We start from the raw sequence: 41,297 nt of genomic DNA on the forward strand, positions 1-41,297 counted from the left end.
TCATTAAATATTGGGATATTATTATGATAAAAGCATTGCCAAAAACTATGGAGGTGCATTAAATCCCCTTGTTTCCATGCTTGACTCAAGATCACAAAAAACTAGCCTTATCGATCTAATGTTTATACGGCCGATTTTAATGTGATCCTGCGTCAAGCGCAAGATATGGAATATTAATTTGTAGCTTCCTCAATCGAGAATTGAGAAATTTTAGAATACCCCCAAGTCGCTATCTTTGTCGAATCTGCGTTGAATGTCAAAGGATACTTCACACGATAACTTACAATCTTCTTTCCTGCTGCTGATTCTTTTCCTTTCAATATAGAATATAATGTACCTCCTTCAACAGCGATCGGGTCCATAGCATTGCTAATGGTTGGTGCTTTCCCTTCTTCCCGCTTTTGAGCACGTAAGCACAACGTATAAACACGGTCCGTTCCATCAACAGTTTCAGGTTCTTGATTAGAATCCATCGACATTATATATGTGTTCTTCTGATCCGTCAACACAGATGTAAAAGTAGGAATAACAACGATTCTCTTATAATTATTAGAAAATAACAATGCACTTTCGGAACCAGACAAAAGCAATTCATTATCTAATGCCATTGAGTCCAATGGAGAATAACTCAAATCATATTTTGCTAATGGAGAAGAAGCAGCTCCTGTCGCCACATAAAAACCATTTGTACTGGCATTCGCATTATCCGCCGAATCAAAATCGACCGTAAAATTAGCCAACACACAATCTCCAGCCCTATAAGTCGGATCATTTGCAATTGTAGCGACATACAACGGATAATAGCCCAATGGATAAATCAGAGTTCTCATCGTAGAAGAATAATCGACTATAGCATAACTTGAAAGCTGCTGTGTATTACCGCCGCCGTCCAAACAAGAGGTTAACGAAAACATACCCGCAGCGATTGCTGCTAACCCTAAAACTTTAAGTTTCTTCATTTTTACTGTTCTTTAATTTTATATTGTTTATTATTTATTAGTTCTTACTCAAAAACCGAAACGGAAACCCGCCTGCAAATTCACATTAAACGGTTTCTCGGAACGGATCGTCTCAATATCGCTTCCGTTATCGAAATAATAACCGGCTCCCACCTCCGCATAAACACTTAAGAAACGGAGCAACGGATAGCTGGCACCGGCCCGGGCATTCACAGACCACATCCATTCTTTCATACGGATATGCTTCTTCTCGTGACGGATTTCATTGTTTTCCACAAATATTTTGGCATTCAACTTACCAGCAACATTAATCTCGGTCATGGCCCCCGCCGCTGCATAAAATTGAATACACTTCCATTCTGCTATTTTATAGGACAAAGAAAGAGGAATTCCAATAAAATGTAACTTCTGTTTCGTCTCACCATGATATATAGCTCCGGTCTCCCATTCGGAAGAAAGGAATGTATAATTTAAACCAGACTGGAGGGAAAAGCGGTCATTTAGAGAATAACTGACACCTAATCCGATCGAAACTGGTGTCTTATGGCGAATATTTGTTTTCGGAGATTGACTATTGAAATACGGGGAATTCAATTGCAACAGTTCCTGATCCGTCATCAACGTATTCTTCAAAGCATAGGCATTTAATGAATTAGATGTTCCAGCACTCACGCTACCACCTCCCATTCCGAAACTCCATCTTTTCGCCCGTACTTTCTTTTCTTCTGTTTTCACAGGCGCTGCATCCGCAAATAAAAAGTGTGTTCCGGTCAGCGTTGCCGTCTCGGTCACCGCTATCGCTTCGGACGCTTCGGATATTTTAGAAGAAATCACTACAACAGTATCACAATCTTCTTCTGGCGAAAGGACAACTTCGTCTACAGTTATATCCGACCGGGACGTAGTTACGGCCGTAACTTGCGCAACAGCACGTTTTGCTATCCGGTCAACCGGCTTGGAAGCGACGACTGCTGGTGTCACCGATTCGGATCGTTCAGTCAGCCTGTTTTCAACAGCCTCGGTTTCTTTCTGTATCGTTTCGGCTACAGGCAGATGTTCCCGGTCGCGGTTAAAAACATAGACTCCTCCTGTTACAACCAATAAAGAAATAACAGCAGCAGCCCCCCAATAGCGTAAAGTCCGCCGGAAAGGGACAGTTTTTTTAACCGGCAAACGGTCAGCTATTGCCTCCCAATCACCCGGCATCGTATCCGCTTCAAAGTCTTGTAACTTCGAACGGAACAAATCGTCAAATATATCTCTTTCCTTATCCTTCATTTCTTTATTACTCAATACAATTCATGAATCCTGCGTTGCAATAATTGTTTGGCACGCGTGAACTGCGACCGGGATGTACTCTCCGTTATATTCATCATCTCGCTAATTTCCTTATGTGAATAACCTTCTATTGCAAACAGATTAAACACTGTACGAAAACCAGCAGGAAGCTCCTGCACAAGTTTCATCAACTCGACTGCCGACATATCGGATATAGCAGAACTATCTGGATGAACCAACTCCACCGTATTATCCAGATCGACTGCTTCACGCAAAACATCCGATTTGCGCAAATACTCCAACGCACAATTGACAAAGATCTTTCGAATCCACCCCTCAAACGACCCAAGTCCCGAATAAAAATCCATACTGGTGAAGACTTTCACAAAACCATCCTGTAGCAAATCACGGGCAGTTTCCCTGTCGCTAACATAACGCAGACAAACTCCCATCATTTTACGGGAATACGTTTCGTATAGCTCCTTCTGAGCCAGCCTTTCCCCATTCCTACAACCCTCTATCAGTTGTTTCTCCGTCATTTAGTGTGTGCCTTCATGCCCTTTCCAGGACCATACATTTATTATGATGTTCAAATTATCCGAAACGCTGCATTCCGGATAAATTATTTTTCTTGAAAACGCACAAAGATACTGTATTCTGGCAAATAATCGGAATCGGTATCAATTTTTAGACACAGATTTCACAAATTATGTAACCCATACCTAAATATGCTATAAAGCGATATGTCAAAATATACTTGCCCCTTACTTTTTTAGCAAGGGCAACCAGCTCCATTGTCCACCGGAGTATTCCAGGGTTTCCTTCCAAACCGTTAATATTATTTAGGATATTTAGAAAGATAATAATAGGTTTCTTTCGATAGCACGTTTTCTATATGATAGCGAGTGGAAGATGAAACGGAAAATATATATCCCCGCTCCGAAGTCGTATCGACAGGCAGATAGATGGAGGTATCCCGGATTCCTGTCATCAAGATATTTCGGGCGGATGTCGGATTGATCGAATCCGTCAGCGAATAATAGACGGTATAAGTCAACACGTCCTTTTCCGAATCCGGCTTCTGCCAGGAGAGCTTCAACTCATCCCCTTCCTTTTTCACCCGTATTTCTTCCGGGGCTGCAGGAACCGTATCGTCCAACCAGGACAAAGGAGGAAGTTGTGCCGGATATTTATAATATTTATCCTTCAACTCATCGTATATCCCTTTCGTATTGTCAAGGATATTCGCACAACGGAAGAATGTACAGCCGGCCCCTCCGTAATAACGGCTGTAGTCGATCTGATCCGTTATATCGTTGACGGTCCAGTCTGCCTCTTCTTTCAACATCCGGTACGCGCCCAATCCGGGAACTACAAGGCGTCCGTTGCAGTTATCTACCCAATTGTCAACAAACGGGAAAAAGTTATCATGCAGGTAATACATCATCGGGACGATCATATCCTGCTTCCCGTTCTGCATCCACATTTTCGGATCCTGGAAGACACTTTCATAAGCCGTCCATCCGGCGTTCGGAACACGTTCGATGCGGTTATACTTGCCGAGCGGCGAACTGCTGACCTGTATCCAAGGCTTTACCGATTTCACCCAGTCATAAATGCGGTAAACCATCTTATTGATATTCTCCCGGCGCCATTCTGCCAGCGGGCGTTTCTTACCATATTTATTATACAAGTTTTTATCCGGGAAAGATTTTGCCTGTTCCGGATAGCGGATATAATCGAAATGGATGCCGTCGATATCGTATCCGTTCACCAACTCCTTTACTAAAGACAACACATAGTCGGAAGTTCCAGGAACGCCGGGGTCTAAATACCATTCGCCGTTATGACGCTTGCAGAGTTTCGGCTGGCGCCTGACAACCGAGAGCTTTCCCTGTTCTTTCACACTCTTGTCCGTGCCTAGCGGGAAAGTTACAAACCAAGCATGGCATTCCATCCCCCGTTTGTGGCATTCGTCGACCACGAAAGCCAGCGGATCATATCCCGGCATCATTCCATATTTTCCAGAGAAAATTTTGCTTGCCGGTTCAATAGCCGAACGCCAGATGACATCGCCACGCATACGGACCTGCAAAAAAACAGTATTGAAATTCGCATCCTGCAAACGATCCAGAATGTCACAGACATCGCGTTGTTGCGCCTTTCGCCCCGTCTCCGTCGTTGCCGGATTATGTGGCCAGTCCAGACCATAGACAGTTGTCAGCCACACTCCCCGAATCTCACGCTTGGGAGGTTCGACTGCATTCGAAACCAATGTCAGTAACAAGAGCAATAACGACAGGCAATACTTTCTCATTTCACACATTTACTCAGCGGTACAAATGTACTGCTTTTTGCGCTTCTTCGGGATAGTCGGTAGTCAGAAAGTCCACACGCTTCTCGATCATCTCTTCCATCACCTGAGGATCATTGACCGTCCAGACATTGATTTTCAGTTTCAGATCTTTTGCTTCAACAAACCATTCCGGATGTTTCTGCATCACCTTATAATTATAGTCGAGACCGGCAAAACCGAGTTCTTTCAACTGTTTCGGAGACAAGTCGCCGTTCAGGTAGTAGACTGGAGTCTTCGGGGACAGACGGTGAAGCTCCTTTGCGGCTTCCAAACTGAAAGCGATATATTCGGTGCGTTTCGTCAATTTCTTACCATTCACCATGTCGACTACAATCTTTGCCGCTTCCCGATCCCGCAGGGGAGTCGCATGGGATTTCAATTCGAAAATCAGCTTGGTCTTTTTCAGCTTCTTCGCCCTGTCCAAATACTGTTCCAACGTCGGAAGCGTTTCGCCGTTCGAAAGTTTCAGGTCTTTCAGCTCCGCATAGGAGGCCGTCTGGATATCCTTTCCTTCTATTTTACGGTCATGGTACACAACCGGGACATTATCAGCTGTCAGGTGTACGTCAAACTCGGAACCGTATACTTTGATCTCATTCGCCCGCTCCAACGAACGAATAGAGTTTTGGGCGGCCCCTTCCGTTTTCCAATAACCGCGATGAGCGATCACCTTTGTCTTTCTTTTAGCCGACACGGGAACCGCCATCAGTACACACAAAAGAAAAAGAAGAGAGAGTTTCAAGTGTTTCATAACGAGAGAATAAGTTCAATGAAATTATTTTCCAATCTCCGACAAATAGCGTTCCGCCTCGATTGCAGCCGCACAACCGCTACCTGCAGCCGTAATGGCTTGGCGATAATGTGGATCAGCCACGTCTCCGGCAGCAAATACCCCCGGCACTCTTGTCTTCGGCGTACCCGGAACCGTCTTAATATAGCCAACCTCGTCTGTTTCGACCCAGGGTTTGAATATCTTGGAATTCGGAGTATGACCGATAGCCAAGAAGAAACCGTCAATTGCTATATCCACCTTTTCTTCGTCCGGTTCACCCATCCGTTTTACCAGATGTGCACCTTCGACACCGTCTTCACCGAAAAGACCGATCGTGTTATGCTCGAACAAGACCGTGATATTCGGAGTGTTCAGGACACGTTCTTGCATGACTTTGGATGCACGCAAATACGGTTTGCGGACAATCAGATACACTTGTTTTGCCAAGCTGGACAGATAAAGTGCTTCTTCACAAGCCGTATCACCACCACCTACAACAGCCACCACTTTCTTACGATAGAAAAAACCGTCGCAAGTCGCACAAGCCGAAACACCCATTCCGGCATATTTCTGCTCATCCGGCAATCCTAAATATTTGGCAGTCGCACCGGTCGAGATGATCAGCGTTTCCGTCTCAATCACTTTCTCACCGTCAATCGTCACTTTATAGGGAGCAGCAGACAAATCTGTCTCAGTCGCAATGCCAACGCGGATATCAGCACCGAAACGGGCAGCCTGCTTCCGCAAGTCTTCCATCAGTTCCGTACCGGTAACGCCTTCGGGATAACCGGGAAAATTCTCTACTTCGGTAGTAGTCGTAAGCTGTCCGCCCGGCTGAATGCCTTCGTAGAGGACAGGGGACAGATTTGCACGTGAAGCATAGATAGCCGCAGTATAACCGGCAGGGCCTGAACCGATAATCAGGCAACGAACTTTTTCATTCTGAGTTGTATTCATCGTTTTATGATTTATGAGTTATGATTGATAATTTATGGATTATGATTTATGCGTCGATAATAAAATCATAATTCATAAATCACCTCAAATCTATTATTTCAGCATCAGGATAGTCTTTTTCGTTAAAAACAAAATAGCTATCCGGTTGGTTTACTCCCGTTTTCATTTTGCTGATACGGATCGTACTGCTGATCCCATTCTTTGAAAAAACGGCGATCGAAGCAGGAAGACCGGAAAACTTCTCTATCTGGAGCTCCACCCGTACGATATCGCTTTTCTTTTTAGGAACCAGCTCGATATCATGAGCAGCTTTGCCGCTCGGAGCCGTGCTCTCGCCCTTATATTTAGCGGTAAATCCTTTTTCATAGGAACGGAGCAACAGGGCCGGATTCGTAGCCTGCAACTCCTCGCCGGTCGGGGTGGAAACATTGACTTCCTCATTACGCTCAACAAACGACCATTGTGTCGTTCCATCAAACCAAGTGATCATATCAGGAGTCTTCAGTACGAATTTATCACCTTTAATATCGATCGTACCATCAAAGCTTTCCGACACTTTCTGCACATCCGAACGTGTCTGCATCGTAAAGTAAGCAGTCAAGCCGTTAGAATCTTCATAAGCAGAAGCAGCCTTATCCAAAATGGACGTAGCGTTCTGTGCCAATACCCTCACACCGGATATAGTCCAAAAACACAGGAAAACAACAGCCAAAATGCGGCAAACTTTTATTTTATTATCTCTTTTCATGTCGTTTTTTATTTATGATTTAAACTCCCAATCATTAGCAGATCTCAAAAAGGGCTTATAGCACTCAAAACATGTCAATATAGATAAACCAACAGCCCATCCCCATAACTCATAAATCATTTCAACGAATTCAACAACTGCTCCAGGCTGTATTCGTCCTGAATCAAGACCTGACGGGCTTTACTACCCTCGAAAGGACCGACAATACCCGCCGCCTCCAATTGATCCATCAAGCGACCTGCACGGTTGTAACCGATTGCAAACTTTCGCTGGATAAGCGAAGTCGAACCCTGCTGCTGGATCACAATCAGACGGGCTGCTTCATCGAACAACGGGTCCCGATCCGACAGATCCACCGTCCCGGCCGAAGAAGATTCACCGCCTTCACCTATATATTCAGGCAACAAATAAGCAGTCGGATAAGCCACCTGCGCACCGACATAATTCACGATATCTTCCACTTCCGGCGTATCGACAAACGCACACTGAACACGCGTCGGCTCGCTGCTTCCGGTAATCAGAACCAGCATATCTCCCTTACCGATCAAACGGTTAGCCCCCGGGGTATCCAAAATCGTACGGGAGTCAATCTGAGACATCACCTTAAACGCAATACGGCTCGGGAAGTTACTCTTGATCGTCCCTGTAATCACTTTCGTATCCGGGCGCTGGGTTGCCAAGATCATATGGATACCAACCGCACGAGCCTTAGCCGCTATACGCGAGATCGGCAACTCGATCTCTTTGCCAGAAGTCGCAATCAAGTCGGCAAACTCATCGACGATTGCAACGATATAAGGCAGAAACCGATGTCCTTTCTCCGGATTCAGACGGCGGGAAATGAATTTTTCATTATATTCCTTTATATTACGCGCCGAAGCCTCCACCAATAATTTATAACGATTTTCCATCTCGATCACCAAAGAGTTCAAAGTCGCCACCGCATCCCCCGGCTCCGTCACGATCGGTTTATCGGCATTCGGCAATTTCGCCAGATAATGGCGTTCGATCTTCGAATAAATGCTAAATTCCACCTGCTTGGGATCGACCATCACGAACTTCAATTCGGCCGGATGCTTCTTATACAGCAAAGAGGTGATAATCGCATTCAAGCCGACCGATTTACCTTGTCCGGTCGCACCAGCCACCAACAGGTGGGGAGTCTTGCACAAGTCGAACATAAACACTTCGTTGACAATCGTCCTTCCGATCGCCACCGGCAAATCATACGTACATTCCTGGAATTTACGCGAAGCGACCACCGACTGCATCGAAACAGTCTGCGGCTTATTGTTCGGAACCTCGATTCCGATCGTTCCTTTACCCGGCATCGGTGCGATAATACGGATCTGCAAGGCTGAAAGGCTCAAAGCAATGTCATCTTCCAGATTCTTAATCTTGGAAATACGCACACCTGCTTCCGGGATGATCTCATAGAGCGTAACCGTCGGTCCGACCGTCGCCTTGATAGAAGCGATATTGATACCGAAGTCCTCCAACGTCCGCTTGATCATCTGCTGGTTCTCTTCCAGTTCTTCGCGGTTTACCTCGACATTGCCCGAATCATAAAATTTCAACAGGTCGAGCGTCGGGAACATATAACGGGACAAGTCCAGGCGTGGATCATATTTACCCAATTGAGACTGATCGAATTCCTCCTCTTCTTCGGGCACTTCCACTTCGAAAATCGTGTTATTGCCATTGCCGGCCTCGACAACCGGATCATCCCCACGGGCTACTTCAAATTCAAAATCATCCTTTTGCGGGACTTCCGTTTCCACTTCGGCTTTCCGCATCTCGGTTTCCGTATCGAAAACATACTCGTCCGGCCCGATGTTTTCTTCTACTGTCTCACGATATGCAACAGGCTGAGGTGCAGCCACTGTTTTTTCAACAGGGGCATAAACCTCTGCTTCCCCTTCCACATCTTCTTCCTCTTCCGGCACTTCCGTCGTTTCACTCTTATCCCGTTTCAAACGGTTCTTTAGCCATCCGAAAGAGAAGACATTTTGCAGGAACGGGATCGTCCGTTTACTGGTGAAGATCGCAACAATCAGGAACAAGCCGACCAGCAGCAGGACCGTTCCCGGTATCCCGATATTATTCATCATCACCTCCGACAAATAATATCCGTGCTGTCCCCCCAAATAAATAAACGTATCTTCATATCCGCGGATAAAGATAAAAGCAAAGAACAACGATCCCCATATCAGCATGGCCGCACTGAACAGGAAACGTTTCAACAACGATACCCGGCTCAGGTTCATTAGCTTCGCTCCGACTGAACCGAGGAAAAACAGGATCAGGAAAGAAGAAATCCCAAACCACCGGTTCATCAGCAAATCGGCAAGAAAAGCCCCGCGCACCCCCGTCCAGTTCTCTACTGATCCACGATTGATCACCAGGTCCGACAACGGGATATTCTCGATCTTGCTCTGGTCCGCCCCTCCCGTAAAGAAAAACGAAATCAATGCCAGACCTACATATATGGTAACAATGGAAATAACCAATCCGGTAATAAAACGGGTCCGCTCGCTGGTAAAAAAGTTCCGAATCCCTTTAAATTTACTTTCCCCGTTATTCGTATTTTGTTTTGCAGTCGTCTTTTTAGCCATTACACAATTAAATTTACAACACGCAAATGTACATAGAAAATTTCAAGTTCCCTACGACATTCGCATTTCCCTTAGGCTCCAATCTCAAAATTCCGGCAAAACATTTGGGTGCGGTATCCTATATTAGCTTTACAAAGAAAAAATTGCTACTTTTGCAGATTATAAACGCAAGGTATCTACTAAGATAATTAGCATGGAAAAAGAGAACAACCCGATATACGAACGCAATACGCTGGAATTCGTAACAGTTGCACTGGAATTTTGTACGTTTGTCGAGAACGCCGGCAATACCGGTCTTTTCGACTTTCTGGATAAGGCAGTCAAGATCTTGCCCTTGCTGTATCTGAAAGCCACCCTTCTACCCGAAGCGGAAGAAGACGAAGATGCAGAACCGGAATTGACCGTCACGGAAGATATGTACGAATCGGTCCGCAACCGGATCGCCGGACTGCTCGGAGAAAAAGACTCCTATCTCGAAACGTTCCATCCGGATATGCAATACAGCGACACGCCGATCGCCGCCTTTATCTCGGAGAATCTGGCCGATGTTTACCAAGATACGGGTAATTTCATCTCTCTGTTCCGTCAAGGCAATGAAGAAGTTATGCTCGAGGCAATCGTATTGTGTCGTAAAAACTTCTGCGAATTCTGGGGACAACAATTATTAAACGCATTAAAAGCACTCCACGCCGTGCGATACAGCGATGAAGAACTTTTAGAAACCGACAAAGAAGAATGACACAACAATACACACATTCGATAACAAAAGAGGCAATATCCGAGCTTCCCTTAGAAGAATTTACCGGAAGGATCATTGTGATCGACACATTGAGGGATGTTGAGAAAGCAGTCGGCTACCTCTCCGAATTCCAGTCCGTTGGGTTCGACACGGAAACCCGTCCGAGCTTCAAGAAAGGACAACGTTACAAAATATCGCTTATGCAAATATCGACCGACGAAGCCTGTTTTCTGTTCCGCCTGAACCGGATCGGTATTCCGGAAGCATTGGAAGAATTTCTGGCAAATGAAAAGGTGCTGAAGATAGGCCTTTCACTGCGCGACGATTTCGGGGCGATGCGGAAACGCACGGACATACAACCCGCCAACTTCCTGGACTTGCAGAATTATGTCGGGCAGTTCGGCATCGAAGACGCCAGCCTGCAAAAGATATACGCCATCCTCTTCAACAAGAAAATCTCGAAAGGACAGCGTCTGAGCAACTGGGAAGCCGACGTCCTCAGCGACGCACAGAAAAAATATGCAGCCCTTGACGCATGGGCCTGCCTGAAAATATACAATCAATTGAAACAGATATAAATGAAGGAGTGTAAAGTATTTCTCAAACCGAAAAAAGAGGAATCGTTGCTACGTTTCCACCCGTGGGTATTCTCCGGTGCTATCCAAACAATCGAAGGTGAACCGGAAGAAGGCGACTTGGTAGAAGTTTATGGTACGAACGGACGCTTTTTAGGTATCGGACATTATCAGATAGGCAGTATCGCCGTACGCATCTTATCTTTCAAGCCGGTCACGATAGATGCCGCTTTCTGGGAAGAACGCATCCGTATCGCTTACACACTGCGCCAGACACTGGAACTTGCCGGAGTGGAGAACAACAATACATATCGATTGGTGCATGGAGAAGGAGATAATCTTCCGGGACTAGTCATCGACATGTATGCCCACACCGCCGTCATGCAGGCGCATTCTGTCGGCATGCACTATGCACGCCATCAGATTGCCGAAGCCCTGAAAGCCGTGTTGGGAGATTCTTTACAGAACATATATTACAAATCGGAAGCGACTTTGCCTTACAAGGCCAACTTAGACAGCGAAGACGGCTACCTGTACGGTGGTGAAGTGGAGGACATCGCTCTTGAGAACGGCCTGAAATTCTGTGTCGACTGGCAAAAGGGGCAAAAGACTGGTTTCTTTGTCGATCAGCGCGAAAACCGGTCGTTGCTGGAACGCTATGCCAAAGGACGCTCCGTACTGAACATGTTCTGCTACACTGGCGGCTTCTCGTTCTATGCCATGCGGGGAGGAGCCAAGGTCGTTCACTCGGTCGACAGCTCTGCCAAAGCGATCTCGCTGACCAACAGGAACGTGGAATTGAACTTTCCAGGTGATCCGCGCCACGAAGCTTATGCGGAAGACGCTTTCAAATATCTCGAAAAGATGGGAAGCAACTACGATCTCATCATCCTGGATCCACCAGCTTTCGCCAAACATAAAAACGTATTGCGCAATGCCTTGCAAGGTTACCGCAAACTGAACGCCATCGCTTTCGAAAAGATCAAGCCAGGAGGTATCCTGTTCACCTTCTCCTGCTCGCAGGTGGTAAGCAAAGAAAACTTCCGTCTGGCCGTATTCAGTGCTGCCGCCCAGTCCGGGCGCAGTGTCCGCATCCTGCACCAACTGACACAACCCGCCGACCATCCGGTCAACATTTACCATCCGGAAGGGGAATATCTGAAAGGGCTGGTACTTTATGTAGAGTGAGAAGAGGTATGAATTATGATTTATCATTTATCATCGATGCATAAGTCATAAATCATAATTCATAAATTTAACTGAGGAAGGCATAAAATATATACGGAAATATTTCTTTATTTCGTAATAGGTTGTACCTTTGTCTCGCTTTTAAGAGAGATAGAAGTATTATTATATAAGTAAAACATAAAAACTTATTATTATGTCTAAAGTAACAGTTGTTGGCGCCGGTAATGTAGGTGCTACTTGCGCAAATGTTCTTGCCTTCAATGAAGTGGCAGACGAAGTTGTAATGCTTGACGTTAAGGAAGGTGTTTCCGAAGGTAAAGCAATGGATATGATGCAGACTGCTCAACTGCTGGGTTTCGATACTACAGTTACAGGTTGCACAAACGACTACGAAAAAACAGCTAACTCTGACGTTGTTGTCATCACTTCAGGTATTCCTCGTAAACCAGGTATGACTCGCGAAGAACTGATCGGTGTTAACGCTGGTATCGTTAAGAGTGTTGCTCAGAACATCCTGAAATATTCTCCGAACGCAATCCTGGTAGTGATCTCCAACCCGATGGATACAATGACTTACCTGTCATTGAAGTCTCTGGGTCTGCCGAAAAACCGTATCATCGGTATGGGCGGTGCTCTGGATAGCTCCCGTTTCAAATATTTCTTGTCACAGGCTTTAGGTTGCAATGCTAACGAAGTCGAAGGTATGGTAATCGGCGGTCACGGTGACACGACTATGATCCCGTTGGCTCGTCTGGCTACTTACAAAGGTATTCCCGTAAGTAAGTTGTTGAGCGCTGAAAAACTGCAGGAAGTTGTCGCTTCCACTATGGTCGGCGGTGCTACACTGACTAAGCTGTTAGGTACTTCCGCATGGTATGCACCGGGTGCAGCAGGAGCTTATGTTGTCGAGTCTATCATCCACAACCAGAAGAAGATGATTCCTTGTTCCGTTTACTTGGAAGGTGAATACGGAGAATCCGATCTTTGCATCGGCGTTCCTGTTATCCTGGGTAAGAACGGTATCGAAAAGATCGTTGAACTGGAATTGACAGCTGAAGAAAAAGAACTCTTCGCCAAGAGTGCAGCAGCCGTTCACAAAACAAACGAAGCGTTGAAAGAAGTCGGCGCTCTTTAATAATCGGAAAAAAGGTTTGATAATATAGAAAAGAGGATAGTCCTTCGGGGTTATCCTCTTTTTGTCTATACACCTTCTCCATCTTATAGTTCATATTAAATGATATAAGTTCATTTTTAGGCAGATATGAATCATTTCAACTTCACCCACCCTTTGACACTTTTCGATTATCATGTCATACAAGGGTGAAGGCAGACAACCGGACTGCCTTCACCTCAAAAATTTGCCTTCACCCTGTCTCGCCCAGATTCGGGTTGGCCATGCCCCCATCTTCACGTCCACCTATATATATTAAATGAAAAACAAGGATACTACAATATCAATTAATCAACAAATACACAGGTATTAACAGCTATTTCTACCACTCCTTACCTTTTTGCCCTTAGTCGAAAAGGTTTTTGACCTGTGTCGAAAGGGCTTTTGACCAAGGGCGAAAAGGTTTTCGACTAAAGGCAAAAGGTCTATGAGCAGGCTGTTTGACAATAGAAGCATGCCAATTGTCACTTAAATTAGCAGATTTAAACCATAACTTACTTCAATTCCCGAATCTTGATATTGCGGAACCAGATCGGATAACCATGATCCTGCAAACCGATATACCCTTCATGGGAAATGCCTTCCTGGAAGCCTTGGAAATCTTTGAATTTGCTATTGGCAACCATATCATCCCATTCTTTGCTCCACAAGGTATACTGAACGACCTTCTTTCCATTCTGGGTATGCGTCACTTTGCCATCCTTCACCTTGATCACAATCGTGTTCCATTCGCCGGCAGGTTTTACCGTTTTCGGATCGGCAGGGAGCATATCATACAAAGAACCGGCAAGGTGGTTTGCCAGCTTGTTGTCGGTTGCATCCACATTATCCAGAACCTGTACTTCGGGAGCTGCATAATAGATCGGTTTGCCCGGAACTTCGCGTACATAATAGAAGATACCTGAATTTCCCATTTTACTGGTTTTCCAATCTACAGACAGCTCAAAGTTCTTGAACTTCTTTTCCTTATACAGGATATCGCCTCCTGCACCGTGTCCAGGTTTTTTGCCCGGAGCGGTAAAGACTTTCATCGCCTCGTCTTCGATTACCCAGTTCGGGGCCATACCGGTACTGTTACATTGTCTCCAACCGGTAAAATCTTTCCCGTTGAACAGCAAAGTCCAACCTTGTTTCTTTTCTTTTTCAGTCAACGTGTTATTCGCTTTTTGCGCAAAAGAAGGGACAGCAGCCATAACTGCTAAAAGAACCACAAACGATTTAAATAAGTTTTTCATGTTACATTTCATTTTTAGATTAGACATTGAGAATATAAAACTCAACAAAGATAAATAAAAAAAGAGCTGCTCCATAAAGAACAACTCTTTCTTTTCTGTCGGATAATCCTATTTTATTTGATGATGCCCAATTTCGAAGCACTGATGAAGTCGATGATATGCTGGATTTCGTCGCTCATCGGCACCTGGTCCTTAATCATCAGCAAGGCATCGAATATACTGGTGTTACCTTGATAGATGATACGGTAAGCATGGCTGATATGTTTTACGATCTTTTCGCTCATGCCTTCGTGCATCAGGATTACGGAGTTTACCCCGTAATAGGTCGTCGGCTCCAATGCAGCCACGATATAAGGAGGCACATCCTTGCGGAAGCGGCAACCGGTCTGCGTCATCGACCAGGTTCCGACACGACATCCCTGGCTCACCAGCACGTTACCTCCGAAAATCACATAATCTTCAATCATGCAGTTGCCGGAAATCTTGCTCCCGTATCCGAACACACTGTGATTGCCGATATGCGTGTCGTGGGAAACATGCACGCCTTCATGCAGGAAATTGCCATTACCGATAACCGTCTTCCCGCCAGAATTGGTCGCACGGTTGATCACTACGTTTTCACGGATCACATTGTCATCTCCGATTTCGACGATCGTATCATCTCCCTTATAGTTAAAATCCTGCGGTTCGGCAGCAATGACAGCACCATTGAAGATGCGGTTCCTCTTTCCCATACGGGTTCCACTCATGATACTGACATGAGGCATGATCTCGCAGTCATCACCGATTTCTACATTCTTATCGATGTATGCAAACGGATGGACGGTTACGTTCGCTCCTAACTTCGCGCTTGCATCTACATAAGCTAACGGACTAATCATAATAATCACCTTTTAAATTGTCAATTGCTTTTTACTCTCTTCCGCCACCGACGGCACTATATAAATTGATAACAGCCTGCATACGCTGGACATTGTCGGAGACTTCCGTCAACTGCGCACTGAGCAGACTCTGCTGGGCAGAAAGAATTTCCAGATAAGTGGACTGTCCGGATTGGAACAAAGCATTAGTATAGGTTACCGCCTTTTCCAACTCTTCTATCTGAGCCTTGTCCTGGATAAGTTTTCTATTGGTAGCATCATAAAGATGCAAAGCGTCACTCACTTCCTTTCCCGCTTCCAGAATCGTCTGCTGGTAGTTCATCTTGGCAATCTGTTCTTCCGCTTTTGAGATTTTCAGGTTGGCCACCAGCTTACCATTGTTAAAGATAGGCTGTGCCAACGAAGCCAACGCCTGAAACATAAACTGTCCCGGATTGGAAACCGTAACACCCGAACCATTCGTCCAACCGGCTGTCGCCGTAATATTGATTCCCGGATAAAAAGCGGCACGGGCCTTATTAGTCGTATAATAAGCGCTGGCCAATGTCATCTCGGCCACCTTCACATCCGGACGGTTTTCCAACAACTGCAAAGGAACACCAGCCATCAGCTCTTTTGGCATCACCTGGTCTTCAAGCGTACTGCGGTCGATAGGCTGCGGTGCTTTCGCTAGCAATACAGATAAGGAGTTCTCCACTTCACGCACCTGACGCTTCAGTTCGATCAACGAACCGGATACCTGATGGTACACGGCACGCATCTGAACAACTGCGGCTTCTGTTGTCATGCCGGCAACCTTCATCGCCTCCATAGCCCGCACATTTTCTTTGTAGATATCTACCGTCTTGGAAGTAATCTCCACCTGGCGGTCCAACATCAACAGAGTGAAGTAGGCATTGGCGATTCCGCCGATCAGCTGCGAGCGTATCGCTTGCTGCGTGTACTGGCTCTGCAAGTAAGCGGCTTTCTGCCCGCGGCTCGCATTCAATAGTTTACCAAACAAATCGACTTCCCAGCTAGCTGCCGCCGGCAAGGTATAGGCTTTCACATACCCCGTATTTTCCATTTTGGTTATGGTTCCTTGCGGAGCCAGATTCAAAGAAGGGAGGAAAGACAGGCGAGCGGAAGTCAACAACAATTTGGCCTCCTCTACCCTCAGGATAGCGGCTTGCATATCCACATTGTTTGCCAATCCCTCTTCGATCAAGGCCTGCAATTTAGGATCACGAAAAACTTCCTTCCAGGGCAGGTTTCCCATATTGGCCGTATCTGTTGCTGCCAACGTGTCGGTGGCAGAGACCGGATCACGGTAGATACCGGAAGTTTCGATCGTATCCGGACGGTCATATGCCTTATAGATATGGCAACTGCTCAAAAGAGCGGTTGCACATACCATATATATAATCTGTTTCTTCATTGTCATCTCTTATTTTGTTTTTGCGTACTGTTCTATTTCCGTATTCATATCGCTGTTATCCAAATCTTCCCATTCGATAGGTTTGAATTTCTCCTGCAAGTACTGGAATACCACAAACAAAACCGGAACAATAAAAATCTGGAAGATCATACCGATGAACATACCTCCGATGGCGGCAGTACCCAAAGTACGGTTACCGTGAGCACCTACACCGAACGCGAACATCATAGGCAACAGACCGACTACCATAGCCAACGATGTCATCAGGATAGGACGTAGACGAGCGGCAGCACCTAAAACGGCAGCCCACGTGATACTCATACCCATACGGCGACGATCAAGGGCAAACTCTACGATCAGGATGGCGTTCTTCGCCAACAAACCGACCAACATGATCAAGGCGATCTGCATATAGATATTGTTGGACATCGTACCTAAGATCATCTTCAAAGCCGGGATATTACCCAAAGCAGCCCATCCCTGTACGAACAGGAAGCTACCCATCAAACCGAACGGAATGGAAAGCAATACTGCCAACGGCAGAATATAACTTTCATACTGGGCGCTCAGCAGCAAATAAACGAATACGAAACAGAGCAGGAAGATCAAACCGGTCGTGCTGCCGCTGGTTTCAGCCTCTTCACGCGCCATACCACCCAACTCGTATCCGAAACCGGTCGGAAGTGTCGTACCGGCAACCTCCTCGATCGCTTTCAATGCTTGCCCACTGGTGTATCCATCCGCCGGCGCAACCATCACTTTAATAGATGTATACATATTGAAACGGCTGATAATATCCGGTCCATACACTTTCTTGATAGACACGAACTGCGAGATTGGAGCCATTTCGTTTCCATTGCGGACTTTGATATTCTTCAACGATTCCAAATTGGTACGCAAAGCCGGATCAGCCTGGACCATCACACGGTACATCTTACCGAAACGGTTGAAGTTGGAGGCATACAAACCACCATAATATCCCTGCATGGTTGCCAGAATATCACTCGGACTGATACCCACCTTCTTGCAGGCAGCCGCATCGATATCGATCATATACTGCGGGAAGTTAGGGTTGAAGGTACTCTGTGCCGACTTGATTTCAGGACGCGCTGTCAAAGCAGCCATATATTGCTTCGTCACATCGAAGAATTTTTCCAGATCACCACCAGTCTTATCCTGCATGTTCAACTCGATATCACTGGATGCGGAATACCCTGGGATCATAGGCGGAGTAAAGAACAGCACCTGTGCATCCTTCACAATCTTTTGCGCACGCATGAACAAACTGCCATACACAATATCCGAACTCTGCATCATGGAACGTTCTTCCCAATCTTTCAACTTGATAATGAACGAACCGTATGAAGGCCCCTGGCCACCGATAAAGCTGAAACCAATAATGGCCGTACGCGATTTGACTGCCGGGTCGGCAGCGATCAGGCTATCCACCTTGTTCATCACCTCTATCGTACGTTCCTGGGAAGTTCCCGGAGGCAGCGTCACCGCTCCCATGATCGTACCGGTATCTTCATTCGGAACCATACCTGTCGGGGTCACATTCATCAAAACAACAAGCAGGACGATACATCCGGCAACGATACCAAACGAAAGCCATTTCTTTTGGATAAAGAATACAACACGTTTTTTATAGCTGTTCAGCAAAGAGTCGTATGCGGCATTGAAAGAAGAGTGGAAACGGGAGACGAAAGTCGATTTCTTCTCATGCCCTTCTTCGTGCGGCTTCAAGAACATCGCACACAGAGCCGGACTCAGCGTCAAGGCGTTCAATGCAGACAAACCGATCGAGATAGCCATCGTCAAACCGAACTGGCGATAGAATGTACCGGCCGTACCGCTCATGAAACTTACCGGAATAAACACGGACATCATGACCAACGTAATGGAGACGATAGCACCGCCCAGCTCGTTCATGGCATCGATAGAAGCCAGTTTCGCTGATTTGTATCCCTGATCCAGCTTGGCATGGACACCCTCGACGACCACGATCGCATCATCGACCACGATCGCAATGGCGAGCACCATAGCACAAAGAGTCAGCAAGTTCAAGCTAAAGCCGATCAGCGATAGCATGAAGAACGTACCGATCAATGCTACCGGGATCGCGATAGCCGGAATCAAAGTCGAACGTAAATCCTGCAAGAAGATATACACAACGATGAATACCAGGATGAAAGCTTCAATCAATGTCTTGAGCACCTCGTGAATAGAAGCGTACAAGAAGTCGTTGGCATTCATACCGACGTCGATCTTCAAGCCCGGAGGCAATATCTTTTCTGTTTCTTCCAGCAGGTTCTGGATATTATTGATGGTTTCCGTCGCATTGGTTCCTGCCATCTGGTAAACGATACAGGTTACGGCGCTATGGCCGTTTACTTTATTGACAAAGTTATAAGTCAGACGTCCCAATTCGATATCGGCGATATCTTTCATACGGAGCACTTCACCATCCGGCAAAGCTTTCACGACCATGTTCTCAAATTCGCTTACTTCCTGCAAACGTCCCTTATAACGGATCGTATACTGGAAACTCTGGTTACCCCGTTCACCAAACGAACCAGGAGCGGCTTCCACGTTCTGCTCAGCCAAGACACCTGCAACGTCATTCGGAACCAGTTTATACTGTGCCATCACATCCGGCTTCAACCAAATACGCATGGAGTAGTCGGTTCCTAACACATTCGCATCCCCCACACCTGGTACACGCTGTACTTCCGGAATCAGGTTGATCTTGGCATAGTTCTCGATAAATCGCTGGTCGTAACGGTCCTCGGCATCATAAACAGAGAACACGATCAACATGGAGTTCTGACGTTTCTGAGTCGTCACACCGATCTGGGTTACTTCGGCCGGCAGCAAACCTTGTGCCATCGAAACACGATTCTGCACATTGACGGCAGCCATGTCAGGATCGGTACCCTGTTTAAAATAAATGGAGATTTCGGCCGATCCGTTATTCGAAGCCGACGAAGTCATGTACATCATGTTCTCCACACCATTGATCTGATCTTCCAGCGGCGCAATCACACTATTCAATACCGTCTGTGCGTTTGCCCCCGTATAAGTAGCTTTCACCGAAACGGTTGGAGGGGCAATATCCGGATATTGGGTAATTGGCAAGGACAGCAAGCCTAATATACCCAGTATGACAATCAAGATGGAGATCACCGTTGAGAGCACCGGGCGGTTTATAAATCTATCTAATTTCATATCTTCTGTTTTTAACGAACAAATGGAAGTTATTAATTAAAAGCGGTCTTCAGATTACCTTCGTTCTGGTCTTTCAAGGCCTGATCATATTTCGCTTTCTGCTGTTCCGGCGTGATCGGCTGAATAGCCTGGCCGTCATGGAGGTTCTGTACGCCTTCAATCACGATTTTGTCACCGGATTTCAAACCATTTGTCACCAGGTAATTCTTCCCGTCATCCAGATTAGAGATCTGAATCTCCGTATTCTTCACGGAATTGTCCGCCTGCAAGACGAAAACAAACTTTTTGTCCTGGATTTCGACAGTAGCGGACTGAGGGATAATAATAATCCCATCCATCGTGTATGGGAATATGATGTTGCCGGTACCGCCGCTTCTCAATATATTTTTATCATTCGGGAAAACAGCACGCATGCTGACAGACCCGGTTGACTGGTCGATTACACCGCTAACGGCATCGATCTTGCCTTCCGACTGATAAGTTGTGCCGTCAGACAGCTGCAAGCGGACAGCCGGCATCTTTTCCAGCTGTTCTTTCAAAGTGCCCCCGGCTCTTGTCAGACGCAGCAGCTCTTTCTCCGTCATAGAAAAATAAACATACACGTCGTTGATTTCGGATACGGTTGTCAACGGCTGCGAAACAGAAGGGCTGACCAGACTTCCGATACGGTACGGAAATGTACCGACAACGCCATTCGACGGGCTTGTCACCGTACAGAAAGATAAATTCTGATTTGCGCTTACCAAAGATGCTTCTGCCTGAGCCAGGCTTGCCTTGGCAGACATAAGCTGGTTGACCGCTGTCTGATACTCAAAATCACTGATAATCTTCTGATCGAACAAAGCCTTTTTATTCTTTTCGGTCAGGGTCAAAGTAGCGACATTGGCTTTAGCCATCTCGACAGCCGCTTTTGCCTGTCCGACCGCAGCAGCATACTGGGTCGGATCGATCTGGAACAAAGCCTGCCCTTTACGAACTGTTGCTCCTTCATCCACACATAACTTAACGATAAAACCCGAAACCTGGGGGCGTACCTCAATATCCTGCGTTCCTCTGATCGTCGCCGGATAGGATGTTGTCTGGTCGCTCGTTGTCGAATTGACAGCAAGGACAGCAAATTCATTATCCCCTAACTTCATACCGCTTTGATTGTTCCCGCAAGCGGTTAATAAAGATACCCCTACTGCAAACAATGCAATTTGCCTTAATTGGGTAATAGTAGTTCTCAACATTTGTTTATCCATATTCATTATTATATATCTTCTATACTATTCTTGTTTTAGTCATTAGAAGGCCATCAAAAAGCCATCGCAACGGGTGAGATCCGCTGCATCCATAGTAAAAAAATTCCACAACGATGCTGTCCTAAACTTATGGGTTCATAGCCTATTCCTCATAAAAAGCGTACAAATGTAGAATCTTTTTGTTGTACTTTTTCCGTTTATACAATCTTTTATACTAAAAAATTGCTTATTTTATATTTCTGTATCAGAGATATATTGAGAATTTGACCAATCGAAAATATATTCGTTTAAATTGATACATAATTTTAACACAGAATTTGTTTATTCAATAATTTATCCTAATTTTACGGCTTATATAACCTAAATAATCAATTCATATGGAACCAAAGTTTATGATATCGGAAGTGTTCGGCACTTCATGGAAGTACACTAAATCTCAGATCTGGGTACTGGTAGGGCTGTTTATCGGATATTTTATCCTGTCATCAATCATTAGTCTGTTCGGTATGCCAGCGCAAGGTTCGATGGTCGGTAAGATCATCGTGAATCTGATCAGTGCCGTCATATCCAGTGCTTTCATGTTGGGCTACATAAAAAATCTGTTCCAGACAATGGATGGAGAAGAACCACAGTTTTCCGCATACGGGCAGCAATCCCGTAAAATCTTCACTTATCTTATTGCCAGTATCATTATGGGGATCGCAGTGGCTATCGGAATATTCTTACTGATTGTTCCGGGTATCTATCTGGCTATCCGCCTGCAATTTTATTCTGCCTATATCGTAGAGGAAGACTGCGGAATTATAGAATCACTGCAAAAAAGCTGGGACTTGACTAAAGGACAGGGGATGCCGTTGTTTTTATTACTGTTGGCCATGATCGGCACTGCGATCGTCGGTTGCATCTTGTTCTTCGTCGGACTCTTTGTCGCCGTTCCTCTTATCTATATGATGCAGTGCTACACATTCAGAAAATTAAATACGATTTCAACAGAAGAAGAAGTACAACAACTATAATATCAAATCATAAATAGACAACAGCCCGCAAAAATAAACATTCTGCGGGCTGTATAGCTTTCCGATCTATGGGTAAGACATATAGAATCAAAGACATTGCAGAGATGTCCGGAGTTTCGACCGGAACCGTCGACCGCATATTGCACAACCGAGGCAAAGTATCCGAAGAGGCACAGAAAAAAGTAGAAAAAGTTTTAAAAGAAATAGACTATCACCCGAACCTGATAGCCCGTTCCCTTGCACTAAAAAAGAACTACCATTTTATCACACTGATTCCTTCTTTTACAAAAGGCGAATATTGGGATAAACTTTGCGAAGGAATAGATAAAGCAGAGCAGGAACTTTTCAGCTACAACGTAGAAGTCGAACGTATGTGCTTCAATCAATACGACAAAAGCAGTTTCGACGAGCTCATTCCCCGGATCGAAAAAGCCGACTGTCAGGGAGTCGTGATTGCAACACAGTTCCATGACAGTGTCGTCAAGTTGGCATCCCGGCTGGATCAGTTACAAATACCTTACATACTGATAGACGCATTCATTGAAAACACCAATTGCGTGGCCTATTACGGGACCAACTCGTATGATTCCGGATACATTGCCGGCCGTTTGCTATACGAACAAATCAACCCGACCGAAAATATCGCAATCTTCCGCTTTATCCGCAAAGGAGAAATGCAGGTAACCCAGGTCATGAAACGCGAGGAAGGCTTCAGGACTTATCTGGCAGAAAAGAACTATAACGGACGTATCTATTCTGTACAATTACATGCCGACGAACCGGAAAAGAACATAAGCATACTGAATACTTTCTTAGAAGAGCATAAGGAGGTGAACGCTGGTATCATATTCAATTCCCGTGCCCACTTACTGGGAAAATACTTCCGTGATAAAGGAGAGAATTTCAGATTGATCGGCTATGATGTGATAGACCCGAATATCACTTGCCTAAATGACGGTTCCATCACGCACCTGATCGCCCAACGGCCGGAAGTGCAGGGATTCAATTGCATACGGGCACTGTTCCGCCATTTAGTCCTCAAAGAAAAAGTGGAACAGATCAATTATATGCCGATTGATATCCTGATGAAAGAGAATATCAAATACTACAACAATTATATTTGAAAACATAAAAAGGTATTTTTTATCCGTTTTCTTTTTGTTTGATAAATAAATACTATACTTTTGTGCCCAATGTGTGCGCGAGCACAATAAGATAGTAACAATGAAATTATCACAATCATAAACAATAAAAATATGGCTAATTTATTTTGCGTTAAAGACAAAGTTGTCATTATTACCGGTGGAGCCGGGATCTTAGGCAGAGGTATTGCTGGTCATCTTGCTGAAGAAGGTGCTAAAATCGTTATTCTTGACCGTGCAGCCGAAGTTGGTGAACAAATTGTAGCCGACATCAAAGCTAAAGGAGGAGAAGCAAGCTTCTTCCTGACCGACGTATTAAACAAAGAAATTCTGGAACAGAACAAAAAAGATATCCTGGCCAAATATGGTCGTATCGATGCATTGCTGAATGCAGCCGGCGGTAATATGGCTGGCGCGACTATCGGACCGGACAGCACGATTTTCGACCTGAACATCGACGCTTTCCGTAAGGTGGTAGACCTGAACCTGTTCGGAACAGTTCTCCCGACAATGGTATTTGCCGATGTAATGGCTAACCAAAGAGAAGGTGCTATCGTTAACTTCTCTTCCGAATCCGCCTTGCGCCCGCTTACCCGCGTCGTGGGTTATGGTGCTGCCAAAGCCGCCATTTCCAACCTGACTAAATACTTGGCCGGTGAACTGGCGATCAAATTCGGAGAAGGTTTGCGTGTAAATGCAATTGCTCCGGGATTCTTCCTGACGGAACAGAACCGTACTTTGATGACAAATCCGGACGGATCTTACACTCCACGTGCTGAATCTGTCATTGCACATACTCCGTTCAGACGTCTGGGTACACCGGATGAATTATTTGGTACAATCCAATACTTGATCAGCGACGCTTCCAAATTCGTAACCGGAACAATCGCTATCGTAGACGGTGGTTTTGATGCATTCTCTATTTAATCTCACAATTAAAAACAAGACATTATGTATTTATGTGAACAAACATGGCGCTGGTACGGACCGAACGATCCTGTTAGTCTTTCCGATATCCGCCAAGCCGGCGCTACCGGAATTGTAAATGCCTTGCATCATATCCCGAACGGAGAAGTATGGACTGTCGAAGAAATACAGAAACGCAAGGATATGATCGAAGCAGCCGGCTTACGCTGGAGCGTAGTGGAAAGTGTTCCCGTACACGAACATATCAAAACACAAAGTGGAGACTTCCAGAAATATATCGACAACTATAAAGAAAGTATCCGTAACTTGGCTGCATGTGACATCCGTGTGATTACTTACAATTTTATGCCGGTTCTGGACTGGACCCGTACAAACTTGGCTTACACCATGCCTGACGGCTCTAAAGCATTACGTTTCGAACGTGCAGCTTTTATGGCTTTCGATCTCTACATCCTGAAACGCCCTGCTGCAGAACAGGAATATACAGACGAAGAAAAAGCAATCGCAAAAGCCCGTTTCGACGAGATGAGCGAAGATGACAAAGCACTGCTAGTACGCAATATGATCGCTGGCCTGCCCGGCTCCGAGGAAAGTTTCACATTGGATCAATTCCGGGCCGAACTGGATCGTTACAAAGACATCGATGCGGAAAGACTCCGCGCCAACTTGATTTATTTCCTGAAAGAGATTACTCCGGTTGCCGACGAAGTAGGCGCACGTATGGTTATCCATCCGGATGATCCTCCCTACTCGATCTTAGGCTTGCCCCGTATCTTGAGCACTGAAGAGGATTTCCGCAAGTTGATCGAAGCCGTACCAAACAAAAGCAACGGTTTATGCCTCTGTACCGGCTCATTCGGTGTTCGTGGGGATAATGACCTAGCCGGTATGATGAAACGGTTCGGTGACCGTATCGACTTCGTCCATATACGTAGTACCAAACGCGATGAAGCCGGAAACTTCTTCGAAGCAAACCTGCTGGAAGGAGACGTAAACGTTTATGAAGTAATGAAAGCCCTTCTTGAAATCGAGCAGGAACGCGGTTGCTCAATCGCAATGCGTCCGGATCACGGGCATCAGATGATCGATGACTTACACAAGAAAACTAATCCAGGTTATTCCTGTATCGGTCGTTTGCGTAGTTTGGCTGAATTGCGTGGTTTAGAACTGGGTATTGCCTGTTCTTTATTCAAATAATGAGTGACGAGTAATCACAAATAGTTTGGCATTGAAAGGCGTCTGATTCTTTTTCGGACGCCTTTTTCATTTTACCTCTCTCCCGTTTCACTTTTTTTCCTATTTTTGTAGTGTCAATAATTTTACAAAATGTCTAAAACACACTACAGCATATTGTCAGTCATATTATTACTAGTGTTAAGCGCATGCCATTCTTTGTGGACGGCTCAAACGCAGCCTGCCCCGCAGCAGGAATCAATCCTGGTCCTGCCAACAACGGATATTCCTCTTCCAAACACAGATTTTGCTTTTCTGTTTCCGGAAGAACCGAAACTGTACGAACAAACATCTCCCCGCAAAAATATAACAGTAAACTTCTCCAACAGAGAAAAAAATGATATTGCCGTAACGGATCCGCTCCTGATGGCAGATGAGAATTCGATGCTTATCGATTTAAGCCTGATACAGAAAGAAGACTATGCTTTCCCTTTACCCGGCGCAAAAGTAATCTCTCCATATGCCGGACGTAGAAAACACCATTCGGGTGTAGATTTGAAAACTTGCGCCAATGATACGATCATATCAGCATTCGACGGAATCGTCCGTCTAGCTAAGCCTTATTATGCATACGGAAACGTAATTGTTGTACGCCATTACAACGGATTGGAAACAGTCTATAGCCATAACTCCAAAAATCTGGTCAAGCCGGGAGACTATGTAAAAGCCGGACAACCGATTGCACTGACCGGACGCACAGGAAGAGCTACGACGGAACACCTTCATTTTGAAGTACGGGTAAACGGGCAACACTTCAATCCGAATCTGGTATTCGACCTGCAAGAACGGAAACTTAACAATCAATGCCTGGTATTCACCCAAAAAGGTGGCAAAATTGCAGTGAAGCCCGTCGAACTAATGCCTCATCAGTTTGCAGGCGACTACAGTTACTCACCTGCCTCCTGTAAAAACAAGGAACAGATAGAAAGCAAAAAGGAAACTCTGTAACCCCCTTTTTCAATGCCCCTGCAAAGCTTCTATCAGAAGATTGATATTAACGGTAAACAAGCGGACTGATATCGCCAACAAAATAATACCGAAGAACTTCCGGATAATATAGATTCCGCCTTTTCCAAAAAAGCGTTCGATACGGGCTGTCATGCGAACGACAAAATAGACCCATATCATATTCAGTATTAAGGCTATCACAATATTGACACTAGCATACTCCGCCCTCAAAGATAATAATGTGGTAAACGAACCGGCACCCGCCAGTAAAGGAAAGACCAACGGAACCAGTGTCGCCTCCTTTATCGGTCCCTGATTTTTAAAGATTTCTATATCGAGTATCATTTCCAGTGATAACAGGAAAATAACAAACGAACCTGCCACTGCAAACGATTCGATATCCACATGGAAAAGCCGTAGCAGGACATCGCCTGCGTAGAAGAACCCGATCATCAACAAAAAAGAGATAACCGTTGCCTTCATAGCATTCACGTCCTTACCCTTTTCTTTCAAATTGATAATAATTGGAATGGAACCAATAATATCAATCACAGCAAATAACACAATGAATGCACTGATCATTTGCTGAAAATCAAAACTTTCAAACATAAGATACCCTTTTAATTGCTCTAAAGGTACAAAATCTTTTCCAAGAGTCGACTGACAAATAGTAACAATCGCTTCGCTAGACAACGTTTTTTCATACTAAATCAGAATCTCTTCACGAAAAAATAGCGACCTTTGCGTACACTTATATTGCTCCAAGCAAGAAAGTAATTAAATGTTGTCGGGAGATATGGATATAAAAACGATTTTAAAAAAGTATTTGGTATTTGTCTTTGGATTATATTTTTTAGCTGCAGGAATTGTCCTAATTATACATTCCGCTTTAGGAACGACTCCTATTTCAAGTGTAAATTATGTGTTAAGCCTCAACAGCCCTCTTTCTTTAGGGACCTGTACCTTTATCGTAAACGTATTGCTGATACTAGGACAGTTCTGGTTAATCCGAGGGACGAAAAGTCGTCAAGACCAAATATCTATCCTGTTGCAAATTCCATTTTCGTTCATATTTTCAACATTCATAGATTTCAATATGTCACTCGCTGAAGACCTGCATCCATCCAATTATATAACGTCGATTGCGCTGTTACTGTTGGGTTGTCTCATCCAGTCTATTGGTGTCGTATTAGAAATCAAACCCCAGGTTGCGATGATGAGTGCAGAAGGATTCGTCAACTACGCCGCCCGCCGTTACAATAAAGAGTTCGGAAAATTCAAGGTCATTTTCGATTTCACTTTAGTAACGGTCGCCATCATTTTATCACTGATCTTCACTCAACGGATCGAAGGAGTCAGAGAAGGCTCTCTGATAGCAGCCTGCATCACAGGCTATATCGTGAGTTTCCTGAACAATAAAATCATGACTCGAAAAATGCTTTCCAGGATTTCTTCCATACTGAAATAGTTTTTTTCTTATTTTTGTGCTTCATTAGAAAAGAAGATCCGTTTTTAAGTGAGTAAAATAGGCGAACACGAAGAAGATCCAATCCTGTTATTTTCATTTCTGAAAGGAGACAATAATGCTTTTTCATCGATATACAATAAATATGTCGATGAGCTATTTGCATATGGCATAGGATTAGGATTCGAAAGAGAAACACTCAAAGACGCCATACAGGATACTTTCTTCAAATTTTACACCAACAAGAAACAGTTGGAAGGTGTTACTCATCTGAAATATTACTTATTTCGTATGCTTAAAAATCGCCTGTTCGATATATATAAGTCTTCAAACAAAGAAAATATCGTAGACGTAACCAATTTGCCTTTTTTAATCGAACCGTCCGTCTTAGATGAATTGGTTGCAAACGAGGATAAAGCTGCGATTGAAACAGAAATAAAGAATTTGTTGGAAATACTAACTGACAGACAAAAAGAAGCTGTTTATTTACGTTTTATACAAGAATTAGAGTACGAAGAAGTTGCCAATTTATTGGATATGACTGCTCCTGCAGTAAGAAAACTTATCTCCAGAGCAATAAAACGCATGCGTGACGAAAAATTTTAGAAAAAATGGGAACAAAAAAAATTCCGGATCGTCTATTCTATATAAATTGATTTGAAAGTATGTTGTCGAACCAGTGGTTACAAAATAAATCTTTTATACAATGGAGATTATTCCCTTCTGAAGAAGATAACCTCTATTGGGAGAAATTTATCCAAGACAACCCACATTTCCAAAATGAAATAGAAGAAGCTATAAGGATATTAAAATCAATAAAATTGAATACTCAAAAACTTTCTCCAGAAGAGAAACAGGAAATATTTGCATTAATACAAAAAAATATAGAAAAGAAAGACAAACAACGTCACTTCCGGATATATCTGACCGTATCGGCAGTTGCTTGTATCGTCCTATTTCTGGTTTTACTACAACCACTATTTACTGGCAAAAACAAGATTTCACACAAAAACATGCTTGTTGTTGCAGATACAACCTCTGTCAATCAAAAAGATATACAATTAGTACTGGCCAATAACAGGACCATTACTTTTGAAGAAGATGCTGATATCAAATATGATAAAAAGGGTGGTATTATTGCAAATACTGGAATCGAACAAATAAAAGTATCAAAAGAAGCTACTAAAGAAACCACATTAAATACGCTGATCGTTCCTAAAGGAAAACGGTCAAGCCTCACCCTGGCCGACGGCTCCAAAGTATGGGTCAATTCAGGGTCCACACTCAAATTTCCTTCTACATTCAAAACAGGCAAAAGGGAGATCTGGGTAGATGGAGAGATCTATATAGAGGTTGAAAAAAATAAAGCACATCCTTTTTATGTAAATACCTCTCATATGGTAATCAACGTCGTGGGAACTCAATTCAATGTTACAGCTTATGACGAAGATACGGATTATTCAGTCGTATTGGTCGAAGGATGTGTAGATGTCAGCATAGACAAAGAAAAAGCCCGTTTATTACCCAACCAGATGTTATCGGTATCGACAGATCAGATTTCTGTAAAAAAAATAGATGTCAACAATTATATAAGTTGGAAAGAAGGATACCTCCAATTTGCAAGTGAACCTCTATCCAACATACTGAAACGTTTGTCTCGCTATTATGATACCCCTATTGATTGCGACAATAGTATTGCACAGCTAAAATGTAACGGAAAATTAGTATTATTCGATAATATCGAAGATGTCATGAAAACCATATATAACACAATACCGATCCAATATTCACACGAAGCAGGCCGGATATTGGTTCGAAAAAAATAAAGAGAGTCATAATTGCTAACTTATAAGTCTAATTTAAAATTGAGATGCCTATGAAACATATATCATGAAAATAAAAAATGCCGGACAATATTGGCGTATTCCCCGGCATAAGATTTCAAAGTTATTATTGCGTACTAAACTTTTAAAATCACTACAAATATATGAAAATAAATCATTATCTTGATAGATCGTGGTTTAACGGTCTACGTTATACCTTACATATTATGAAAATCATAATCATTTTACTGGTCTTAAGCATTGGGAACTCCTTTTCTATGACCTACTCTCAAAATACATTACTTTCGCTTGACATCAATAAACAGTCCATAAAAGAAGTTATTGGCATCATTGAGAAAAAGTCGGAATATGTTTTCTTCTTTTCGGACAATGTCCGTCAAGATTTAGAAAAAAGTGTTGACATAAAGGTCAATTCAAAAACACTTGATGTAATCTTGAACAACCTTTTCGCCGATACAGACTTGGTATATACGATTAACGATCGCCAGGTATCAATTGCAAAGTCGAAAAAAGCAGGATCTTCATATCCTGCACCGCAACAACAGACAAAGACAATTACAGGAACAATTGTCGATAACACAAAAGAACCTCTAATCGGAGTTAATATTGTTGTAAAAGGGACTTCTACAGGAACAGTAACCGACATCGATGGCAAATTCTCTTTGCCTATTACCGAAACAAACGCTGTTCTTGTCATTTCTTACATCGGCTATAAATCGCAAGAAATCAAAGTAGGTAATCAATCCAGCCTGAATGTCACATTAGAGGCGGAAACATTAGGCTTAGAAGAAATCGTTGTCGTAGGATACGGTACCGTTAAGAAAAAAGACCTTACCGGTTCGGTATCGTCCGTAAACTCGGAAACGATCTCTAAATCACCTGTGACAAGTGCAACCCAAGCAATCCAAGGACGCCTCCCCGGTGTATTCATTTCCAATTCGACAACGAAACCAGGTGAAAATGCATCTGTGGTTATCAGAGGTAAACGTTCTATCAGCGGTAGCAGTGATCCCCTTTACATAGTCGATGGAATTCCAGTAGTAGGAGGAATAAATGAAATCAGTCCTTCAGACATCGAAACAATAGATATCCTCAAGGATGCCTCTGCTACGGCTATTTATGGTGCACGCGGTTCAAACGGTGTAATCCTGATAACCACCAAAAGGGGAAAAGCAGGAAAAACTCAAGTCGACTATAATGGATATGTTGGCTTCCAAACAGTGCTGAACCAGTTAGAATACATGGACGGGGCAGCCTATGCCGAAACAGTCCGGGAATCTTATCGTTCAACCGGTAAATATCTCTCTGATAAGCCGAGTTGGGAAGAAGACCAAAAGATCGGTTCATTCGCTAATGACCCTTATACATTGGAATCTCTGAAAATGGCATACGATGAAAACGGGAATTATGATCCTTCAAAGGTCCGTTCAGGAAGTAAATGGTGGGAAGCTGTACAACGCACAGGTATGGTTACCGACCATCAGTTAAGCGTTCGCGGGGGCAACGACAAAACCAACTTCACTTTTAGCGGTTCCTATTATGATTATAAAGGTCTTGTTAAAGATGAAGAATTTTCCCGGTATTCTATTCGCCTGAATCTCGAACATTCTGTAAACAAATATATTAAATTGGGGGCATTTACTGGATATACCCATTCCGTGCAAGAAAGAGGGTCTACCCTGTTTAACTCGTGGCGTGTCATGCCAATGGGCCGTTTCTATGATGACAACGGCGATTTATTGGAAAAAGTTTCAGGCACAGACGACCAGTGGCGTAACCCGTTACTTAGATTAGCAGAGGGAGCTGTTTCCAACCCTTTAAAGATAAACAGATTTATCGGCAGTTATTATGCTGATATCACGTTACCGCTGAAAGGGCTCCGGTTCCGAACGAATTTAGGTATCGACTATGAAACCAGACAAGATTACAATTTCCAATCGGCTGAAGCACGGGGAAATACCATGAATTATGCTCGAAACGGTACGGAAAACAGATCCATGTTTACCTGGGAAAACCTGTTATTCTATGACAGAACATTTGAGGATCATACAATCGGGGTAACTTTGCTCCAATCTATAAATGAATACCTCCGGGAATACAACAAAATTCCGGTTCAAGGAACACCGGCTGATGAACTATTATATTATGATGTAGGTTCTGCCTCTAATCCTGAAAAAACAGAAAGCGGTAAAAGCCAATGGAAATTAGCTTCCTTCATGGCTCGTTTGAACTATAGCTTCAAAGGGAAATACTTGGCTACTATTTCTGCCAGATATGACGGTTCTTCACGTCTTGCGGAAGGACATCAATGGGTCGCTTTCCCGGCTGCTGCTTTAGCTTGGCGTATCAATGAAGAATCATTCATGCAAAATGTTCATTTCCTCAGTAACCTGAAATTGCGTGTTGGATATGGTGTCGTTGCCAGCTCAGAAGTAGATCCTTATGAGACCAAGGGTACATTGTCACAAAAACCATATAATTATGGTAGCGAGTCGATTTTTGGTTATGCTCCTGACAAAATGCCTAATACGATGTTAACCTGGGAAACAACAGGTCAATGGAATGCCGGATTTGATTTCGGATTTCTCGGAAACAGACTGAACGGAACAATCGATGTTTATTTACAAAATACAAAGGATTTGCTATTGGACAGACAATTGCCTATCGTATCAGGTTTCAATCAAATAAAATCAAACGTTGGAAAAACGCGTAACAAAGGGCTTGAACTTACCTTGAACTCTTTAAATATCAATAATAAGAATTTTACATGGTCTACAGACCTCATGATGTACACCAACAAGGAAGAAATCGTTGAATTATATAATGGCAAGGAAGATGATCCTGGAAGTTCCTGGTTTATAGGTGAAGCGATCAACGTGTTCTACGATTACAAGAAAATAGGCATCTGGCAAGACACGCCGGAAGATCGTGCCGAAATGGAGAAGTTCAACCAGAACGGAAGTAACTTTGCACCTGGTACTATCCGCCTGTGGGATAATGGCGATTATAAGATCACTTCGGAAGACCGTGTTATCCAAGGCCAGCAAAGACCTAAAGTAATATTAAGTTTAAATAACACATTCAGATATAGGGACTTCGACTTCAGTTTCTTCTTTGAAGGCAATTTCGGAGCAATGATCAAAAACAACATCAGTTATCTGAATCAAGCACACAGGAACGGCAATGTGAAAGTCGATTACTGGACACCGACAAATCCGACTAACGCCTTCCCACGTCCGATTGAAGGTGTCGACTATCTTCCTTATTATGAAACGTTGCATTATGAAAAAAGCGACTTTATCAAACTTCGTAATGTCACTTTAGGATACACCATTCCAAGTCATATTACCAAGAAATGGGATATATCACGTTGCCGTGTCTACGTGCAGGCACAAAACTCATGGATGTGGACCAACTTCACCGGAGTGGATCCAGAAAGCGCTCTGAATAAAGATGTTGATGGAACATACGCAGGTTACACGCGTCCAACTCCTTCAACCTGGTTAGTAGGTCTTAATATAAGCTTTTAATCTAAAAAAATCAGAAACAATGAAAGAATCAAATAACATAAAGAAAGTTGTTCTTTTTAGCCTGGCAAGCGCATGTATCGGGCTTATAAGCTGTGATGATTATCTGAAGGAGAAAGACCTTCCCCGTTTAACTCCCGACTATTATGGAACCGTTGCCGGTGTGGAGTCCGCCGCAACAGCAACATATAGCTTCATGCGTTGGGGAGCTGGTAATGAAAGATATAACGTACTCACGGAATACGGCACAGATCTCTTCACGCAAGGAGAAGATCCGGGAAAACAAGCTGACGCTTTTAACAAATACGGAAGCCAGTTGAATCCAGATGCAAGTGTCTTGTACGAATTCTGGGAAAATCATTATAAAGCGATCAATACTGCAAACTTGGTTATTCAGCAAGTAGAAGGATCTACATCAATGTCTGAGGTACAAAAGCAAGTGGCTCTTGCCGAAATGTCTTTTTTACGTGCCTTCTTCTATTTTGAGTTGGTACAACAGTTCGGAAGCATCCCTTTGGTATTGGATGTGTCTTTCGACGTGAGAACTGACTTTCCACGTGCTTCAGTTGCCGATATTTACAATCAAATTATCAAGGATCTGGAATATTCGGTCCAATATTCTCCTGAGAAACCAGCAAAAACAGGGAAAGCAGCTAAATATGCCGCAGCTCACCTGTTGGCTAAGGTATATCTGACCAGGGGAAGTGCCGTAAGTGATCAGCGCGGACAGCAGCCTTCAGATATGGAGAATGCTCTGAAATATGCCAAAATGGTAATTGATTGCGGACAATACGAATTACTGACAAATTTTGCCGATCTGTGGGATATAAATAATCAGGGTAATAAGGAGGTGATTTTCTCCGTTCAATTCACGACAGATCCGGTTTACCGTGGAGATGGCAATTCCTTCCACCTATATTGGGGGTCTTGGTATGAAGATCAACCGGGTATGACAAGGGACCTCGAAAACGGACGTCCATACAGAAGACATCTTCAAACGCAAAAGACAATGTTGCAACTGTTTGACCGTAAAAACGATTCCCGCTTCTATAAAAGTTTCAAATGGGCATATTATGCCAATCGTGAAGATGCAGGACTGGAACTGGGAGATACAGCAATTTATTACAGTATAAACCCGACCACGGAAACACATCGTTATAAATATTTTGCCTGGGATAAGGAAGATGTAACCAAAAACAATCGCTACTATCCTCCCTTGCTTAAATATTTCGATCCCCTGCGTCTATCTGTCAATGATGGTCAAGGCGGCCGCGAATGGGTAAAAATGCGCTTGGCCGAAACGTATCTGATTGCAGCGGAAGCTTCCGGCCGCAACGGTGATTACCAAACAGCAGCCGATTACATTAATGTTGTCCGCAAACGTGCCGCATGGCAGGATGGTGAAACCAAAATGTCTCAATACTGGCGCGAAGAAGGAGGAAAAATAGGAGATACCAATAGTACCTTTGCAGATATTCAAGTCACGGCTGCAGATATCCAAAGCAATTTTATCGACTTTATGTTAGATGAACGTGGACGCGAACTGTTAGGTGAAACTTGCCGTTGGAATGACCTGGTACGATGTGAAAAGCTGGAAGAATACGTCAAGAAATGGAATTCAGAAGGAGCTGTCACCTTCAAATCACATCACAAACTTCGTCCGATTCCTCAAAAGCACATAGACCGCTTGAATCCAAAAGGAACGGATGCTGAAGAACAAAATCCTGGTTATTTCTAATTACACAATATTTATCTGAAGCTGCCCGCTCTCAACAGGGCAGCTTCTCATTTATAAATGATATGAAAACAAAGTATTTTATTCCCATTATATTTCTGTTGCTTTTCACCCGATGTTCGACAAATTCCAACGCAGATTTAAAGAACTTTCCTGAAGGTTATACACCGGAAGAAGTTGGGACACGGATAAGCAAACGCTTTATTTCCGGTAAACATATGCTTCATAAGAAAAACGGAAAAGATGGTATTCACTATGCAGAAGTCTGTACATGGTATGGAGCCTTAAAATATGCTGTTGCCGTTGGTGACAATGCATTGATCAAGCAACTTCAGAACAAGTTTGAACCTCTCTTTACCACCGAGGCAAATTATCAACCACTTATGAATCACGTAGATTTGAATATGTTCGGTTGTTTACCGTTTGAGTTTTATCAGATCACAAAAGATCAACGTTACTATGATATGGGGCTTCCTTATGCAGACACGCAATGGCAGGTACCGGACACAGCAACAACGGAAGAAAAGAACTGGGCCCGAAAAGGTTTCTCCTGGCAAACCCGTTTATGGATCGATGATATGTTTATGATCACCATTATCCAATCCCAAGCATACAAAGCCACCGGAAAACGAGAATATATTGACCGTGCAGCTCGTGAAATGGTGATGTATCTGGATGAACTCCAACACCCTAACGGTTTATTCTACCATGCCCCAGATGTTCCTTTTTATTGGGGACGCGGCAATGGCTGGATGGCCGCCGGCATGACAGAATTACTGCGCTATTTGCCAAAAGACAATCAAGACCGACCCCGTATCCTGGAAGGGTATCGTTTGATGATGAAGAATCTGAAAAACTATCAACTACCTGACGGTATGTGGAGCCAACTAGTAGATGATCCCGCCTGCTGGGCAGAGACATCAGGAACAGCAATGTTCACGTATGCTATGATCACAGGGGTTAAACAAGGGTGGCTAGATAAAAAAGAATATTCTCCAGTTGCTCGTAAAGCTTGGATGGCATTAATTCCCTATATCAATGAAGAAGGAGACGTGACAGAAGTGTGTATCGGAACCAATAAAAAGAATGATAAACAATATTACTATGACCGTCGAAGGATAGTGGGAGATTATCATGGGCAAGCTCCCATACTATGGTGCTGTTTTGCTTTGATAGAATAACCTATATTGCAAACGGGGCTGCCTTAAAATCCAAAAATAGGGCAGCCTATATAAGACTAGTGTCTGTCTGTTAAAGAATTTACTTCCTTTTTTAATTGGAAGATTCGCTTTCAATACGAATATTAATTGCATTCATTCCCCTCAGACCGCGTTCAAGTTCAAAAGTAACGATGTCGGTTTCCGAAATATCGGTCAGTGTATTATTACTAACATGAAAAAAATACTTCTCGTCGCTACCAAGGTCTTTGATAAAACCATATCCTTTTGATTCATTAAAATAATCAACCCTCCCTTTCAGCACGGTAGGTGTCTCTATATCTTCTTTTTTTGGGGTAGAGATAAGAATATCTTCTTGCTTAATTTCTTCTTTATTAGGATTCAATTCGGGAGGAGTCGATGTAATCACGCCGTTTTCATCCACATAAGCGATCATATCATCAAAACTATTCGCTTTGCCAAGCAATTTTCTGTCTTCTTTCTTTTTTTGTTTTTCGGCCCTTCGGGCTTGTTTCTTTTTTTCGTTTTCTCGTTTATTGTATGTTACGGATTTTGCCATTTATCTATATTTATTTATATTAATAATCAATCTATTTTGTAAGAATTCAAAGTAGAATGCCAAGATATTTCCGGTATATGGAAATGCAGGATATAAAAAAACCAAATCCTCTGGATCTTCCTGTTTCTCTATCCATGATAACTTTTGCAGATGTAATTTCTCCATACTCTGCAAATAAATCATTCAAATCAGCATCATTAATGCTATAATTTAAGCCTGTAATGTAAATGTTCATTTAAAATTTTATTTTTAATAAATACTAATTAGGGTATGAGGAGGAAAATTAATGGAGAGGCCTACTTAATAATAAAGAAGAACTATACGCTAATAATACGTAACTCAAACTCTGACCCAAAGATAACACTATTAATCGAACCAACAACTATTACAAGCTATAAATTCTCGTTTTTCTTGTTAAGACTGTCAAAACATAATTTCTACCCGGATCAGAGCTCCGTTTCACAGAGGTTGTTATCATCTCAAAAACTCCTAAACTGGACAATCAGCAAGAGTCTTTTTCCGACAAAGACACCCTACCAAATGATCATTTACAAACCCTGTAGCCTGCATATGAGCATAACAGATCGTAGAGCCAAAAAACTTAAACCCTCGTTTCTTCATATCCTTGCTCATCACATCAGATTCTGGGGTTGTAACCGGAATCTCCTTCAACGATTTGAAATTATTTACAATCGGTTTCTGTTCAGGGAAAAACGATAACGTATAATTATAGAAACTGCCAAATTCCTTTTGAATCGCGATGAAACATCTGGCATTCGTGATCGTGGATGCAATCTTCAGCCGATTCCTGACAATCCCATCGAAAAGCATCAGCCGGTCAATATCATCCGAGGTCATCGCAGCTACTTTCTCAACATCAAAATTATAAAATGCTTTTTTATACCCTTCACGCTTACGAAGAATAGTAATCCAAGCCAATCCAGCCTGGGCACTTTCCAGAACAAGAAATTCGAATAAGGTTTTATCATCGGTAACCAATTTACCCCATTCCTCATCGTGATATTTCACATATAAATCGTCCGTACCAGCCCATCCACAGCGTCTATTTACAAGATCTTCCATCTTTCATAATTTATGATCTTCAAAGATATTTATTTAAGATGAATATACAAGAAAGGTTGTCTAAAAACTTATAGGCAAATACATTGAACGTCACATACAAAAAAATCCCGAAACTTTTGAATTTCGGGATTTTTCTTTAATCTATTATTTGCTTTCGCGGTGCGTACGGTACTTTAACCTACAATTTTACAAAACATCATAATATCGTAACTATCTACTAATAAACAGCTTATTACGATTGATTTATATCGTAAAATATCATTCAAAATCTTTTGCTATCTTAATAATTGGGTGTATATTTGGGTGCTAATTTAATTACACCCGAATATGAATATCAAGAGAAACATCATCTTTTCTTTGGAAAGCCGGAAGAAGAACGGCGTACCAATCGTGGAGAATGTGCCTATCCGTATGCGTGTGATATTTGCCAGCCAGCGCATTGAGTTTACAACGGGCTACCGCATCGACGCAGCCAAATGGGACGCCGACAAGCAGCGTGTAAAGCCGGGCTGCACCAACAAACTGAAACAGAGCGCATCCGAAATCAACACCGACCTGCTGCGCTACTATACGGAAATACAGAACATCTTCAAGGCGTTCGAGGTTCAGGGAACTATGCCTACCACCGCACAAGTGAAGGAGGCTTTCAACAACCTGCATAGCGAAAAGAGGGAGGAGGAACAGCAGAAGCCCCTGACGTTCGCACCTATGGAGGTGTTCGGGGAGTTCATCAAGGAGTGCGGGACGCAGAACGGCTGGTCTGACGCCACTTATGAGAAGTTCGCCGCAGTGAGGAAACACCTTGAGAAGTTCGACAAGGAACTGACCTTCGAGGCACTGGACGAACCCAAGCTGACAAGCTACGTGAATTTCCTCAAGGACGTGGAAGGCTTGCGCAACACGTCCACCATGAAGCAGATAGCCTACCTGAAATGGTTCCTGCGGTGGTGCACCAAGAAGGGGTACTGCATGAACAACGCCTACGAGAGCTTCAACCCGAAGCTGAAAAGCGTCCAAAAGAAGGTGATATTCCTCACATGGGAAGAACTGAACAAGCTGAAAGACTACAAGATACCCCTGACCAAGCAATATCTCGAACGGGTAAGGGACGTCTTTCTGTTCTGCTGTTTCAGCGGGCTGCGCTATTCGGACGTGTACAACCTCAAACGGAGCGACATGTAAAGACTGCTGACCGCCTTGTCATCGAACTGAACAACCACAGCAGGGCGATACTTGACAAATACAAGGACGTGGAGTTTGAAGGACACAAGGTGCTCCCGGTCATCAGCAACCAAAAGATGAACAACTACCTGAAAGAACTGGGGGAACTTGCGGAAATCAGCGAACCGGTAAGCGAAACCTACTATAAAGGCAGCGAGCGTATAGACACCATTACACCCAAATACGCGCTGCTGGGCACCCATGCCGGAAGACGGACATTCATCTGCAACGCGCTTGCGCTCGGCATTCCCGCACAAGTGGTGATGAAATGGACGGGGCACAGCGACTACAAGGCGATGAAGCCCTACATAGACATAGCCGATGACGTGAAGGCGAACGCAATGAGCAAGTTTAACCAACTGTAACCACAATAATATCATGGAAGAAAGAATAACGTCAATGATACCCCGCTACGGGAAACTCAACAAGATATACACCGGAATAATGTCCGGAGACAGTTTCTCTTTTGAGAAGCAGCAGTTCATTTCCGATTTTTACAGAGAGTACGGAGACACGCAGCCCTTTGAAACCACACTTATCAGTCTCATGCTTGAAATGGACGCCGCGCACTTCTCCATATTGCTGAACAGCCTGAAACGTGAGATTGAAAGCAACATCTCGACTTACAACACCTGCAAGGAGTTTTTCGACCGTCTCGATACCGGATATGTCTGCCGACAGCATGAAAGCCGTTTTGACTGGGGTATTGACAGACAGATGAAAGTCACAAACGGATAAAGGTACGAACGGTGCAAACGGGAATACGACAAGGAGAAAACCAAGCTGGATGAACTGTACAGGCAGAAGGAGCAGGCAAGACGGGAAGCCCTGCAATGCCTGCAAAACCGTTGCGGGGACATTTGCAGGCTGGGCGGCTCACTATTGGCAATCCTTGAAAAATACCTGACCGACCAAAAGAAAAAGGAAGGGGAAGAAAAGGAAATGTCCGCATCCGGTACCACCCCGGCAAGCCCGCCCGCCTATTTCCCCATGCGGCTGCTGTCAGCCATTTATGAGAAATGCAACGGTGAACAGTTCGAAGCCGTTTCCGAACTGGACTTCTACGCCAGCATGAACCTGCAACCATGCGAAGGCAGACTGAAAATAAGACCGAGGGAGAAGGCGCGCGTATGCTATCTCATTTTCCTTATGGGTGAAACGCTGCCCAAGCCGGACAGAGAGAAATGGAAAGAGGACATCATGAACCTGCTGGGAATAGACGATACATACTACAAGTCAAAATACAAAGAGCCCGTTTCCGATTTCCCCAGTGACAGCAACCGGGAATTTGCCAAGGAAATGCGGTCAATATTCCGATAGTCGATGATATGTCCCGACATTCCACGATACCACCACTTTTACCACTCAAAATAATTTCCGCCACTCTTTATTACTTACTGATATTTAACAAGATAGCGTGATATCCAAATCACGCTATCCACATCCTTACCACCCGTACCCGGAAGTAACTTTGCACTGTTCGAACGAGGTAAAAAGCCCATGCGCAGGGCTTGCAGTACAAACGTTAATTTCATTCTGATATGGAAATTAGAGACCTTTTATCAAAGCCCGTATGGCAGATGACGGGCGAAGAGTTCATATTCTTGAACCGGCACGCCTTGCAGGGAAGCGGAACGAAGCCAGCACAACCGGCAGCCGACAAGGAAAAGAAGTATGTGTACGGGATAGGCGGCATAGCCCGGCTGTTCGGGTGCAGCATACCCACAGCAAACCGCATCAAGAAAAGCGGGAGGATAAACAGAGCCATTACGCAGATAGGACGCAAAATCATCGTCGATGCGGACATGGCGCTGGAACTGGCAGGACGCAAAAGCGGGGGACGCGGATAGGGAGGTGTAGTATGGACAACAAGGAGAGAAACATCACCCCCGAAGAGGCGGTAATCCTATGGCATGCCTCGCGGCTTGACCTCTCGAAAAACCACGAGCAGGCGCCCGAAATCCTGAAAGTGCAGGGCTCCGTCATCGGCACACTGGGAAATTTCAGCGCGTCAATCGGAAAAGCCAAAAGCAAGAAGACGTTCAACGTCTCCGCA

The 41,297-nt window shown here is 43.9% G+C and carries 33 protein-coding genes and 4 pseudogenes; 19 read left to right on the forward strand and 18 right to left on the reverse strand.

Translation table 11 applies throughout. The features are described from left to right. Window positions 1-173 precede the first annotated feature (173 nt). From BHV83_RS16980 to BHV83_RS17015, 8 genes are all read right to left on the reverse strand, one after another. Window positions 174-959, reverse strand: coding sequence for a BFO_2992 family lipoprotein (locus BHV83_RS16980; RefSeq protein WP_122205854.1), 786 nt, complete (start codon window positions 957-959; stop codon window positions 174-176). Window positions 960-1,007: 48 nt separating this feature from the next. After that, window positions 1,008-2,237 carry a porin family protein gene (locus BHV83_RS16985; protein ID WP_122205884.1) on the reverse strand — a complete coding sequence of 410 codons (1,230 nt, stop codon included), beginning with the start codon at window positions 2,235-2,237 and terminating at the stop codon, window positions 1,008-1,010. Between the two features lie 11 nt (window positions 2,238-2,248). Next, complete coding sequence (locus BHV83_RS16990; RefSeq protein ID WP_122205855.1) at window positions 2,249-2,776, reverse strand: RNA polymerase sigma factor; 528 nt, start codon at window positions 2,774-2,776, stop codon at window positions 2,249-2,251. A gap of 299 nt (window positions 2,777-3,075) precedes the next feature. Next, window positions 3,076-4,554, reverse strand: coding sequence for a glycoside hydrolase family 10-like protein (locus BHV83_RS16995; RefSeq protein ID WP_286757801.1), 1,479 nt, complete (start codon window positions 4,552-4,554; stop codon window positions 3,076-3,078). Between the two features lie 13 nt (window positions 4,555-4,567). Then, window positions 4,568-5,344 carry a glycerophosphodiester phosphodiesterase gene (locus tag BHV83_RS17000; RefSeq protein WP_005640841.1) on the reverse strand — a complete coding sequence of 259 codons (777 nt, stop codon included), beginning with the start codon at window positions 5,342-5,344 and terminating at the stop codon, window positions 4,568-4,570. A gap of 24 nt (window positions 5,345-5,368) precedes the next feature. Beyond that, window positions 5,369-6,322: a thioredoxin-disulfide reductase gene (trxB, locus tag BHV83_RS17005; RefSeq protein WP_005640840.1), complete on the reverse strand. Its 954-nt coding sequence runs from the start codon at window positions 6,320-6,322 to the stop codon at window positions 5,369-5,371. A 79-nt stretch (window positions 6,323-6,401) separates the two neighbouring features. Then, window positions 6,402-7,070, reverse strand: coding sequence for an outer membrane lipoprotein periplasmic chaperone LolA1 (gene lolA1 / locus BHV83_RS17010; protein ID WP_122205857.1), 669 nt, complete (start codon window positions 7,068-7,070; stop codon window positions 6,402-6,404). A 116-nt stretch (window positions 7,071-7,186) separates the two neighbouring features. Next, on the reverse strand, window positions 7,187-9,685 hold the full coding sequence (locus BHV83_RS17015; protein ID WP_005640838.1) for an FtsK/SpoIIIE family DNA translocase: 2,499 nt from the start codon (window positions 9,683-9,685) through the stop codon (window positions 7,187-7,189). Between the two features lie 193 nt (window positions 9,686-9,878). On the opposite strand from BHV83_RS17015, the gene BHV83_RS17020 reads away from it, so the two are divergent. The 4 genes from BHV83_RS17020 to mdh all read left to right on the forward strand — a co-directional run bounded on the left by BHV83_RS17020 (window position 9,879) and on the right by mdh (window position 13,322). Further along, complete coding sequence (locus BHV83_RS17020) at window positions 9,879-10,424, forward strand: DUF5063 domain-containing protein (RefSeq protein ID WP_005640837.1); 546 nt, start codon at window positions 9,879-9,881, stop codon at window positions 10,422-10,424. Next, entirely contained in the window at window positions 10,421-11,002 is a 582-nt protein-coding gene (locus BHV83_RS17025; RefSeq protein WP_005640836.1) for a 3'-5' exonuclease, read from the forward strand. Before BHV83_RS17020 ends, BHV83_RS17025 begins: the two co-directional genes overlap by 4 nt. Then, window positions 11,003-12,187, forward strand: a complete 1,185-nt coding sequence (locus BHV83_RS17030) for a class I SAM-dependent rRNA methyltransferase (RefSeq protein WP_119216445.1) — start codon at window positions 11,003-11,005, stop codon at window positions 12,185-12,187. A gap of 193 nt (window positions 12,188-12,380) precedes the next feature. Then, window positions 12,381-13,322, forward strand: coding sequence for a malate dehydrogenase (gene mdh, locus BHV83_RS17035; RefSeq protein ID WP_046452366.1), 942 nt, complete (start codon window positions 12,381-12,383; stop codon window positions 13,320-13,322). A 530-nt stretch (window positions 13,323-13,852) separates the two neighbouring features. On the opposite strand, the gene BHV83_RS17040 is transcribed toward mdh, so the two are convergent. The 5 genes from BHV83_RS17040 to BHV83_RS17060 all read right to left on the reverse strand — a co-directional run bounded on the left by BHV83_RS17040 (window position 13,853) and on the right by BHV83_RS17060 (window position 21,363). Beyond that, window positions 13,853-14,593, reverse strand: coding sequence for a 3-keto-disaccharide hydrolase (locus BHV83_RS17040; RefSeq protein ID WP_046452367.1), 741 nt, complete (start codon window positions 14,591-14,593; stop codon window positions 13,853-13,855). A gap of 113 nt (window positions 14,594-14,706) precedes the next feature. Beyond that, entirely contained in the window at window positions 14,707-15,474 is a 768-nt protein-coding gene (gene lpxA, locus BHV83_RS17045) for an acyl-ACP--UDP-N-acetylglucosamine O-acyltransferase (protein WP_005640830.1), read from the reverse strand. Between the two features lie 31 nt (window positions 15,475-15,505). Further along, the gene (locus tag BHV83_RS17050) at window positions 15,506-16,897 is read right to left on the reverse strand and encodes an efflux transporter outer membrane subunit (RefSeq protein WP_122205858.1); all 1,392 of its coding nucleotides are present in this window, start codon (window positions 16,895-16,897) and stop codon (window positions 15,506-15,508) included. Window positions 16,898-16,900: 3 nt separating this feature from the next. Further along, window positions 16,901-20,119 (reverse strand): efflux RND transporter permease subunit, encoded by a 3,219-nt coding sequence (locus BHV83_RS17055; RefSeq protein WP_005650915.1) that lies wholly within the window; start codon window positions 20,117-20,119, stop codon window positions 16,901-16,903. A gap of 32 nt (window positions 20,120-20,151) precedes the next feature. Next, window positions 20,152-21,363 (reverse strand): efflux RND transporter periplasmic adaptor subunit, encoded by a 1,212-nt coding sequence (locus tag BHV83_RS17060; protein ID WP_039850185.1) that lies wholly within the window; start codon window positions 21,361-21,363, stop codon window positions 20,152-20,154. Between the two features lie 377 nt (window positions 21,364-21,740). Here BHV83_RS17060 and BHV83_RS17065 point away from each other — a divergent pair, with 377 nt between their 5' ends. From BHV83_RS17065 to BHV83_RS17085, 5 genes are all read left to right on the forward strand, one after another. Then, window positions 21,741-22,379 (forward strand): DUF7847 domain-containing protein, encoded by a 639-nt coding sequence (locus BHV83_RS17065; protein ID WP_005646181.1) that lies wholly within the window; start codon window positions 21,741-21,743, stop codon window positions 22,377-22,379. A 68-nt stretch (window positions 22,380-22,447) separates the two neighbouring features. Continuing rightward, window positions 22,448-23,503 (forward strand): LacI family DNA-binding transcriptional regulator, encoded by a 1,056-nt coding sequence (locus BHV83_RS17070; RefSeq protein WP_122205859.1) that lies wholly within the window; start codon window positions 22,448-22,450, stop codon window positions 23,501-23,503. A 132-nt stretch (window positions 23,504-23,635) separates the two neighbouring features. Next, on the forward strand, window positions 23,636-24,448 hold the full coding sequence (locus tag BHV83_RS17075; protein ID WP_005640818.1) for an SDR family oxidoreductase: 813 nt from the start codon (window positions 23,636-23,638) through the stop codon (window positions 24,446-24,448). 24 nt (window positions 24,449-24,472) lie between these two features. Beyond that, on the forward strand, window positions 24,473-25,645 hold the full coding sequence (gene uxuA / locus BHV83_RS17080) for a mannonate dehydratase (RefSeq protein WP_005646177.1): 1,173 nt from the start codon (window positions 24,473-24,475) through the stop codon (window positions 25,643-25,645). 129 nt (window positions 25,646-25,774) lie between these two features. Beyond that, a complete protein-coding gene (locus tag BHV83_RS17085; protein WP_122205860.1) occupies window positions 25,775-26,629 on the forward strand; it encodes a M23 family metallopeptidase in 855 nt (284 codons plus the stop codon). 9 nt (window positions 26,630-26,638) lie between these two features. Here BHV83_RS17085 and BHV83_RS17090 read toward each other — a convergent pair whose 3' ends face one another. Beyond that, a complete protein-coding gene (locus BHV83_RS17090) occupies window positions 26,639-27,238 on the reverse strand; it encodes a MarC family protein (protein ID WP_005646174.1) in 600 nt (199 codons plus the stop codon). A gap of 187 nt (window positions 27,239-27,425) precedes the next feature. Here BHV83_RS17090 and BHV83_RS17095 point away from each other — a divergent pair, with 187 nt between their 5' ends. The 6 genes from BHV83_RS17095 to BHV83_RS17120 all read left to right on the forward strand — a co-directional run bounded on the left by BHV83_RS17095 (window position 27,426) and on the right by BHV83_RS17120 (window position 36,381). Further along, window positions 27,426-28,097, forward strand: coding sequence for a YczE/YyaS/YitT family protein (locus tag BHV83_RS17095; protein WP_005646172.1), 672 nt, complete (start codon window positions 27,426-27,428; stop codon window positions 28,095-28,097). 48 nt (window positions 28,098-28,145) lie between these two features. Then, complete coding sequence (locus BHV83_RS17100) at window positions 28,146-28,700, forward strand: RNA polymerase sigma factor (protein ID WP_005646169.1); 555 nt, start codon at window positions 28,146-28,148, stop codon at window positions 28,698-28,700. A 59-nt stretch (window positions 28,701-28,759) separates the two neighbouring features. Further along, window positions 28,760-29,920: a FecR family protein gene (locus BHV83_RS17105; RefSeq protein ID WP_005646167.1), complete on the forward strand. Its 1,161-nt coding sequence runs from the start codon at window positions 28,760-28,762 to the stop codon at window positions 29,918-29,920. A gap of 161 nt (window positions 29,921-30,081) precedes the next feature. Beyond that, window positions 30,082-33,468 (forward strand): TonB-dependent receptor, encoded by a 3,387-nt coding sequence (locus BHV83_RS17110; RefSeq protein ID WP_005646165.1) that lies wholly within the window; start codon window positions 30,082-30,084, stop codon window positions 33,466-33,468. Between the two features lie 19 nt (window positions 33,469-33,487). Beyond that, a complete protein-coding gene (locus BHV83_RS17115; protein WP_005646163.1) occupies window positions 33,488-35,203 on the forward strand; it encodes a RagB/SusD family nutrient uptake outer membrane protein in 1,716 nt (571 codons plus the stop codon). A 62-nt stretch (window positions 35,204-35,265) separates the two neighbouring features. Continuing rightward, on the forward strand, window positions 35,266-36,381 hold the full coding sequence (locus tag BHV83_RS17120; RefSeq protein WP_036658431.1) for a glycoside hydrolase family 88/105 protein: 1,116 nt from the start codon (window positions 35,266-35,268) through the stop codon (window positions 36,379-36,381). 91 nt (window positions 36,382-36,472) lie between these two features. Here BHV83_RS17120 and BHV83_RS17125 read toward each other — a convergent pair whose 3' ends face one another. The 3 genes and pseudogenes from BHV83_RS17125 to BHV83_RS17135 all read right to left on the reverse strand — a co-directional run bounded on the left by BHV83_RS17125 (window position 36,473) and on the right by BHV83_RS17135 (window position 38,020). Further along, a complete protein-coding gene (locus BHV83_RS17125) occupies window positions 36,473-36,937 on the reverse strand; it encodes a cold-shock protein (protein WP_005650912.1) in 465 nt (154 codons plus the stop codon). A gap of 97 nt (window positions 36,938-37,034) precedes the next feature. Further along, window positions 37,035-37,172 (reverse strand): annotated as a pseudogene (locus BHV83_RS17130) (RNA recognition motif domain-containing protein); the annotation flags it as partial. 254 nt (window positions 37,173-37,426) lie between these two features. Further along, window positions 37,427-38,020 carry a DNA-3-methyladenine glycosylase I gene (locus BHV83_RS17135; protein WP_119216442.1) on the reverse strand — a complete coding sequence of 198 codons (594 nt, stop codon included), beginning with the start codon at window positions 38,018-38,020 and terminating at the stop codon, window positions 37,427-37,429. A gap of 327 nt (window positions 38,021-38,347) precedes the next feature. Here BHV83_RS17135 and BHV83_RS17140 point away from each other — a divergent pair. Continuing rightward, a pseudogene (locus BHV83_RS17140) lies at window positions 38,348-39,606 on the forward strand (site-specific integrase). Window positions 39,607-39,619: 13 nt separating this feature from the next. Then, window positions 39,620-40,561, forward strand: a pseudogene (locus BHV83_RS17145) (hypothetical protein). 74 nt (window positions 40,562-40,635) lie between these two features. On the opposite strand, the gene BHV83_RS17150 reads toward BHV83_RS17145, so the two are convergent. After that, window positions 40,636-40,776, reverse strand: coding sequence for a hypothetical protein (locus tag BHV83_RS17150; RefSeq protein WP_286757805.1), 141 nt, complete (start codon window positions 40,774-40,776; stop codon window positions 40,636-40,638). 6 nt (window positions 40,777-40,782) lie between these two features. Between BHV83_RS17150 and BHV83_RS17155 the strand changes: the two genes are divergently transcribed. Further along, window positions 40,783-41,091, forward strand: coding sequence for a DUF3853 family protein (locus BHV83_RS17155; protein ID WP_008647321.1), 309 nt, complete (start codon window positions 40,783-40,785; stop codon window positions 41,089-41,091). 11 nt (window positions 41,092-41,102) lie between these two features. After that, window positions 41,103-41,297 (forward strand): annotated as a pseudogene (locus BHV83_RS17160) (AAA family ATPase); the annotation flags it as partial.

The sequence above is a fragment of the Parabacteroides sp. merdae-related_45_40 genome, assembly GCF_001915675.1.

Excerpts from the sequence above, each read along its gene's own strand:
- lolA1 (WP_122205857.1), bottom strand. The coding sequence starts at position 7,070 with ATGAAAAGAGATAATAAAATAAAAGTTTGCCGCATTTTGGCTGTTGTT.
- BHV83_RS17000 (WP_005640841.1), bottom strand. The coding sequence starts at position 5,344 with ATGAAACACTTGAAACTCTCTCTTCTTTTTCTTTTGTGTGTACTGATG.
- BHV83_RS16990 (WP_122205855.1), bottom strand. The coding sequence starts at position 2,776 with ATGACGGAGAAACAACTGATAGAGGGTTGTAGGAATGGGGAAAGGCTG.
- BHV83_RS16980 (WP_122205854.1), bottom strand. The coding sequence starts at position 959 with ATGAAGAAACTTAAAGTTTTAGGGTTAGCAGCAATCGCTGCGGGTATG.
- BHV83_RS16995 (WP_286757801.1), bottom strand. The coding sequence starts at position 4,554 with ATGAGAAAGTATTGCCTGTCGTTATTGCTCTTGTTACTGACATTGGTT.
- BHV83_RS17025 (WP_005640836.1), top strand. The coding sequence starts at position 10,421 with ATGACACAACAATACACACATTCGATAACAAAAGAGGCAATATCCGAG.
- BHV83_RS17060 (WP_039850185.1), bottom strand. The coding sequence starts at position 21,363 with ATGGATAAACAAATGTTGAGAACTACTATTACCCAATTAAGGCAAATT.
- BHV83_RS17135 (WP_119216442.1), bottom strand. The coding sequence starts at position 38,020 with ATGGAAGATCTTGTAAATAGACGCTGTGGATGGGCTGGTACGGACGAT.
- BHV83_RS17120 (WP_036658431.1), top strand. The coding sequence starts at position 35,266 with ATGAAAACAAAGTATTTTATTCCCATTATATTTCTGTTGCTTTTCACC.
- lpxA (WP_005640830.1), bottom strand. The coding sequence starts at position 15,474 with ATGATTAGTCCGTTAGCTTATGTAGATGCAAGCGCGAAGTTAGGAGCG.
- BHV83_RS17065 (WP_005646181.1), top strand. The coding sequence starts at position 21,741 with ATGGAACCAAAGTTTATGATATCGGAAGTGTTCGGCACTTCATGGAAG.
- BHV83_RS17075 (WP_005640818.1), top strand. The coding sequence starts at position 23,636 with ATGGCTAATTTATTTTGCGTTAAAGACAAAGTTGTCATTATTACCGGT.
- BHV83_RS17085 (WP_122205860.1), top strand. The coding sequence starts at position 25,775 with ATGTCTAAAACACACTACAGCATATTGTCAGTCATATTATTACTAGTG.
- BHV83_RS17070 (WP_122205859.1), top strand. The coding sequence starts at position 22,448 with ATGGGTAAGACATATAGAATCAAAGACATTGCAGAGATGTCCGGAGTT.
- BHV83_RS17020 (WP_005640837.1), top strand. The coding sequence starts at position 9,879 with ATGGAAAAAGAGAACAACCCGATATACGAACGCAATACGCTGGAATTC.
- trxB (WP_005640840.1), bottom strand. The coding sequence starts at position 6,322 with ATGAATACAACTCAGAATGAAAAAGTTCGTTGCCTGATTATCGGTTCA.
- BHV83_RS17030 (WP_119216445.1), top strand. The coding sequence starts at position 11,003 with ATGAAGGAGTGTAAAGTATTTCTCAAACCGAAAAAAGAGGAATCGTTG.
- BHV83_RS17015 (WP_005640838.1), bottom strand. The coding sequence starts at position 9,685 with ATGGCTAAAAAGACGACTGCAAAACAAAATACGAATAACGGGGAAAGT.
- mdh (WP_046452366.1), top strand. The coding sequence starts at position 12,381 with ATGTCTAAAGTAACAGTTGTTGGCGCCGGTAATGTAGGTGCTACTTGC.
- BHV83_RS17090 (WP_005646174.1), bottom strand. The coding sequence starts at position 27,238 with ATGTTTGAAAGTTTTGATTTTCAGCAAATGATCAGTGCATTCATTGTG.
- BHV83_RS17110 (WP_005646165.1), top strand. The coding sequence starts at position 30,082 with ATGAAAATAAATCATTATCTTGATAGATCGTGGTTTAACGGTCTACGT.
- BHV83_RS17115 (WP_005646163.1), top strand. The coding sequence starts at position 33,488 with ATGAAAGAATCAAATAACATAAAGAAAGTTGTTCTTTTTAGCCTGGCA.
- BHV83_RS17055 (WP_005650915.1), bottom strand. The coding sequence starts at position 20,119 with ATGAAATTAGATAGATTTATAAACCGCCCGGTGCTCTCAACGGTGATC.
- BHV83_RS17105 (WP_005646167.1), top strand. The coding sequence starts at position 28,760 with ATGTTGTCGAACCAGTGGTTACAAAATAAATCTTTTATACAATGGAGA.
- BHV83_RS17050 (WP_122205858.1), bottom strand. The coding sequence starts at position 16,897 with ATGACAATGAAGAAACAGATTATATATATGGTATGTGCAACCGCTCTT.
- BHV83_RS17125 (WP_005650912.1), bottom strand. The coding sequence starts at position 36,937 with ATGGCAAAATCCGTAACATACAATAAACGAGAAAACGAAAAAAAGAAA.
- BHV83_RS17155 (WP_008647321.1), top strand. The coding sequence starts at position 40,783 with ATGGAAATTAGAGACCTTTTATCAAAGCCCGTATGGCAGATGACGGGC.
- BHV83_RS17040 (WP_046452367.1), bottom strand. The coding sequence starts at position 14,593 with ATGAAAAACTTATTTAAATCGTTTGTGGTTCTTTTAGCAGTTATGGCT.
- BHV83_RS17150 (WP_286757805.1), bottom strand. The coding sequence starts at position 40,776 with ATGAAATTAACGTTTGTACTGCAAGCCCTGCGCATGGGCTTTTTACCT.
- uxuA (WP_005646177.1), top strand. The coding sequence starts at position 24,473 with ATGTATTTATGTGAACAAACATGGCGCTGGTACGGACCGAACGATCCT.
- BHV83_RS17095 (WP_005646172.1), top strand. The coding sequence starts at position 27,426 with ATGGATATAAAAACGATTTTAAAAAAGTATTTGGTATTTGTCTTTGGA.
- BHV83_RS16985 (WP_122205884.1), bottom strand. The coding sequence starts at position 2,237 with ATGAAGGATAAGGAAAGAGATATATTTGACGATTTGTTCCGTTCGAAG.